At 62.2% G+C, this 54,209-nt stretch carries 60 protein-coding genes and 1 pseudogene (1 of these 61 running past the window's edge); 28 read left to right on the top strand and 33 right to left on the bottom strand.

Features of this window, described 5'->3' with window-relative positions; all coding sequences use genetic code 11:
* Positions 1-403 carry the end of a FliI/YscN family ATPase gene (locus EEB11_RS16395; RefSeq protein WP_135433192.1) on the top strand. 938 nt of this gene lie to the left of the window's left edge, so only the last 403 of its 1,341 coding nucleotides appear in the window; its start codon lies beyond the left edge, outside the window; it ends in the stop codon at positions 401-403.
* A gap of 13 nt (positions 404-416) precedes the next feature.
* Here EEB11_RS16395 and EEB11_RS16390 read toward each other — a convergent pair whose 3' ends face one another.
* From EEB11_RS16390 to EEB11_RS16365, 6 genes are all read right to left on the bottom strand, one after another.
* Positions 417-1,046 carry a DUF1217 domain-containing protein gene (locus EEB11_RS16390; RefSeq protein ID WP_245298957.1) on the bottom strand — a complete coding sequence of 210 codons (630 nt, stop codon included), beginning with the start codon at positions 1,044-1,046 and terminating at the stop codon, positions 417-419.
* A 185-nt stretch (positions 1,047-1,231) separates the two neighbouring features.
* Complete coding sequence (gene flbT, locus EEB11_RS16385) at positions 1,232-1,636, bottom strand: flagellar biosynthesis repressor FlbT (RefSeq protein ID WP_135433188.1); 405 nt, start codon at positions 1,634-1,636, stop codon at positions 1,232-1,234.
* On the bottom strand, positions 1,633-2,010 hold the full coding sequence (gene flaF / locus EEB11_RS16380; protein WP_135433186.1) for a flagellar biosynthesis regulator FlaF: 378 nt from the start codon (positions 2,008-2,010) through the stop codon (positions 1,633-1,635). Before flaF ends, flbT begins: the two co-directional genes overlap by 4 nt.
* Before the next feature lie 68 nt (positions 2,011-2,078).
* Entirely contained in the window at positions 2,079-3,365 is a 1,287-nt protein-coding gene (locus tag EEB11_RS16375) for a flagellin N-terminal helical domain-containing protein (protein WP_135433184.1), read from the bottom strand.
* Positions 3,366-3,562: 197 nt separating this feature from the next.
* A complete protein-coding gene (locus EEB11_RS16370) occupies positions 3,563-3,883 on the bottom strand; it encodes a hypothetical protein (RefSeq protein WP_135433182.1) in 321 nt (106 codons plus the stop codon).
* Positions 3,867-4,160, bottom strand: a complete 294-nt coding sequence (locus EEB11_RS16365) for a rod-binding protein (protein ID WP_135433180.1) — start codon at positions 4,158-4,160, stop codon at positions 3,867-3,869. Before EEB11_RS16365 ends, EEB11_RS16370 begins: the two co-directional genes overlap by 17 nt.
* Positions 4,161-5,431: 1,271 nt before the next feature.
* Here EEB11_RS16365 and fliK point away from each other — a divergent pair.
* On the top strand, positions 5,432-5,752 hold the full coding sequence (fliK, locus tag EEB11_RS19630) for a flagellar hook-length control protein FliK (protein ID WP_167852777.1): 321 nt from the start codon (positions 5,432-5,434) through the stop codon (positions 5,750-5,752).
* Between the two features lie 12 nt (positions 5,753-5,764).
* Complete coding sequence (locus EEB11_RS16355; protein WP_245298952.1) at positions 5,765-6,439, top strand: flagellar hook capping FlgD N-terminal domain-containing protein; 675 nt, start codon at positions 5,765-5,767, stop codon at positions 6,437-6,439.
* Between the two features lie 32 nt (positions 6,440-6,471).
* On the opposite strand, the gene ubiB is transcribed toward EEB11_RS16355, so the two are convergent.
* Positions 6,472-8,001 (bottom strand): 2-polyprenylphenol 6-hydroxylase, encoded by a 1,530-nt coding sequence (ubiB, locus tag EEB11_RS16350; RefSeq protein WP_135433174.1) that lies wholly within the window; start codon positions 7,999-8,001, stop codon positions 6,472-6,474.
* Positions 8,002-8,754, bottom strand: coding sequence for a bifunctional demethylmenaquinone methyltransferase/2-methoxy-6-polyprenyl-1,4-benzoquinol methylase UbiE (ubiE, locus tag EEB11_RS16345; protein ID WP_135433172.1), 753 nt, complete (start codon positions 8,752-8,754; stop codon positions 8,002-8,004). It abuts the gene before it with no gap.
* Between the two features lie 109 nt (positions 8,755-8,863).
* On the opposite strand from ubiE, the gene mutM reads away from it, so the two are divergent.
* From mutM to EEB11_RS19625, 9 genes are all read left to right on the top strand, one after another.
* Complete coding sequence (gene mutM / locus EEB11_RS16340; RefSeq protein ID WP_135433252.1) at positions 8,864-9,715, top strand: bifunctional DNA-formamidopyrimidine glycosylase/DNA-(apurinic or apyrimidinic site) lyase; 852 nt, start codon at positions 8,864-8,866, stop codon at positions 9,713-9,715.
* A 60-nt stretch (positions 9,716-9,775) separates the two neighbouring features.
* Positions 9,776-10,552: an enoyl-CoA hydratase gene (locus EEB11_RS16335; RefSeq protein WP_135433170.1), complete on the top strand. Its 777-nt coding sequence runs from the start codon at positions 9,776-9,778 to the stop codon at positions 10,550-10,552.
* 154 nt (positions 10,553-10,706) lie between these two features.
* A complete protein-coding gene (rpsT, locus tag EEB11_RS16330; protein ID WP_103332077.1) occupies positions 10,707-10,982 on the top strand; it encodes a 30S ribosomal protein S20 in 276 nt (91 codons plus the stop codon).
* A 532-nt stretch (positions 10,983-11,514) separates the two neighbouring features.
* Positions 11,515-12,876 carry a chromosomal replication initiator protein DnaA gene (gene dnaA / locus EEB11_RS16325; protein ID WP_135433168.1) on the top strand — a complete coding sequence of 454 codons (1,362 nt, stop codon included), beginning with the start codon at positions 11,515-11,517 and terminating at the stop codon, positions 12,874-12,876.
* 217 nt (positions 12,877-13,093) lie between these two features.
* Complete coding sequence (gene dnaN / locus EEB11_RS16320; protein WP_135433250.1) at positions 13,094-14,212, top strand: DNA polymerase III subunit beta; 1,119 nt, start codon at positions 13,094-13,096, stop codon at positions 14,210-14,212.
* 108 nt (positions 14,213-14,320) lie between these two features.
* Positions 14,321-15,409, top strand: coding sequence for a DNA replication/repair protein RecF (gene recF, locus EEB11_RS16315; protein ID WP_135433166.1), 1,089 nt, complete (start codon positions 14,321-14,323; stop codon positions 15,407-15,409).
* The gene (locus EEB11_RS16310; RefSeq protein ID WP_245298951.1) at positions 15,406-16,026 is read left to right on the top strand and encodes a LysE family translocator; all 621 of its coding nucleotides are present in this window, start codon (positions 15,406-15,408) and stop codon (positions 16,024-16,026) included. Before recF ends, EEB11_RS16310 begins: the two co-directional genes overlap by 4 nt.
* 81 nt (positions 16,027-16,107) lie before the next feature.
* A complete protein-coding gene (gene gyrB / locus EEB11_RS16305) occupies positions 16,108-18,558 on the top strand; it encodes a DNA topoisomerase (ATP-hydrolyzing) subunit B (protein WP_135433164.1) in 2,451 nt (816 codons plus the stop codon).
* Between the two features lie 203 nt (positions 18,559-18,761).
* Positions 18,762-18,926 carry a hypothetical protein gene (locus tag EEB11_RS19625; RefSeq protein WP_167852775.1) on the top strand — a complete coding sequence of 55 codons (165 nt, stop codon included), beginning with the start codon at positions 18,762-18,764 and terminating at the stop codon, positions 18,924-18,926.
* A gap of 172 nt (positions 18,927-19,098) precedes the next feature.
* Here the strand turns inward: EEB11_RS19625 and scpB are convergent, their stop codons facing one another.
* Together scpB and EEB11_RS16295 are read right to left on the bottom strand one after the other, a co-directional pair.
* Positions 19,099-19,605 carry an SMC-Scp complex subunit ScpB gene (gene scpB / locus EEB11_RS16300; protein ID WP_135433246.1) on the bottom strand — a complete coding sequence of 169 codons (507 nt, stop codon included), beginning with the start codon at positions 19,603-19,605 and terminating at the stop codon, positions 19,099-19,101.
* Positions 19,606-19,682: 77 nt separating this feature from the next.
* Positions 19,683-20,522 (bottom strand): DUF1403 family protein, encoded by an 840-nt coding sequence (locus tag EEB11_RS16295; RefSeq protein WP_135433244.1) that lies wholly within the window; start codon positions 20,520-20,522, stop codon positions 19,683-19,685.
* A 266-nt stretch (positions 20,523-20,788) separates the two neighbouring features.
* Here EEB11_RS16295 and EEB11_RS16290 point away from each other — a divergent pair, with 266 nt between their 5' ends.
* Together EEB11_RS16290 and EEB11_RS16285 are read left to right on the top strand one after the other, a co-directional pair.
* Positions 20,789-21,475 (top strand): histidine kinase dimerization/phospho-acceptor domain-containing protein, encoded by a 687-nt coding sequence (locus tag EEB11_RS16290; protein WP_135433162.1) that lies wholly within the window; start codon positions 20,789-20,791, stop codon positions 21,473-21,475.
* A complete protein-coding gene (locus EEB11_RS16285; protein ID WP_167852774.1) occupies positions 21,457-21,639 on the top strand; it encodes a response regulator in 183 nt (60 codons plus the stop codon). Before EEB11_RS16290 ends, EEB11_RS16285 begins: the two co-directional genes overlap by 19 nt.
* A 26-nt stretch (positions 21,640-21,665) precedes the next feature.
* Here the strand turns inward: EEB11_RS16285 and amaB are convergent, their stop codons facing one another.
* Positions 21,666-23,183, bottom strand: a complete 1,518-nt coding sequence (gene amaB, locus EEB11_RS16280) for an L-piperidine-6-carboxylate dehydrogenase (protein WP_135433158.1) — start codon at positions 23,181-23,183, stop codon at positions 21,666-21,668.
* Positions 23,184-23,283: 100 nt separating this feature from the next.
* Here amaB and EEB11_RS16275 point away from each other — a divergent pair, with 100 nt between their 5' ends.
* From EEB11_RS16275 to EEB11_RS16255, 5 genes are all read left to right on the top strand, one after another.
* The gene (locus EEB11_RS16275) at positions 23,284-24,168 is read left to right on the top strand and encodes a LysR family transcriptional regulator (RefSeq protein WP_135433156.1); all 885 of its coding nucleotides are present in this window, start codon (positions 23,284-23,286) and stop codon (positions 24,166-24,168) included.
* A 201-nt stretch (positions 24,169-24,369) separates the two neighbouring features.
* Positions 24,370-25,383, top strand: a complete 1,014-nt coding sequence (locus EEB11_RS16270; protein WP_245298956.1) for a tyrosine-type recombinase/integrase — start codon at positions 24,370-24,372, stop codon at positions 25,381-25,383.
* A 176-nt stretch (positions 25,384-25,559) separates the two neighbouring features.
* Complete coding sequence (locus tag EEB11_RS16265) at positions 25,560-26,516, top strand: 2-hydroxyacid dehydrogenase (protein ID WP_135433152.1); 957 nt, start codon at positions 25,560-25,562, stop codon at positions 26,514-26,516.
* 223 nt (positions 26,517-26,739) lie between these two features.
* The gene (locus EEB11_RS16260; protein ID WP_103332067.1) at positions 26,740-26,946 is read left to right on the top strand and encodes a cold-shock protein; all 207 of its coding nucleotides are present in this window, start codon (positions 26,740-26,742) and stop codon (positions 26,944-26,946) included.
* Positions 26,947-27,054: 108 nt separating this feature from the next.
* Complete coding sequence (locus EEB11_RS16255) at positions 27,055-27,330, top strand: hypothetical protein (protein WP_135433150.1); 276 nt, start codon at positions 27,055-27,057, stop codon at positions 27,328-27,330.
* A 105-nt stretch (positions 27,331-27,435) separates the two neighbouring features.
* On the opposite strand, the pseudogene EEB11_RS16250 reads toward EEB11_RS16255, so the two are convergent.
* The 8 genes and pseudogenes from EEB11_RS16250 to EEB11_RS16215 form a co-directional block, all read right to left on the bottom strand.
* Positions 27,436-28,442, bottom strand: a pseudogene (locus tag EEB11_RS16250) (protein-glutamate methylesterase/protein-glutamine glutaminase).
* Between the two features lie 79 nt (positions 28,443-28,521).
* Complete coding sequence (locus tag EEB11_RS16245; RefSeq protein ID WP_135433148.1) at positions 28,522-29,358, bottom strand: CheR family methyltransferase; 837 nt, start codon at positions 29,356-29,358, stop codon at positions 28,522-28,524.
* A gap of 12 nt (positions 29,359-29,370) precedes the next feature.
* A complete protein-coding gene (locus tag EEB11_RS16240; protein ID WP_135433146.1) occupies positions 29,371-29,886 on the bottom strand; it encodes a chemotaxis protein CheW in 516 nt (171 codons plus the stop codon).
* A gap of 56 nt (positions 29,887-29,942) precedes the next feature.
* Positions 29,943-32,177, bottom strand: a complete 2,235-nt coding sequence (locus tag EEB11_RS16235; RefSeq protein WP_135433144.1) for a HAMP domain-containing methyl-accepting chemotaxis protein — start codon at positions 32,175-32,177, stop codon at positions 29,943-29,945.
* 13 nt (positions 32,178-32,190) lie between these two features.
* Positions 32,191-32,697, bottom strand: a complete 507-nt coding sequence (locus EEB11_RS16230; protein ID WP_135433142.1) for a chemotaxis protein CheW — start codon at positions 32,695-32,697, stop codon at positions 32,191-32,193.
* A gap of 12 nt (positions 32,698-32,709) precedes the next feature.
* Entirely contained in the window at positions 32,710-34,728 is a 2,019-nt protein-coding gene (locus EEB11_RS16225) for a chemotaxis protein CheA (protein ID WP_135433140.1), read from the bottom strand.
* A gap of 1 nt (position 34,729) precedes the next feature.
* Positions 34,730-35,095 (bottom strand): response regulator, encoded by a 366-nt coding sequence (locus tag EEB11_RS16220; protein ID WP_135433138.1) that lies wholly within the window; start codon positions 35,093-35,095, stop codon positions 34,730-34,732.
* A 10-nt stretch (positions 35,096-35,105) separates the two neighbouring features.
* Positions 35,106-35,396 (bottom strand): hypothetical protein, encoded by a 291-nt coding sequence (locus EEB11_RS16215; RefSeq protein WP_135433136.1) that lies wholly within the window; start codon positions 35,394-35,396, stop codon positions 35,106-35,108.
* 151 nt (positions 35,397-35,547) lie between these two features.
* Here EEB11_RS16215 and EEB11_RS16210 point away from each other — a divergent pair, with 151 nt between their 5' ends.
* Positions 35,548-37,146 carry a coiled-coil domain-containing protein gene (locus tag EEB11_RS16210; RefSeq protein WP_135433134.1) on the top strand — a complete coding sequence of 533 codons (1,599 nt, stop codon included), beginning with the start codon at positions 35,548-35,550 and terminating at the stop codon, positions 37,144-37,146.
* 58 nt (positions 37,147-37,204) lie between these two features.
* Here the strand turns inward: EEB11_RS16210 and EEB11_RS16205 are convergent, their stop codons facing one another.
* The gene (locus EEB11_RS16205; protein WP_435531118.1) at positions 37,205-37,741 is read right to left on the bottom strand and encodes a cyclase family protein; all 537 of its coding nucleotides are present in this window, start codon (positions 37,739-37,741) and stop codon (positions 37,205-37,207) included.
* 24 nt (positions 37,742-37,765) lie between these two features.
* On the opposite strand from EEB11_RS16205, the gene catC reads away from it, so the two are divergent.
* Together catC and EEB11_RS16195 are read left to right on the top strand one after the other, a co-directional pair.
* Positions 37,766-38,176: a muconolactone Delta-isomerase gene (gene catC, locus EEB11_RS16200; protein WP_435531117.1), complete on the top strand. Its 411-nt coding sequence runs from the start codon at positions 37,766-37,768 to the stop codon at positions 38,174-38,176.
* On the top strand, positions 38,067-38,843 hold the full coding sequence (locus tag EEB11_RS16195) for an SDR family NAD(P)-dependent oxidoreductase (protein WP_435531119.1): 777 nt from the start codon (positions 38,067-38,069) through the stop codon (positions 38,841-38,843). Before catC ends, EEB11_RS16195 begins: the two co-directional genes overlap by 110 nt.
* On the opposite strand, the gene EEB11_RS16190 is transcribed toward EEB11_RS16195, so the two are convergent.
* Genes EEB11_RS16190 through EEB11_RS16180 form a run of 3 tightly spaced genes read right to left on the bottom strand, consistent with a single transcriptional unit; the run spans position 38,780 to position 40,477 of the window.
* Positions 38,780-39,220: an alpha/beta fold hydrolase gene (locus EEB11_RS16190; RefSeq protein ID WP_135433128.1), complete on the bottom strand. Its 441-nt coding sequence runs from the start codon at positions 39,218-39,220 to the stop codon at positions 38,780-38,782. The two genes, EEB11_RS16195 and EEB11_RS16190, sit on opposite strands and share 64 nt — an antisense overlap.
* Entirely contained in the window at positions 39,198-39,512 is a 315-nt protein-coding gene (locus tag EEB11_RS16185) for an alpha/beta fold hydrolase (RefSeq protein ID WP_135433126.1), read from the bottom strand. Before EEB11_RS16185 ends, EEB11_RS16190 begins: the two co-directional genes overlap by 23 nt.
* Positions 39,513-39,553: 41 nt before the next feature.
* The gene (locus EEB11_RS16180; protein WP_135433124.1) at positions 39,554-40,477 is read right to left on the bottom strand and encodes a LysR family transcriptional regulator; all 924 of its coding nucleotides are present in this window, start codon (positions 40,475-40,477) and stop codon (positions 39,554-39,556) included.
* A 183-nt stretch (positions 40,478-40,660) separates the two neighbouring features.
* Here EEB11_RS16180 and phnD point away from each other — a divergent pair, with 183 nt between their 5' ends.
* The 4 genes from phnD to phnE (EEB11_RS16160) all read left to right on the top strand — a co-directional run bounded on the left by phnD (position 40,661) and on the right by phnE (EEB11_RS16160) (position 44,101).
* Positions 40,661-41,614: a phosphate/phosphite/phosphonate ABC transporter substrate-binding protein gene (gene phnD / locus EEB11_RS16175; RefSeq protein ID WP_135433122.1), complete on the top strand. Its 954-nt coding sequence runs from the start codon at positions 40,661-40,663 to the stop codon at positions 41,612-41,614.
* A 68-nt stretch (positions 41,615-41,682) separates the two neighbouring features.
* Positions 41,683-42,504, top strand: coding sequence for a phosphonate ABC transporter ATP-binding protein (phnC, locus tag EEB11_RS16170; RefSeq protein ID WP_135433120.1), 822 nt, complete (start codon positions 41,683-41,685; stop codon positions 42,502-42,504).
* A complete protein-coding gene (phnE, locus tag EEB11_RS16165) occupies positions 42,501-43,301 on the top strand; it encodes a phosphonate ABC transporter, permease protein PhnE (protein ID WP_135433118.1) in 801 nt (266 codons plus the stop codon). Before phnC ends, phnE (EEB11_RS16165) begins: the two co-directional genes overlap by 4 nt.
* Entirely contained in the window at positions 43,298-44,101 is an 804-nt protein-coding gene (gene phnE, locus EEB11_RS16160; protein ID WP_135433116.1) for a phosphonate ABC transporter, permease protein PhnE, read from the top strand. Before phnE (EEB11_RS16165) ends, phnE (EEB11_RS16160) begins: the two co-directional genes overlap by 4 nt.
* 2 nt (positions 44,102-44,103) lie before the next feature.
* Here phnE (EEB11_RS16160) and arsH read toward each other — a convergent pair whose 3' ends face one another.
* The 4 genes from arsH to EEB11_RS16140 all read right to left on the bottom strand — a co-directional run bounded on the left by arsH (position 44,104) and on the right by EEB11_RS16140 (position 46,642).
* Complete coding sequence (gene arsH, locus EEB11_RS16155) at positions 44,104-44,820, bottom strand: arsenical resistance protein ArsH (protein ID WP_135433114.1); 717 nt, start codon at positions 44,818-44,820, stop codon at positions 44,104-44,106.
* Positions 44,817-45,869, bottom strand: coding sequence for an ACR3 family arsenite efflux transporter (arsB, locus tag EEB11_RS16150; RefSeq protein WP_135433112.1), 1,053 nt, complete (start codon positions 45,867-45,869; stop codon positions 44,817-44,819). The genes arsH and arsB overlap by 4 nt, the downstream gene beginning before the upstream one ends.
* Complete coding sequence (locus EEB11_RS16145) at positions 45,866-46,201, bottom strand: ArsR/SmtB family transcription factor (RefSeq protein ID WP_135433110.1); 336 nt, start codon at positions 46,199-46,201, stop codon at positions 45,866-45,868. The genes arsB and EEB11_RS16145 overlap by 4 nt, the downstream gene beginning before the upstream one ends.
* Positions 46,202-46,339: 138 nt before the next feature.
* On the bottom strand, positions 46,340-46,642 hold the full coding sequence (locus EEB11_RS16140; protein WP_135433108.1) for an SH3 domain-containing protein: 303 nt from the start codon (positions 46,640-46,642) through the stop codon (positions 46,340-46,342).
* A gap of 166 nt (positions 46,643-46,808) precedes the next feature.
* Here EEB11_RS16140 and EEB11_RS16135 point away from each other — a divergent pair, with 166 nt between their 5' ends.
* A complete protein-coding gene (locus tag EEB11_RS16135) occupies positions 46,809-47,951 on the top strand; it encodes a PHA/PHB synthase family protein (protein WP_135433106.1) in 1,143 nt (380 codons plus the stop codon).
* Positions 47,952-47,993: 42 nt separating this feature from the next.
* Here the strand turns inward: EEB11_RS16135 and EEB11_RS16130 are convergent, their stop codons facing one another.
* On the bottom strand, positions 47,994-49,082 hold the full coding sequence (locus EEB11_RS16130; protein WP_210134443.1) for a polyheme membrane-associated cytochrome C: 1,089 nt from the start codon (positions 49,080-49,082) through the stop codon (positions 47,994-47,996).
* 141 nt (positions 49,083-49,223) lie between these two features.
* On the opposite strand from EEB11_RS16130, the gene EEB11_RS16125 reads away from it, so the two are divergent.
* On the top strand, positions 49,224-50,693 hold the full coding sequence (locus EEB11_RS16125; protein WP_135433104.1) for a ferredoxin reductase family protein: 1,470 nt from the start codon (positions 49,224-49,226) through the stop codon (positions 50,691-50,693).
* 193 nt (positions 50,694-50,886) lie between these two features.
* On the opposite strand, the gene EEB11_RS16120 is transcribed toward EEB11_RS16125, so the two are convergent.
* The 5 genes from EEB11_RS16120 to EEB11_RS16095 form a co-directional block, all read right to left on the bottom strand.
* Positions 50,887-51,549 (bottom strand): NUDIX hydrolase, encoded by a 663-nt coding sequence (locus EEB11_RS16120; protein WP_135433102.1) that lies wholly within the window; start codon positions 51,547-51,549, stop codon positions 50,887-50,889.
* 19 nt (positions 51,550-51,568) lie between these two features.
* The gene (locus EEB11_RS20055; protein WP_245298954.1) at positions 51,569-51,805 is read right to left on the bottom strand and encodes a TOBE domain-containing protein; all 237 of its coding nucleotides are present in this window, start codon (positions 51,803-51,805) and stop codon (positions 51,569-51,571) included.
* Positions 51,806-52,029: 224 nt separating this feature from the next.
* Entirely contained in the window at positions 52,030-52,602 is a 573-nt protein-coding gene (locus tag EEB11_RS20050) for an ABC transporter ATP-binding protein (RefSeq protein ID WP_245298949.1), read from the bottom strand.
* Between the two features lie 31 nt (positions 52,603-52,633).
* Positions 52,634-53,380: an ABC transporter permease family protein gene (locus EEB11_RS19620; RefSeq protein ID WP_167852773.1), complete on the bottom strand. Its 747-nt coding sequence runs from the start codon at positions 53,378-53,380 to the stop codon at positions 52,634-52,636.
* Positions 53,381-53,747: 367 nt separating this feature from the next.
* Positions 53,748-54,209, bottom strand: a 462-nt coding sequence (locus tag EEB11_RS16095) for an IS3 family transposase (protein ID WP_135433094.1), incomplete at its 5' end; no start/stop codon positions are given.

Below are 54,209 nucleotides of genomic sequence, written 5' to 3'. Positions count from 1 at the left end.
TATCACCGCTGTCTTTACCGTGCTGGTCGCGGGATCGGATATGGATGAACCTGTGGCCGATATCCTGCGCGGCGTGCTGGATGGTCATGTGATTCTGGACCGCCGCATCGCCGAGCGCGGGCGCTTTCCGGCGGTTGATCTGCTGCGCTCGGTCTCGCGCAGCCTGCCAGCTGCGGCAAGTGATGCGGAAAACGCGCTGATAGCGCAGGCCAGGTCCGTCATCGCGGCTTGGGAGCGCGCAGAAATGATGGTGCAGGCCGGGCTTTACCAGAAAGGCAGCGATCCGCTGGTTGATCAGGCCATCCGGCTGTGGCCGGCACTGGACCAGTTCATTGCCGAAGATGCGCCAGACGACGGAATCGACGGCAGCTTTGCCCGCCTGACAGATTGCCTTCGTGGGTGATTGGTCGCGCGTGCTAAAGTCGGGCAGGCCGGAAGCGCGCCGCGCTTTGCAGAAGGGTCAAAGCCACTTGACCGGAACCAAGGGACGTTGCGTTGGCCTCAAGCTCTGACCGGACGAGGAACTGTCTGACCAGCTTGTCAAGTTTTTCAGGGTCTTTGAACTGCGCGACACTCCCTTCGCCAAAGGACGACATTGCGCGACGCTGCAAGGTTTCGACCTGCATGTCGAGATCGATCGCCCCGAAAGAGACGGGCAGACCAAAGGCCCGTTCGAACACCGTGCGTAGCGGGGGATTGCCCAGCACCGTATACCATTGGGCCAAAGGCGACGCGCTTGACTTGGCCAGCTCCGGCAGCGCGGTTTCGGCATTCAGCGCAAGACGCATATCGTCGTTCTGCGCCCCCACCGCCACCGCAAACTGCTGAGTTTTGTAGGGGGCCAGAATTTTGTCGGCAAAGTCGGACAGTTTGGTATTTGGGGTAGAAAAATTCCCGAAACCAAAGGCTTCCGCGAATTTCGAGTACTGCTTGTTGGTCAGCTTATTGGCCAATGCATCGGGGCTAAGTGTGCCGCCTTCGAGGATCTTACGGATGAAGAACTTGTTTGCGGCATCCCCCTCCAGCCCGAAGGCGCCCAGCGCCACGCGCAGCAAACGAGGGTCATTCACAAGCTGTTCGGCTGTGGTGACGCCACCAATTTTCTCGCGGAAATAGGCATCGTCGCGTTGGATCGATGGTTGCGCATTGAACGCGGTCGTCTGCCGGTCCATCGTCCGTTTCAGGAAAGACCAACCGGCGTAACCAGAGATGGGGAGCACAGGTGAATAGGTCATTGTGGGCCCAGCGCCATAAGACGCTCTTCCCGCGGAAGCAGGCTGCGCAGATGTTTCAAAGCCTGATAGTGCTGATCTTCCAACACTGACTTGCTGGCCAGCGACAGTTGCAGGCGGCTGTCCGGATCAGTCAGAACCTGGCTGAGTTGTTCGATGCCGCGCAGCAGTTGCCCATGCGCCTCTGCGGGTGCCACATCGCCGGACAAGACCAACTGCGCGATGTAGCACACGCGGCGCACCGGGGTGTTTACCTCCTCCGGGTGGATGGCGTCGCGCAGCCGCAGGATATGGGCGTTCGGGGTCATGATGGCCAGACGCGAGCGCCGGTCGCCATTTTCGATCACAGCGCCGTTGATCAGCACCCGTTCATGCGGGCCGAGTTTGATGACAAGACCGCTCATTCCGTGCTGCCTTGTCCACGCAGACCGCGCATGATGGCCGTGTTTACGTCAATCAACACCTCGACCGAGGCGGGGCCGTTCAGCACGTTTCTGGTGTGAACTTCAGAGAATTCATAAAGATAGAACAACTGTGCCCGCAACGGGGCAGGCAGCGCATTGCCAGGCGATGCGACGTCGGCGGCCAGGGTGGACCAGAGGCCAAGATTGTCTGACAGGGCCTGGACCAGCGCCGGATAATCGGCCTTCCGCTGCAACCATGCGACCGACAGCCTTTGCGTCACGCGCGCCAGAGCCTCGTACTCGATGCTGCGCAGGGTGCGCAGGGTAGCGTCCGGGCGAGAGTAGCCCAGTTTTGCATGAATATGCGCGTTCACGGCGAATCCTTCGCGTTGTGTCTTTGTGCTTCAGGGGAATGGGCCGGGGTTTCCCCCGGCCCGAGCCATCAACGGAACAGCGCCAGGATGTTCTGCGGAGCCTGGTTGGCAATCGACAGCGACTGCGTGGCCAGCTGCTGCTGCACCTGCAGGGCCTGCAGGCGGGCCGATGCCTCTTCCATGTTTGCATCGACCAACGACCCGATACCGGATTTGAGCGAGTCGACCAGATTGCTGACGAAGGACTTCTGAATTTCGATCCGCTTTTGCGCGGTACCAAAGTCAGAGGCTGCCTGAATTGCAGTTTGCGTCAGGCCTTCGATCACCCCCAGTGCCGCCTCGGCACCCGCGCTGGTGGACACATCAACAGTGGCCAGCTTTTCAAGTCCACCACCGATGGTATTGCCAGCGGCCACATGATGAAGCAGTGCCGCCGTGACGTTGTTACCACCGGTCGAGGAGCCAGTGATGGTCAACTGGTTTGCGTTTGCACCGGCACCCACGGCCGCAGACATCTGCGTCTCAAGTCCCTTTGACTTTGCGTAGTCGTTGAACGATTTTGCCAGCCCTGCTGCCACATCCACCGCCGTATCGCCATCACGGGCCACATACCGAATTTCGAAGGCGGCCGTCGTGTTTGCATTCGTCAGTCCGCCAGCGCCGGCAGTGAGCGCTATGCGATAACCATCACCAGCAACAACCGAACCAGTGCCGATTGTCGCCGTGCTGGTTGGCGCGGTTGCGTTGCCAGTCAATATTACAGCTGCAGCGGCAAAACCGACGGATGCCTTGGTCAGCTCGACTGCGCCGGTACCGCCAAGAACAGAGACTGTGGTGCTCAGATCAGACTTGCCGACGTTGATGTTGGAAGCGGTCACGGTCCCATTCGACGCGCGGTCGAGTGACGACAGCACATTAACAGTGCCTGTGCCTGCATCCTTGGATTTGTTCGACAGCATGTTCAGGCCGTTGAACTGGGCCGCCCCGACGATCGAGCTGATCTGATCGCGCAATGCGCCGATGTCAGCCTGAATTTTGCTGCGGTCAACGTTCTCTTCCTGAGAGTTGACGATCTTGCCCTTCACTTCTTCCAGCAGCTTGGTGATCTGTTCCGAAGACGAGCGGGCCAGGGAGATGGTCGAGTTTCCGAGCGAGAGACTGTCAGAAATCGCCTTGAAGCCGGCGACATCCGATTCCATCGTTTTCGCGATGGCCCAGACCGCAGCATTGTCCTTTGCGCTGCCAACTGCCATGCCGGTCGAAATCTCGGCCTGGACCTGACCCATATTCTTGGTGATGGACTTCATGGTTTGCAGGGCAACCATCGCGCCATTGTTCGTCAGAATGGAAGACATGTTCGTTTCCTTCGCAAATGCCGCGCTTTTCGCAGCCTGTGTTACCGTCGACCGACGGCTGGAAGGGCATTCTTGCCGGTACCCCGGGGCACAACCCGCGGCGCCACCCCGACCTCGGGGCGCAAGACCGATACAAACCTCCAACTCCTAATCATTGGTGAATTGCCTCCCACCAATCACCAATGAATTGAAACAATTCAGACTCGTCTTGACGCCGGCAAGACCGCTGGCACCGTCGCCTTGTGACCGCCACGGTCATAGGTGGTCAGACCCTTGGCGGCCTCTGACACCTCGGCCACACGGCGCCGCGCGGCGCGCACGCCGGCAAGTGCAGAGATGAGGCAGGACTCTGTCCGCTCCGCCTCGGCCTGCAGGGTTTGCAGTGTGCGCAGGTCGCCGTTGACCATGGCGGCCTCGGTGTCGCGCAGGGCGGGCAGCAGGATTTCAAGCTGCGCATACTCCCCTTCCATCACTGCGCGGCGGACGTTTTGCAGAATGGCTTCAGGACTTTGCGACATCACGTGACTCCTCTGCCTTGACCAGGGCGGAAAAGATCGTCTGGGCAAGGCCAAGACCGCCCTTTTCAACGATGCTGCGTGCCTGCGCGTTGCGCAGGAAAGAAGCGAACTGCTCTTCGCCCGGCCCGCCGCCGAATTCACCGGATGATTCGCCAAGGCCGGCATGGGACAGCATTTCGGACAGAAACACCGCCTCCATCTCTTTTGCCTTGTGCAACAGATGGTTGCGGTCCGGCGCAAGGCGGGCGGGACCAGTCAGGACAGGGTCAGGATTCATCGCACGTCTCCGTTTTCATTTGAATTGTTTTGAATATCTGCGGCTTAGGTAAACAGTCAGTAAGCAGTTTCGCGCAATTTCAGGGGCAGACCTGTCAGACACCGGATTGCAGAATGCAGATCACCCCGTTCTCCCCGCCCCAGACATCTGTTGCCTTGGCACCCGGCGACGGGCCCGGCGACGGGGCCACGTTTGAAAAACTGATGACGTCGTTTCGTCCGGGGGAGCGGGGGGGCACCGCATCTGATCAGGGCAAAGGCGCGGGGGCAGAAACAGGGACCGAGACGGCTGAGGTTGTCCAGGTTGATCCCGATAGCGTCGTTGCAGAGGGCCTGCTGACAGAACCTGCCCCGGCAGAACCGGCAGGCGCGCCTTTGTGGGGGATGCTGGCCGCATCTGCACAAACCACTCCGGCCCCATGGCAAGATGAAACCTCGGCCCCAGTGCCAACCCCGGTTTCTGGCGCGATGGTTGGGTCATTGACGCATCAGGCAGTGCCTGTGGCAGAAGGGGTGGCAGGGCCGCAGCCCCCGGCAGCTGCAACGGTACTTTCGGGGCAAACATACCTTACGGATCAGGAACCGGCGCGCGCCATGCCCGAGGATAAGCCCGAGACGCGGCTGGCACCGGTGGCAAAGGGACAGGACACGCCGGTTCCGGTGCCACCTGCGCGGGAAGGGGTAATGAGTGCCTCACAGAGCAAAGGGGCTGGCCCGGGGGCGGAAGCGCAGATGGCCGCCAATCTGGCAGGCCAGCCGGGCACGGGTGCGGCAGCAACCGCAGCGGGCAGCCCTGAGGCAGATGATCTGCCGCTGAACGCGCTATCTGCAGCAATGCCTGCAGAACGTGCGCTGCCAGGGACGTTGAGTGCAGGGCGCAGAACAGGATCTTCCACGCCGCCCCCGGCTCAAGGCGCTGATGTTGCGTCCGGCGCGTCAAGTGACCCGACAGAGATGGAGACTGGCCCGCGGTTGGGGCTGGGTACCAGCGCCTCTGAAACAGATCGGACTCCGCAAAACGCAAAACCGATCAAGCCTGCCGAAGCTGTGGCCCCAACGGCGCCCGCGCCGGTAAGCCCTGTGCCGATGGCAGCAGATTTCAGCCCTGACGTTGCCGATCCTTTGGGGCTTGGTCGGGACAGTGTGGCAGCCTCTGGCTCCACTCCCCAGGGCGGCGGCACGACAGGCCCGGCTGTACCCACCCCCGCAAGCCAGATTTCGCAGACTATTTTGCAGATCATTCAAAAGGGTGCAGATAGCCCGGTTGAAGTGATGCTGCGGCCGGAAGAATTGGGCAAAATACGATTTGATCTGACCACAATCGGCGACCGACTGCACATCATGCTGTATGTCGAACGGCCCGACGCCATGGATCTGATCCGCCGCCATGGGGAGCAATTTCTGAACGATCTGCGCCTTTCGGGTTTCGGAAACCCCTCGCTCAGCTTTGGGGACTGGTCTCAGCGCGATGCGCGGCCCGCGAAAGCCCCCGTTCCAGCCAAACCAACCGACGGCAGCCCCGCTGCCTATGACATACCCGCCGGTCAGGCGGCCCGCACGGTTGCAGCCGGGCGGCTCGATCTGCGGCTTTGAAAGGATATGGACATGACCCTTGCCCCCACCCAGACCGGAACGGCGATCGGCACCCGCTATGCCGAACAGCAATCGGGAACGACGGCCAACACCGCATCGGCGAGTTCCGATTATGAAATGTTTTTGCGCATGCTGACGGTGCAGATGCAAAATCAGGATCCGCTGAATCCAATTGATTCGGCGGATTACGCGGTACAGCTTGCAACTTTTTCCGGGGTGGAACAGGCGGTGCGCACCAACCAGCTGCTGGAGAGTTTGCAATCGCAGTTTGGCTTGCTGGGCATGGCGCAGCTTGCGGGCTGGGTCGGGCAAGAGGCGCGCGCAGCGGCACCGGTTTACGTTGACGGAACGCCAGTCACCTTGTCACCAGATCCGGCATCGGCGGCCGACCGGGCAGTTCTTGTCGTACGTGATGCGCAAGACCGGGTCTTGTCGCGCGAAGATCTGCCGGTTTCCACCGCGCCCTATAATTGGGCCGGCACAGATGCAACAGGTGCAGCGCTGCCGCGGGGCAGTTATACGCTGACGCTGGAAAGCTATTTCGCGGACACGCTGCTGGACAGCAGGCCTGTGGAATACTACGCGCAAATCCTTGAAGCGCGAGGCGGCGTTGACGGGACAAGGCTGGTGCTGCGGGGCGGCATCGAAGTTCCGGCCAGCAGTGTCACCGCGTTGCGGATGCACTAGTGCCAGTCGGGCTAAGGGCGCACCGCAACGGGCTACAGCAATGTACCCAACCACAGCCCTGCCGCCAGCATTGCGGCCCCGGTGAGCGCCGTCCAGACCGGCCACAGGTTTCGCTTTGACTGGACCGTCGGATGGCTGTCGGCCTGCGCGATCAGGGCCCGCTCAACCATCTGCGGCAATCTGGGCCCGAAGCGGGCCAGCACCCGCGCCGTTTTGGCCAGATCGCGCAACAGGGCGCGGGGGCCGATGTTTTTGGTGATGTAGCCTTCTACAACTGGCTTTGCGACTTCCCAGATGTTGATGTGGTGGTCCAGGCCCCGCGCCACGCCTTCAACCACAACCATCGTGCGTTGCAGCAAGATCAGTTCGGTCCGGGTTTCCATACCGAAGCGTTCGGTCACCTCGAACAGATAGGCCAAAAGCCGCGCCATCGAGATTCGGCTGGCGTCCATGCCGAAAATCGGCTCGCCTACCGCGCGCAGCGCGCGGGCGAATTCGTCGATGTCGCGGTCGGCGGGCACATATCCGGCCTCAAAATGCACCTCGGCGACGCGGCGGTAGTCCTTGCGGATGAATCCGAACAGGATTTCCGCGTAAACCCGGCGGGTGTATTCATCAATCCGTCCCATGATCCCGAAATCATAGGCGATGATATTGCCGTTGGCCGCCACCTTCAGGTTACCCTGATGCATATCGGCGTGAAAATAGCCGTCACGCAGGGCGTGGTTCAGGAACAGATGCAAAACCCGCGCGCCAAGCACCTTCCGGTCGTGCCCGGCGGCGTCGATCAGGTCATTGTCGTTTAGACCGATGCCTTCGGCCCAGTCCAGCGTCATCACGCTGCGGCCAGACAGGAACCAGATCGGCCTTGGCACCTGAAAGCCCGCGTCGCCTTCGGTATTGGCGGCAAATTCCGCCGCCGCACTGGATTCGAGCCGGAAGTCCAGTTCGCCCATCACCACGCCCTCAAAGTGACGGATCACGTCGAGGGGGCGCAGCCGGCGTGAGGAGGGGGAGATGAATTCGATGGCCTGCGCGGCAAAAAAGAACGCGTCGATGTCCTTGCGAAAGGCCCGCTCGATGCCCGGGCGCAGCACCTTGACCGCAACCTCGCGCCCGTCCTCCACCAGCCAGGCCTTGTGGACCTGCGCGATAGAGGCGGCGGCGACGGGTTCGGAAAAATCGCGGAACATCCGGTCGACCGGCAGGCCCAGCTCTGCCTCGATCATCTTCTTGGCCACGGCAATCGGGAACGGCGGTAGCTTGTCTTGCAGATATTTCAGTTGCAGCGCCAGTTCATCCCCGACCACATCGGGGCGCGTCGACAGGATCTGGCCGAATTTGATATAAGCGGGCCCAAGCGCCTGCAGTGCGCGCGTTACCGGGGGCAGCGCCAGATCACCCCGCAGCCCAAGGGGCTTGAACGGCCAGCCCAGAATCCGCGCCACAAAGCGCAAGCCGGGCGGCGCCTTGAACGCCTCCAGCACCACACCGATGGCCCCTGTCCGCTCCAGCGTGGCAAGGGTGCGGATCAGACGCCAGATGTTGTGGGGGCCACGCACTTACAGCTTCCACCCCGAATGAAGGGCGGCGATGCCCATGGTCTGATTGCGATACTTGACTTGTTCAAAGCCCGCCTGACGGATCATAGTGGCAAACGTTTCCTGATCCGGGAATTTACGGATGCTTTCGACCAGATACTGATAGCTGTCGCGGTCGCCAGCAACGATCTGGCCCATCCGCGGGATGACGTTGAAGGAATACAGATCATAGGCTTTCTGCATCAGATCATTGGGGATCTGGCTGAATTCCAGCACCATAAGCCGCCCGCCGGGCCGCAGGACGCGGTAGGCTTCGGACAGAGCATCACTGATGCGGGTGACGTTCCGGATGCCGAAGCTGATCGTATAAACATCGAAGCTGTTTGACTCGAACGGCAGGGCCATGGCGTCACCAACCACCCAGCCCAGCCGGTCGGCCATGCTGTCAGCCTCGGCCCGCTGCCGCCCGGCCACCAGCATCGATTCGGTCAGGTCGCACACCACGGCATTGGCCCCCGGCGCGCGGGTCAGAAAGCGGAAGGCCACATCGCCAGTGCCGCCCGCCACGTCCAGCAACCGCTGACCGGGCCGGGGGGCCAGCCAATCCATCATGGCGTCTTTCCACAAACGGTGGACGCCACCCGACATCAGGTCGTTCATGATGTCATATTTGCTGGCCACGCGCGTGAACACGCCATGCACCATGCCAGCCTTGTCGCCCTCTGCCACGGTCTGATAGCCGAAATGCGTCGTGCCTTTGTCGTCTTCGGTCATGGGGCCTTGCCCTTTAATGTCTGCCAGTCTTCTTATAGGGCGCATCCGCGCGGCTGCAATGCGCCACCCTGTCCGGGGCGGCATCGCGCCGAAGGATCAGGAGCGTGTCATGCCAGAACTGCCAGAGGTGGAAACCGTGCGTCGCGGGTTGTTGCCCGTGATGGAGGGGCAGGTGATTGCCCAAGCGTCGGTCAATCGGGACGGACTGCGCTGGCCGTTTCCGCGGGACATGGCAGGGCGGCTGACTGGCGCGCGGGTCAACGGTTTGCGGCGGCGGTCGAAGTACATTCTGGCCGATCTCTCTACGGATGAGACCCTGCTGATCCATCTGGGCATGTCGGGGCGCATGCTCGTTTCCGGGCAGATGCTGGGGGAGTTTCACCACGATCACCCGGCACCGCAAAAGCATGACCATGTGGTGCTGGACATGGACGGCGGTGTGCGCGTGACGTTCAACGATGCGCGACGGTTCGGCGCGATGGATCTGATGGCCACCGCAACAACCGACCAGCATCCCCTGCTGGCATCGCTTGGGCCAGAGCCTTTGGGCAACGCGTTTGACGAAAGCTATCTGATCGCCCGGCTGAAAGATCGCAACACGCCGGTCAAGTCTGCGCTGCTGGATCAGCATATCGTGGCCGGTCTGGGCAATATCTATGTCTGCGAAACGCTTTACCGGGCCCGGATTGCACCGCAAACCAAAGCCGGAGATCTGGCCCCCAGACAGGTGGCGCCGCTGGTGCCGATCATCCGCGAGGTTCTGTCCGAGGCCATCGAGGCAGGTGGCAGCAGCTTGCGTGATTTCCGTCAGGCCGACGGTGAACTGGGCTATTTCCAGCACCGATTTCAGGTCTATGACCGTGAAGGACAGCCCTGTGTGACCCCCGGTTGCGGGGCGGTCGTGGAACGGATCGTGCAGTCTGGGCGCTCTTCCTTCTATTGCCCGGCCTGCCAGCGCTGACTTGCCATCGGGCAGGATGGTGCTAGGAGTCACCCCAACGCCCAACCGTGGAGCCCGCGCATGGCCTATGATACGCTGATCGTCGAGGTCGAGGATTATGTTTCCCTGATCCGGCTGAACCGCCCCGATGCGCTGAACGCGCTGAATTCCAAGCTGATGAAGGAACTGGCCAGCGCTGTGCAGGCAGCCGACCGCGATGACAACGTGCGTGTCATCGTGCTGACAGGGTCGGAAAAATCCTTTGCCGCCGGTGCGGATGTCAAGGAAATGGCAGAAAAGTCGTTTACCGAAGTCTATTTCGACAACCTGTTCGGTGTCGAAGCGGCGATCATCGGTCAGGTTCGCAAGCCGATCATCGCGGCGGTTTCAGGTTATTGCCTTGGTGGCGGCTGCGAGCTGGCGATGCTGGCCGATTTCATCATCGCCGCCGATACCGCAAAATTCGGCCAACCCGAGATCAACCTGGGCATAGTCGCCGGCATGGGCGGGACCCAGCGGCTGACGCGCTTTGTCGGCAAGTCGAAATCAATGGACATGCACCTGACCGGCCGGTTCATGGATGCCGCCGAGGCAGAGCGTTGCGGTCTGGTCAGCCGGGTGTTTCCGGCCAAGGATCTGATGACCGAGGTGACCAAGATCGCCCAGAAGATCGTCGAGAAATCACTTCTGTCGTCGATGGCGGTCAAGGAATGCGTGAACCGTGCGCAGGAAACGTCGCTGGCCGAAGGGTTGCTGTTTGAGCGGCGGGTATTCCATGCGATGTTTGCCACCGAAGACCAGAAAGAGGGAATGGCCGCATTTCTGGAGAAGCGTCAGCCGCAGTTCCGCGACAAGTAGCCAGATTTTTCTGTTTCCATCCGGTTCAATCCGTCCTATACGCCGCCCCACATGCGCGTGGGCCCGCTTAGGCAAGAATCATCCCCTCCTATAAGGTGGGGTCTTGGGGCTTTCGTGCGATTGCATTGAATCAGACCCAGGAAAGGCCACCACAATGGCAAACAGTGAACAGTCCAAGAAACGCGCCCGCCAGTCCGAGGCGCGTTATGCCGTGAACAAGGCCCGTCGTTCGCGCATCCGTACCTTCGTGCGCAAAGTGGAAGAAGCCATCGCTTCGGGGAATTCCGAAGCCGCGGTGGAAGCCCTGAAAAATGCCCAGCCAGAACTGGCACGTGGCGTAACCAAGGGCGTGCTGCACAAGAACACCGTGTCGCGCAAAATCTCGCGCCTGTCGTCGCGGGTCAAGGCATTGTCGACCCCGGCGGCCTGAGTCGATTCTACGCGTTTTGTGTCAAGGGCGTCCTCTTACGGGGGCGCCTTTTTTCTACGGTCTTCGCAGCTTTTCAGGCGCTTTCCCCGCCGCACGTTGCCGAATTGCCAAAGCCTTCGGATTCGCTCTGACCAAAGCTGTGTCAACTTAATAGTTCGGTTGCGAAGGCCTGCGCGGCCTTGCTACCTTCATCAGGCGATTCACTTCGTCTTGGGGGACATGACACCACCTTGCGCAGCGTTCTGACCGGCCTTGCTGCCAGCTTGCCATCAGAATTTTGCCACGGACCACGGTGTTATGCTGTCTGCGGTCTATTCCGCACTCAGGTGGTTCAATGGAGTCGGCCTCTCGGGGCCGGTTTTGTTGTGCTGTGAGGTGCCCATATCTGGCCCGTTCGCGGATCAGATCCTTTTTGCGTGTGCTGCGAAAGGGGCAAGGTCCGGTTTTTCCAGGCCTGCATGAGCGGTGTGTGGGAAACAAGCCCGACCGGGGGACCGGAGGTGGCGGGCATAATAAAAACAGGTCAAAACGAATGACGAACGACACGTGGGGACAGGTTCGGGAAGAACTGATCAAGAGGGTTGGCAAGAACAACTACACGACGTGGATCGAGCCGCTTCGCCTTTCGCAGCTGAAAAACGGCGTTGCCAGCTTTGAAGTGCCGACCACATTCTTCGGCGACTGGGTATCGCGCAATTTCGCTGATCACATCCGGGGTCAGCTTGCGGTTGCGGGCACGCCTGTGGACCGCGTCGAATTCACCGTCGGCACCATGGCAGAGCAGCCCGCCGTGCGCCCTTCTACAAAGCCTGCGGCAAAACCGGCACGGGCTCGCACGACCGGCACCGATGAAGTGACCGGCGCGCAGCTGGAGCAGCGCTTTACCTTTGATAATTTTGTGGTCGGCAAGCCGAACGAGCTGGCCCATGCCGCCGCCCGCCGGGTGGCCGAGGGCGGGCCTGTTACGTTCAACCCGCTGTTTCTGTATGGCGGCGTCGGCCTTGGTAAAACCCACCTGATGCATGCCATCGCGCATGAGCTGAAGTTCAGCCGCCCCGATCTGCATGTGCTTTACCTGTCGGCGGAACAGTTCATGTACCGCTTCGTGCAGGCGCTGCGCGACCGTCAGATCATGGACTTCAAAGAGCTGTTCCGGTCAGTTGATGTGCTGATGGTCGATGACGTTCAGTTCATCGCCGGCAAGGATAGCACGCAGGAAGAGTTCTTCCACACCTTCAACGCGCTGGTCGACCAGAACAAGCAGATCGTGATTTCCGCCGACCGTGCGCCCGGAGAGATCAAGGATCTGGAGGAGCGCATTCGGTCGCGTCTGCAGTGCGGGCTGGTGGTGGACCTGCATCCGACCGATTACGAGCTGCGGCTGGGCATCCTGCAATCCAAGCTGGAGCATTACTCCAACCAGTATCGCGGCCTGACGATGGCACCCGGCGTGCTGGAATTTCTGGCGCACCGGATCACCACCAATGTACGGGTGCTGGAAGGCGCGCTGATGCGGCTGTTCGCCTTTGCCAGCCTTGTCGGGCGCGAGATCAATCTGGATCTGGTGCAGGAATGTCTGTCGGATATCCTGCGCAGCTCGGAAAAGCGGCTGACGATCGAAGAGATCCAGCGCAAGGTGGCCGAGCATTACAATGTCCGGCTGTCGGATATGATCGGGCCCAAACGGTTGCGGACGATTGCGCGGCCGCGTCAGGTGGCAATGTACCTGTCCAAACAGATGACCAGCCGCAGCCTGCCGGAGATTGGCCGTCGGTTTGGCGGGCGGGACCATACCACGATCATGCACGGCGTTCGCAAGATCGAAGAGCTGATGGCAGCGGACGGACAGTTGGCCGATGATGTGCAGCTTTTGAAACGGCTGTTGCAAAGCTGACTTTTAGACTTTGCCCTCTGTGTTACAGCTGGGCTGGTCATTTGTTTTCAACGGTTTGCCGTTTCGGATTCACGGAAAATTAAGGGTTGGGCCGTGATGCTCGCTCTTGGCCTTGACCTTGGCGGCAAAGCCCAACAAAGTCGGGTCAAGCACTTGTGAACCCGCAAAAAACGGGTAATGTCGGCGTCCCTTAACCGGCCCGACAGGGGGATGGATGATGAAGATTTCGATTGAACGCGGCACGCTGCTCAAGGCCCTTGCGCAGGCACAGTCTGTGGTGGAGCGTCGCAACACTATTCCGATCCTTGCCAATGTGCTGATAGAGGCCGATGGAGCGCAGATTTCATTCCGCGCCACCGATCTGGACATCGAGGTGGTGGACCGGGCCCCGGCCATGGTGGAGCGTCTCGGTGCAACAACGGTGTCCGCCGTGATGCTGCACGAGATCGTGCGCAAGCTGCCCGATGGTGCGCTGGTGAACCTTACCGAAGACCCGGCCTCGGGGCGGTTGTCGATCATGGCGGGGCGGTCGTCGTTCAGCCTGGCCACGCTGCCGAAGGAAGATTTTCCGGTGATGGCGACATCCGAATATTCGTCGAACTTCTCGGCCCCTGCCCCGGCCCTGCGCCGGTTGTTCGACAAGGCGAAATTCGCAATCTCGACCGAGGAGACCCGGTATTACTTGAACGGCGTTTACCTGCATGTCTCGACCGGCGAGGATGGTCCCGTGCTGCGCGCGGTGGCAACCGACGGGCACCGTCTGGCGCGGATCGATGCTGCGCTGCCCGAAGGGGCCACCGGCATGCCCGGCGTGATCGTGCCGCGCAAGACCGTGAACGAGTTGCGCAAGCTGCTGGATGATGATGCGGCGACGATTGCCGTTTCGGTATCGGAAACCAAGATCCGCTTTGCCACGCCGGCCATCACCCTGACCTCGAAGGTCATCGACGGCACCTTCCCCGATTACACCCGCGTGATCCCGACCGGGAACACACGGCGGCTGGAAGTGGATGCGTCGGAATTTGCCAAAGCCGTTGACCGCGTGGCCACGGTGTCGAGCGAGCGAAGCCGCGCGGTGAAGCTGTCTTTGGACGAGGACCGGCTAATCCTGTCGGTCAATGCACCCGATTCGGGGGCCGCCGAGGAAGAGCTTGCCGTGGCCTATAGTGACGAGCGGCTGGAGATTGGCTTCAATGCTAAATATCTGCTGGAAATCGCCTCTCAGGTAGACCGGGAGAATGCGGTGTTCCTGTTCAACTCCTCGGGGGATCCGACTCTGATGCGCGAGGGAAATGATACCAGCGCGATCTATGTCGTGATGCCGATGCGCGTTTGACATCGGTTGGACCGGGGGCCAGCCCCCCGCGTCCAAGGGTGCTTGAACCGGTGGCGCAACATTGGACGCACCCCCGGGATATCTTCAGCCTGAAAATGAGGGCGACGGTTGGGCGGCTTGGCCATCACATCGCTGGTGCTGTCGCAGTTTCGCAGCCACGGCCTAACGCGGCTGGCCTTTGACGGGCGGCCTGTGGCTGTGCATGGGCCGAACGGGGCCGGCAAGACCAACATCCTTGAGGCGGTATCACTGTTGTCGCCGGGGCGGGGGCTGCGGCGGGCGGGGGCGGAAGAGCTGGCGCGACGGCCTGATGCGATAGGCTGGAAGATCTCGGCAGAGGTGGACGGACTGGATGCGCCACATGAAGTGGTGAGTTTCGCCGAAGGCACTGACGCGCGGGTGGTGCGAATTGACGGTAAGGCGGCGACGCAGGCCATGTTGGGCCGAGTGCTGCGCATCCTGTGGCTGGTGCCCGCCATGGACAGGTTATGGATTGAGGCGGCGGAAGGGCGGCGGCGGTTTCTGGACCGGATGACGCTGAGTTTTACGCCCGAGCATGGCGAGGCGGTGCTGGCCTATGACAAAGCGATGCGCGAGCGCAACCGGTTGTTGAAGGATCAGGTGCGCGACCCGCATTGGTACGGCGTGATAGAGGCGCGGATGGCCGAGGCGGCGGCACTGATCGGCGCGGGCCGCGCGGCGGCGCTGGCGCGGCTGGCGCGCGCGCAGGACGGGGCGGAGACGGCGTTTCCGCGCGCGGATCTGAAGCTGCTGCACCCGGATGGGGATTATGGCGATCTGGCGCTGGCGCTCGCCGAGGGGCGGGCACGCGACATGGCGGCGGGGCGGACCTTGCAGGGGCCACATCGGGTGGATCTGGCGGCAGTTTACGCGGCCAAGGGTGTACAGGCCGCGCAATGTTCGACCGGCGAGCAAAAGGCTTTGCTGATTTCGCTTATTCTGGCCAATGCGCGGGCGCTGGCCGCCGATCTGGGCCGCGCGCCGGTGGTGCTGCTGGATGAGGTAGCGGCGCATCTGGACGCGGCGCGGCGGGCGGCTTTGTATGACGAGATCTGTGCGCTAGGGGCGCAGGCGATCATGACCGGGACAGAGCCCGAGTTGTTTGACAGTCTGGGCACGCGGGCACAGAGCCTCGCGGTATCGGAAGCAGGCGGCGTGTCGGAGTTAATGGCGTGACAGTGACGGTGCATCAGCTGGCGCTGTATGCGCTGGCCATGGTCGGGCTGTGGGTGATCCCCGGCCCGGTCTGGGTGGCGCTGACGGCGCGGGCGCTGTCGGGCGGCATGGCGGGGGCGTGGCCGCTGGCGGTGGGGGTGGCGCTGGGGGACCTGATCTGGCCGTTGTGCGCCATTCTGGGGCTAGCCTGGGTGCTGTCGCTGTATGGCGATCTGCTGGAGGTGCTGCGCTGGCTGGCGGCGGGGGTGTTTCTGGTGATGGGGGTACTGTTGTTGCGCAAACCGGCCTCAGTACCCGGGACGGACAGCCGGATGACGCGGCCCGGGGTCTGGGCCGGGCTGTCGGTGGGGCTGGCGGCGGTGATCGGCAATCCCAAGGCCATTTTATTCTACATGGGATTTCTGCCGGGGTTCTTTGACCTGAGCCGGGTGACGGGATGGGATATTGCAGCGATTCTACTGGTGTCGGCGGTGGTGCCGATGCTGGGCAACCTGGGGCTGGCGCTGTTTCTGGACCGGGCGCGGCGGCTGTTGCAAAGCCCTGCTGCGCTGCGGCGGCTGAACGTGGTGTCGGGGGGGCTGCTGATTGCGGTGGGTTGCGTGATTCCCTTTACTTGACCGCTAAATATTGGGGGTTAGGGGTGACATTCCCGGCCCCGGCGCGTATAAATCGCTCACATTATTTGGGGTTCATGACGCATGGCCGAAGCTGCCCGCAAACCCGCCGAATACGGCGCCGATTCCATCAAGGTACTCAAGGGGTTAGAGGCGGTTCGCAAACGCCCTGGCATGTATATTGGTGACACCGATGACGGGTCGGGCCTGCACCACATGGTTTACGAGGTGGTGGACAACGGGATCGACGAGGCGCTGGCGGGGCATGCCACGGCGGTGACGGTCAAGATCCACGCGGATTCCAGCGTATCGGTGCGCGACAACGGGCGCGGAATTCCGGTGGACATCCATCAGGAAGAGGGTGTGTCGGCGGCAGAGGTCATCATGACCCAGCTGCACGCGGGCGGTAAATTCAACAACACGGACGATTCCGGCAATGCCTACAAGGTGTCGGGGGGCTTGCACGGCGTGGGCGTGTCGGTTGTCAATGCGCTGTCGGAATGGTTGGAGCTGACCGTCTGGCGCGATGAGACCGAATATCGGGCGCGTTTCGAGCATGGCGAATGTGTGGAACATGTGCGCGAGATTGGGCCTGCGCCGGGGATGCGGGGGACCGAGGTACGGTTTCTGGCCAGCGCCAAGATCAATATCCCGGAGGGGACGTTTTCCAACCTCGACTACAGCTTCAAGACGCTGGAGAACCGGCTGCGCGAGCTGGCGTTTCTGAATTCCGGCGTGCGGATCATTGTGGAAGACGCCCGGCCCGCCGAGCCGCTGCACACCGAGCTGTTCTATGAAGGCGGGGTGCGGGAGTACGTGAAATACCTCGACCGGTCGAAATCCAGCATCATGGCCGAGCCGATCTATATGATTGGGGAACGCAATGGCATGACCGTTGAGGTCGCGATGTGGTGGAATGACAGCTACAACGAGATGGTGCTGCCGTTTACCAACAATATCCCGCAGCGCGATGGGGGCACGCATTTGGCGGGGTTCCGGGGGGCGTTGACGCGGACGATCAACGGCTATGCGCAGGCCAAGGGGATCGCCAAGAAGGAAAAGGTGGATTTCACCGGGGATGACGCCCGGGAGGGGCTGACCTGTGTGCTGTCGGTCAAGGTGCCCGATCCGAAGTTTTCGAGCCAGACCAAGGACAAGCTGGTGTCTTCCGAGGTACGGCCTGCGGTTGAGAATCTGGTAAACGAAAAGCTGTCGGAATGGTTCGAAGAGAACCCAAGCCAGGCCAAGGTGATCGTCGGCAAGATAATCGAAGCCGCCATGGCGCGCGAGGCGGCACGCAAGGCGCGCGAGCTGACACGGCGCAAGACGGCGCTGGATGTGGCGTCCCTGCCCGGCAAGCTGGCCGATTGTCAGGAACGTGATCCGGCGAAGTCTGAAATCTTCCTCGTAGAGGGGGATTCGGCAGGCGGCTCGGCCAAGCAAGGTCGGTCACGCGCCAATCAGGCGGTGCTGCCGCTCAAGGGCAAGATCCTGAACGTGGAACGCGCCCGGTTCGACCGGATGCTGGCCAGCCAGGAAATCGGCACGCTGATCACAGCACTTGGCACCGGCATTGGCCGCGACGAGTTTGACATCAAGAAACTGCGCTACCACAAGGTCGTCATCATGACCGACGCCGATGTGGATGGTGCGCATATCCGCACGCTGATCCTGACCTTCTTCTTCCGACAGATGCCGGAACTGATCGAGGGCGGGTACCTCTATATCGCCCAGCCGCCGCTGTACAAAGTGGCGCGCGGTAAGTCCGAAGTCTACATCAAGGATCAGGCGGGCCTTGAGGATTACCTGATCGACATGGGGCTGGAAGGCGCAGTACTGCGTCTGGGCAATGGCGAGGAGCTGGCGGGCGAAGACCTGCGCCGCGTGATCAACGGCGCGCGGCAGTTCCGCCGGGTGCTGGAGTCTTTCCCGACCAATTACCCGCGCAATCTGCTTGAACAGGCGGCGCTGTCGGGTGCCTTTGATCCGGGACAGGCCGATGCCGATCTGCAGGCGGTGGCGGATACCGTGGCGCACCGCCTCAACCTGATTGCGGCGGAATATGAAAAGGGCTGGGCCGGGCGGATCACGCAGGACCACGGCATCCGCCTGTCGCGCATCCTGCGCGGGGTTGAGGAGTTGCGCACGCTGGACGGCGCGGTTTTGCGCTCGGGTGAAGCGCGGCGACTGGCGTCGATCTCACGCGAAACGCGGGATTCGTTCCGCGATCCGGCAAAGCTGGTGCGCAAGGACCGCGAGCAGCTGGTTTACGGCCCCACCGACCTGCTGAAGTCGATACTGGCCGAGGGCGAAAAGGGTCTGACGCTGCAACGCTACAAGGGTCTGGGCGAAATGAACCCGGAACAGCTGTGGGAGACCACGCTGGACCCAGAGGCGCGCACCCTGTTGCAGGTGAAGGTGGATGACCTGGCCGAGGCGGATGACATCTTCACCAAGCTGATGGGTGATGTGGTCGAACCGCGCCGCGAGTTCATTCAGCAAAACGCGCTGAATGTGGAAAATCTGGACTTCTGATCTGGTTTGCCCCGCCATTGTGCGGGGTGGACCGGAAAGTTTCCGGCAATCCCCTTGGCTTGGGCGATTGTTTGTGTCCGGCACTGGTTTACCACGTGCCGGACCCCCATCTTGAAATAAGCTGCGCAAAGTCTTTGTGCCGTTTCATGGCAGGCTCTGTCCCGGCCGGTTTCCAACCGAATCCAGCCTGACAGGAGCCTATCATGGGATATTCCCCGCAAAAAACCCCGTTCGACCTGACCGAATTTCTGAGCAAGCCTGCAAATCCGAACATCCGCAAGTGGAAGCGTTTTTCCATGGGCGCGCGCCCTGCCGCCGCGGTGAAAGACGCTGCTGCCGATGAAACGGATGTGCCTGCGAAAGTCTGATACGACCTTCAGAGCCCCGATCGGGCCGGATGATATGCCGGGTGCTGTGTTGATAAACACCGCCCGGCACGTTCATGTCTGGCGCGGATGATGTGACGGCGCGCCGCACGGAGCATTCAACGCGTCCGCAACCGCTATTCTGCAGCATATGCGTACATGTGCAACGCGCTGCCTAACCTGCCGCGTCCCGCAATTGCTCGGCATCAGGCAGGTCGGCGAGCGTTTCCAGCCCGAAGGCGGCAAGGAAAGCATCTGTGGTGACAAAAGTATAGGGCGCGCCCCGGCGCGGCGCGCGGGGCCCGGTGGCGATCAGAGCGCGGTCGAACAGGCGGCCAATCAGGTCGCGGCTGATGTCCTTGCCGAAAATCTCGTGCAACCCGTCGCGGGTGATGGGCTGGTGATAGGCGATGGCCGCCAGAACTGCGGTGTCGAACGCGCTCAGGTTCAGCGCCTGAGTGGTCACATCGGCGGCCATGCGGATCGCTTGTGCAAAGGCCGGTCGGGTGCGCAGGGCCCAACCCGCGCCCACCCGCGCCACGGTATAGGGTCGGTCTTCCAGATCGGCAGCCAGATCTTCGATCAGCAGATCCACGCTTGCCCCCTGCCCCACCACCCGCGCCAGATCTTTGCGCGGCACCGGGGATGCACTGGCAAACAGCACAGCCTCAATCCGCCGCATCCATTGGCGCCAACGCAGGTCAGGCGGCAGATCGGCCAGTTCAGGGTCGAAATCCGACGTGTCGCGCCCCGCCACGGCTATAGCCCGTACAGGCGGAACGTGTCGCGTCCGGTCAGTTCGCGCACGGCCCCAAGCAAGACCAGACGGTCACACAACCGCCGCGCCGCGCGGTCCGACAGGATGGGCACCAACGCGGGGGCAGTCAGGGCATCGCGGGTCAGGAACATGTCTACCGCCTGCGCGGCACCCCTGGCCCGCAGCTTTGGCGCAACCGCCCGCAACCGGTCGGCCCGGCGCATCAGATCCGCCGCCATCTGCAGGGCGGGTCGCGCCGCCATGATAACGGCCCGGTGGCAGGCCAGCCTCAGCGCCGCATCGGTCTGGCGCAGATCGCGCGATGTCAGTCCCGCCGCCAACACTGGCAGCAGATGCGGCCAACCCAGTGCCTGCGCCAGCACCGCATCGCCGAGGATGAGCGCGGGTATTTCCGAACGCGGGCTGTCGGCCAGTACCGCCTGAATCACCGCGGCGGCGCGGGGGACCGGAGCACCCTGATGTGACTCCAGCAGCAGCGCGATCCGGTCGGCCGGAAACTTTGGCAGCGCGCGCGACAGCGCGGCCACAGTGACCGGTCGCTCTGCAGCGCGCAGCCACTGTCCAAGCACGTCTCCCGCCGGGCCGGGATGATCGCCGGGTCGGGTCAGATGCAGCGAATCGCGCAGTGCCGCCGCCCGCTCTGACCGCCCGGCCATGCGCACGCAGACCTCTGCCGCCGTCAACGCCAGCCGGGCGCGCCACAGGGCATGGGGGATATCGGGGCGGAGGGTTGCACCATGAAGCTGCGCCAGTGCCGCGCCGGACAGAAATGCCATATCTTCATCCGTGTGCGCCCGCCCGACCGCGATCCACCCCGGCATCGCAGGGAAAGGCGAAAGGCCTTGTTGCGGTTGAGGGGGGACGCGCTTCATGCTTGGACGCTAGATCAACCCGGCGCTTTGGGCAAGCACGTAGCGCAATTAGCGCCGCCTGAAGCGAGACCCTAGCAGTGATTGCGGACTGCCAAAATGCTAGCTTTATTGTTTTCAAGCGAAGGCAGATTTTAGGTATTGATCGGCGCAGGGGCAAGAAAGCACGGCAGCCAAAATGACCAAGCCTCAGTCGCTGCAATCCTTGCAAACCAACGGTGTTTTACGCCGTTGCCACCATGCTGCGGTTGAACGGCATGCAGCGCGAGCTTCATGATGCCTTGGCGCAGGCCACAATGGCGAGCCGTGCAAAGTCAGAGTTTCTGGAGAATACCAGTCACGAAATCCGCACACCGATGAACGGCGTTCTGGGGATGGTACAGGTGCTGGATGCGACCGCGCTGACAGAAGGCCAGCGCGAAAACCTGCGCCTGACCCGGGATTCCGGCGACATGCTGATGTCGCGGATCGAGGCTGGGCGGATCGACCTTCAGCCGGCACCCCACCCGTTGATCCGGTCGCTTGAAGACACGGTTGCCCTGTTTCAGGCGAGGGCTGCTGAGAAGGGTATCACGCTGACCTTTGGGGCGGTCCCCGGCACGCCCGAGCGCATGATGTACGATACCGTGCGGGCGCGGCAATGTCTGGGCAATCTGGTGTCCAATGCCGCAAAGATCACCACACGCGGTACAATAGCGGTGACCTTGTCCACCCGACCGTTGTGCGCCGGGCAGTCAGAGGTCGTGCTGACCGTGAAAGATACCGGGATCGGCATTGACCCGGTGGTGCAGAGCCGGCGTTTTGAACGACTTTGCCCAGGCGGAAGCCACCACGGTCAAGGAGTATGGCGGCACCGGGCTGGGGCTCGGGGGAACCTTGGGCACAGGTGCCGGTCGTTGCCCTGACCGCAAACGCGATGGGGGGCGAGCGCGAGCGCTGTCTGCAGATGGGCATGCAAGGCTATGCCAGCAAGCCGATCCGCCTGCCGGTGTTGCTGGAAGAAATCACACGCGTCCTGTCTGAAACCAGCCCTGATGGGGATAATCTGGCATCAGCACAGGAGCGGTGACCACCCCGTTTGATCACTCCGCGCGCTCAGATGTCAAAGACCACACCTTGCGCCAGAGGCAGCGCACGGGAATAGTTGATGGTGTTGGTGGCGCGGCGCATGTAGCCTTTCCAAGCATCCGATCCGCTTTCCCGTCCGCCGCCGGTTTCCTTTTCGCCGCCAAAGGCACCGCCGATTTCTGCGCCCGAGGTGCCGATGTTCACATTGGCAATGCCGCAGTCAGAGCCGGAGGCCGACAGGAACAGCTCGCTCTCGCGCAGGTCGGTGGTGAAGATCGAAGAGGACAGGCCCGCGCCGACAGCGTTGTGATCCTCAATCACGGCGGGCAGGTCGGTGTAGCGCATCACGTAAAGGATCGGCGCAAAGGTTTCCTCGAACACCGGACCGGTTTGCGAGGGCATCTCGACCAGCGCAGGCCTGACGTAATAGGCCGTCTCAGGCCCGGCGTCGGTCACACGGGCACCGCCATGGACCGTGCCACCGGCGGCATGCGCCGCGACCAACGCGGCCTGCATGGTATCATAGGCAGACTTGTCAACCAGCGGCCCCACGAGTGATGGCGTGGTCAGCGGGTTGCCGACGGAAACCGAGCCGTAGGCCTTGATCAGGCGCGGCACCAGGGCGTCATAGACCGCATCATGCACAAACAGCCGCCGCATCGTGGTACACCGCTGGCCAGCGGTGCCCATCGCGCCAAAGGCAATCGCCCGCAACGCCATGTCCAGATCAGCTGACGGGCAGACGATACCGGCATTGTTGCCGCCCAGTTCTAGGATCGACCGGCCAAAGCGCGCGGCGACCTTCGGGCCGACCTGCCGCCCCATGCGGGTGGAGCCGGTGGCCGAGACCAGCGCCACGCGCGGATCATCCACCAGTGCCTCGCCTGTCTCACGCCCGCCGATGATCACCTGCGACAGATGCGCGGGCGCGTCGCCGAACCGGGCCAGCGCGCGGTCCAGAATGGCCTGCGATGCCAGCGCTGTCAGCGGCGTCTTTTCCGAAGGCTTCCAGACCACAGGATTGCCGCAGACCAGCGCCAGCGCCGAATTCCAGGACCAGACCGCCACCGGGAAGTTAAAGGCCGAAATCACGCCGACCACCCCCAGCGGATGCCAGGTTTCCATCATGCGATGGCCCGGGCGTTCGGTTGCAATCGTCAGACCATACAGCTGGCGCGAAAGGCCGACGGCAAAATCGCAGATGTCGATCATCTCCTGCACCTCGCCTGCGCCTTCGGACGGGCTTTTGCCAGCCTCGATCGACACCAGACGGCCCAGATCGGCCTTGGACGCGCGCAGCTCTTCGCCCAAGAGCCGTACCAGCTCACCCCGGCGCGGGGCCGGCACTTCACGCCAGGCCCGGAAGGCGACAGCGGCCCGGCCAATGGTCTCCGCGACGGCGGTCGCATCCTGTTCGGGCAGCTGGGCCGTTTTTTCGCCGGAGATGGGCGAAAAGCTGTGCAGCGTGCCGCCGGTGTAACGTGCTGCGTCAACGCCCAGGCGGGTCAGAATCTCGGTGCAGTCGGTGGCGATGGTACTGGTCATGGCATATCCTCGGGCGAAGCAGATTGCTGTGATCATTCAGGTATCGTATCAGATAAGCGATGAAACGTGCTGATTTGAACTGACTTGATGCGAGTTTGGAATGAAGTTAAGCCGTAGCCGTGTTCCCGACATCCTGGCGCTGCAGTCTTTCGAGGCGGCGGCGCGGCATGGCAGCTTTACCCGCGCCGCCGAAGAGTTGAGCCTGACACAGAGTGCCGTCAGCCGCCAGATCAAGGATCTGGAAGCACAGCTTGGCGTCGCGCTGTTTGAACGGGTGCGCCAACGGGTGGTGCTGTCCGTCGCCGGTATGCGCCTGTTGCCCGATGCCACGCGGGTGCTGTCGCAGGTTGAGATGCTTACCCTGCGCGCGGCAGGAACCCGCGATGTGACCGGACATATCTCTATCGCCACCCTGCCGACCTTCGGCAGCCGCTGGCTGGTCCCACGGCTGACCGATTTTCTCGCCCAGCATCCCGGTCTGCAGGTCACCGTGACCTGCCGCGCCGAACCGTTCGATCTGAGCGAGACGGGCGTGAATGTGGCGATCCATTACGGGCAACCGGTCTGGCCCCGCGCAAGCTGCACCTATCTGTGCGCAGAGACGGTGGTGCCAGTGGCCTCGCCGATGCTGGCGCGGCAACTTGACGGTTCGCTGTTGACGGCACCCCTTTTGCATATGGAGTCGCGGCCGTTGCTTTGGGTCGATTGGCTTGCCGCAACCGGGGACACCCGGACCGACGGGATGCGCGGGCACAGGTTTGACCAGTTCACCTTGCTGATCGAGGCGGCAATGGCCGGGCTGGGGGTGGCTTTGGTGCCGACCTATCTGGTAGAGCGTGAATTGCGCGAAGTTTCGTTGCAGATCGTGCGCAATGCCCCACTCCGGACTGACGCGGCCTACTATGTCGTCTTGCCGAACGACCAAGCGTCCGACCCGGTGTGCAGCGCTTTCCTGAGCTGGATCAGATCCTGTGTTTCGGCGTGAATTGCGCTGCTTCCTTGGGCACAGCCGAGATGCAAAGAAACCACTCCAAAAATCATGCACCCCAGGGTCGCCGCTGCCACCACTGATTGCAATATCGAACCTCAACCGACTATGCTTTGCGGTATGACCAAAACACCTGTGACACCGCAGCCAGACTTGCCTGATGGGCGCAACTTAGACCCAAAGAACGACGCCTATGAAATGCGCGCTCTTGCCATGCCCGCCCCACTGCCGGGCTCTGGTGCCATGGACCGGTTGGTGGAAACGGCGCGGGACTATGCGCGGGCGGCCGCTTCTGACAACACGCTCAGGGCCTATGCGCAGGACTGGACGCATTTCGCCCGCTGGGGCCGGATGCGCGGCGCAGACCTGTTGCCCCCGTCGCCCGAGGTGATTGGCCTTTACATCGCCGATCTGGCGGCCCCTGCGGGCAACACTGCTGCCCTGTCGGTCACCTCGATCGAGCGGCGGCTCTCGGGGCTGTGCTGGGGCTATGCGCAGCGCGGGTTCAACCTTGACCGCAAGGATCGCCACATCGCCTCTGTACTGGCGGGCATCCGGCGCAAACATGCGCGGCCGCCGATGCAGAAAGAGGCGATCCTGCCGCAAGATCTGCGCGACATGCTGGCCACACTGCCGCTTGATCTGCGCGGTTTGCGCGACAGGGCGCTGCTGCTGATCGGCTTTGCCGGGGGGCTGCGGCGGTCCGAGATTGTGGGTCTGGACCATGGCAAGGATGACACGCCAGACTCGGGTGGCTGGGTGCAGGTTCTGGAGGCTGGCGCACTCATCACCCTGCGCGGCAAGACCGGCTGGCGCGAGGTGGAAATCGGGCGCGGCAGCAGTGATCAGACCTGCCCAGTGCATGCGCTGACGCAATGGCTGCACTTTGCCCGCATCGACTTTGGACCGGTCTTTGTGGCCGTGTCCCGCGATGGCCGCCGCGCCACGCCCGACCGGCTGAGCGACCGGCATGTCGCGCGGGTGATCAAGCAATGCGTTGAGGATGCCGGCCTGCGGCCAGACCTGTCGACAGCCGACCGTTCGAGGCTCTATTCCGGCCATTCCCTGCGCGCGGGCCTCGCCAGCAGCGCCGAAGTCGATGAGCGCTATGTGCAAAAGCACCTCGGCCACGCCAGCGCCGAGATGACCCGACGTTATCAGCGCCGGCGTGACAGGTTCCGCGTCAACCTGACCAAAGCTGCAGGGTTGTAGCCACCACGCGTCGCCACATCCGTTCTCCGCGCTACGGGTTGCGCTGACGTCTGGCTGCCGTATATCGTCCGGGTCGATGACTTGCTGGCCTTCCCTCTGCGTGCTGATCCGGCTGCGTCGACCCCGCGCTGGAAAGTGCGCCTGAATGCCCGCGTAAACAAAGAAGGTATGCCCGCTTGAAACCCGATCTTCTGGTGCTTCGCCCCACACTTGCCCCACAGATGCAGGTTCTGGCGCAATGCTATACGCTTCACCGCTATGATCTGTCCGACGCGGAAGGAAGGGCCGTGATGCTGGCTGGCCCGGGCCAGTGCTGCGAAGCTATTGTGACCGACGGTCACACCCCCCTGACGCGTGACATGATTGCGCAACTGCCGGCGCTTAAGGTGGTGGCCTGCGCATCGGCCGGATATGAAATGATCGACGTGGATGCGCTGGCCGAGCATGGCGTCGTGCTGACCAATACCTCGGATGCGCTGTTTGACGATGTGGCGGATACGGCCCTGCTGCTGACCATGGCGGCCAGACGGGCGCTGGTGGCGGCCCATGCCCATGTGGCCTCGGGCAACTGGGGGACGATGGGCGCGTTTCCGCTGCAATCGTCATTGCGCGGCAAGAAACTGGGCATTGTGGGCATGGGGCGGATCGGGCGGGCGATCAGTGGGCGGGCGCAGGCGGTGGGGCTGGAGACCGCCTATTTCAGCCGCACCGCCAAGCCGGATGTCGACTTGCCGTTCCAGCCCGATCTGCTGGCACTGGCCCATTGGGCCGATATCCTGGTGGTGATCGTTGCGGGCGGAGCGGGCACGCGCAACCTGATCGACGATCCGGTACTGCGCGCGCTGGGGCCGCAGGGCACGCTGATCAATGTCAGCCGCGGGTCGGTGGTGGACGAAACCGCGCTGATTGCGGCCTTGCGCGATGGCGGGCTGGGCTCTGCCGGGCTCGATGTGTTCTGGAACGAGCCGAACCCCGATCCGGCGCTGACGGCGCTGCCTAATGTGACGCTTTATCCGCACCACGCCAGCGGCACAGTGGAAACCCGCGTGGCGATGGCGCAGCTGGTGGTGGACAATCTGGCCGCGCATTTCGCAGGCCAGCCGCTGCTGACACCGGTCAATCTGCCCGTCTGAAAAGACGTGCCCCGCCGCCGGCGGCAAAACTGGCCACATGTTGCCGGGCGGTAGGCAGGCACTTCCCAAGCAGTGCTTGCATCTGCGGGCACAGCCTGATAGGAAGACTGGGCAAAGCTTCTTCTTTCGACCTCCTGTTTCCTTACGGCTTCAGTTGCGACTCTGACGACACTGAGCCGGACCATCGCAATTCTGTGGGTGGTAATAAACTAGGAGACACACGATGGCCAATGGCACCGTGAAATGGTTCAACGCAACAAAAGGCTTCGGCTTTATCGCTCCGGCACAAGGCTCCAAGGACGTGTTCGTCCATGTGAGCGCGCTGGAACGCGCTGGCATCCGCCAGCTGGATGACGGTCAGGCCGTGACCTTCGATCTGGAAAGCGACCGCAATGGCCGCGAATCCGCGACGAACCTCGCGCTGGCCTGAACCTCGGTTCGGTTGACACGATCTGAAACGGGGGTGGCGCAAGCCGCCCCCGTTTTCGCATTGCGTTCGTCGTGTCGGCTGCCCCCAGAAGACAGGGACCGTGCCTCAATGCCGCCAAGGCCTTTCACACTCAACCTTGGCCTGAGCGTCCAGCCGCACCTCTACTTCGTCGCCATAGCTGTTCGCAGCCAGTGCCGCCACACGACGCCCGCCGCGCACGATATATCCGATCCCGGCATAGCCAAGCGGGGCAAGGCAGGCGCGCGCGACATCTTAGCGCAGCGACCGGCGGTCATCGCGTTCAAGTTTTCAATCGTTCAGCGCGCCGCTGCGCCGGAATTCCATCTCGGCCCGAATACCATCCGCCGCATCACCGTCGACTAAGATTTGGCCGTCATCGTCACGGCCGATTGCGACCATTCGGCCACCGCTGACCCGCCCGGCGATCTGCGGTTGGACGCTACCGATACTGCTCGATGATAAGCACACTCAACTCCGCCCAAGGCGCAGCGCGGCCATCGCCAGCCGCCCCAGCGGCATCTCCTCTTCGACCCCGCCATGGCGCATCGCTTCCTTGGGCATGCCGTAGACCACCGAGCTGGCCTCATCCTGCCCGATGGTCCGCGCCCCAGCATCGCGCATTTCTTTCATCCCGCGCGCACCATCATCGCCCATGCCGGTCATGATAACGCCAATCGCATTCTGCCCGGCATAGCGCGCCACCGACCGGAACAATACATCAACCGACGGGCGATGGCGCAGTACCAGCGGCCCCTCGCGAACATCAACCGTATAAGTCGCACCGCTGCGGTTCAACAGGGTGTGGCGGTTGCCCGGCGCGATCAACACGTGCCCGCGCAACAGACGGTCCCCCTGTGCCGCCTCTTTGACCGACACCCCGCAGATCGCATCAAGCCTCCGGGCAAAGGCGGCGGTGAACCCTTCGGGCATGTGCTGCACGATGATGATCGGCGGGCAGTCCACCGGCATCGCCTCCAGAAATACCCGTACCGCTTCGGTGCCACCGGTCGACGCACCCACGGCAAGATCTTTTCGGTTGTTTTCGCCATAGCCCGGTTCGACGGCGCAGGCAGCATCGCATCAGCTGTCAACTTGGCCGCGGGGGCGTTTTCGCGCAGACGACCAAGACGAGCCTGCGCCGCTCCCTTGATAGCGTCACAGATCCGGATCCGGCTGTCCTCAAGAAAGTCGCGGATGCCGACCTGCGGCTTGCAGATGATATCCACCGCACCGGCATCCAGCGCACGCGCCAGGGTTTCGGTATTGGCGCCGACCAAAGACGAACACATCACCACCGGAATCGGATGCTGCGACATGATCTTACGCAGGAAAGTGATACCGTCCATGCGCGGCATCTCAACATCCAGTGTGATGACATCGGGCCGCTGCTGCCGGATCTGCGCGGCCGCCGCAAAGGGATCCCCCGCCGTGCCCATGACCTCCAGATCGGGGTCGGATGAGATAAGATCGGCCATGACCTGGCGAACAACGGCACTGTCGTCGACCACAAGGACCCGGTACTTCGGGCCGTTGGACAAAAGGGACACCTGAGGCTTACTCCTTTCGGTAGATGGATGGGGAAACGGGCGTCATGCCGGGCGGAGGGCTGGCAAGGCTTTCAGAATGCCCGGTCAGCAGGTAACCGCCAGGCCGGATCCGGCGGGCCACGTTGGCGGCGGCACGAAGCTGATCATCGGGCTCGAAGTAGATGAGGACGTTGCGCAGAAAGGCGATGTCGGCGGTAAGCGCCATGCCTGTGGGCAGATCCAGCAGGTTGGCCCAAGCCAGGCGGGCATGACTGCGTAACTCCGGCGCAATCCGATAGCGCTGCTTGCCAACCGCCAGCGTGCGTGACCGGAGCAGATAGCGGCGACGCATCTCATCCGGGATCGGCAGGATGTCATCTTCGTCAAAGGTTGCCACTGCGGCCTTGCGCAAGATTTTCTGTGACACATCTGTGCCGACAAGATCCCAGCGCAAATTGCGGGTGCGGGCAAAGGTGTCAACCACCATACCCGCCGTCCACAGCTCGGCACCCGTCGAACAGGCCGCACTCCAGATGGTCAGCGGCTGGTGCCGCCCGGCCCCCTCGGCAACCACGGATGGAAGGCCGGTGGTGGTCATCCAGTCGAAATGGGCCCTTTCGCGAAAGAATGACGTGGTGTGCGTTGTCAGCGCCTCCACCAGTCTTAGGGCGGCCGGGCCTGCGGGTGCAGTGCGCAGCTGTTCGACAAAATCTGTCACCGATTCAACGCCGGACTCCCGCAAAAGACGATTGATCCGATGCTCCAGAAAATCGGTTTTTGTGGCGGCGATCGAAATGCCGCTTAGCCGAAAGACCGCCTCGACAAGAACCTGGGCCTGGTCCGGCGCGATCCGCTCATTCTGCATTGCCCCCTCCCTTCATTCGAAATCAAACGCGCCGGGAAGGTTGGTCTGAAACACGGTTTCAAGCGCAAGAATCTGGATCAGCTGCCCGTTGACGCGCGCAACCCCGCGCAGCACCGAAGCATCCCAGCTTGTCATCGCGCTGGGAGCCGCCCCGATCTCATCATCGGGAATCTCGGCCACCCCAAGCACACGATCGGCAATGACACCGATCGGGGTTGCCGGATTGGTCCCGAATTCAAGAACAATGATCCGCCCGGCTCCTTCGGACTTGCCGCCATGCAGGCCAAGCCGCCCCGGCAGATCAACCAGCGCCACGTTCTCACCGCGGATATCTATCATCCCCAACAGATCACCCGGCGCATTTGGCAATCGGGTAATAGTCTGCATATCAAGGATTTCGCGGACCATGGCAACATCAACGGCCAGCAGCTGTTCTGCCAGAACAAAGGTCACATAGGTGCGGGGATCGTCTTTGACCCCGCTGTCTTCCTGGGTCCAGGCCTCTTCGGCCAGAGTGGCTGCCGTCATATGAAATCACCTGCAAAGCGGGGCGGGGCAAGGCATGTTGCGGACACGAACGTCGCTCAATACCGCTGGAAATCATCTTCGCGTCCGGCACCGGTATCGCCTGCGAGATCAATCATGACCCCATTCTGAAACGCATGCGCCGCGCCGTTGCTTTTGGCCTTCGCCGCCAGCTGAGGTGTGCTGATGTTGCGCGGGCGCTGGGTCGTAAAGGTGGGACGGGCGCCGGAAGCCTCGCGTGCTGGTTCGGCAGTCGGAGCCTTTACAGGCTGCCGCTCGTCCCCCAGACGGAAGAAGCCGATCACCCCGCGCAGTTGTTCCGACTGGGTTGCAAGCTGTTCGGACACGCTGGCCGCTTCGGTCGAAGACGAGGCGTTTTGCTGGATCACAGAGTCAAGCTGCCGGATTGCTTCGTTGATCTGCTCCGCCCCGACGTTCTGTTCCCGCGTTGCGGCGCTGATCTCTTGCACAAGGTCGGCGGTCCGTTTGATCGACGGCACCAGTGACTGCAGCATTTCACCGGCACGCTGACTGACCTCGACTGTTTTGCCGGAAAGCTGGCTGATCTCGCCCGCGGCTTGCTGGCTGCGTTCAGCCAGTTTGCGGACCTCCGAGGCGACCACGGCAAAGCCCTTGCCATGCTGTCCGGCACGCGCCGCCTCGACCGCCGCATTCAGCGCCAGAAGATCGGTCTGCCGGGCGATTTCCTGGATGATGTTGATCTTTTCGGCGATCGTCTTCATGGCGCGGACCGCCTCATCCACCGCCTTGCCACTTTCTTCCGCCTCTTGCGCCGATTTGGTGGCGATCTTTTCGGTCTGGGCTGCATTGTCCGCCGACTGCCGGATATTGGCCGACATTTCTTCCATCGAGGACGAGGCCTGTTCCGCCGCGGCCGCCTGTTCTGTGGCACCCTGGCTGAGTTGTTCTGCCGTTGCCGACATCGCCTGTGCGCCTTCGGCCACGCCTGCGGCGCTGTGGTTGGCGTTAGAGATCACCTCGCGCAGCTTTTCAAGCATCGTTTCCAGCGCAATGCCAAGGCCGTCGACGTCAGAGCGGCGTCTGGTCACCACACCCAGATCACCTTGGCTGATCTTTTCGGCGACATTTGTTATCTCGCGGAGCGAACCCGACATGCGGCTCATCGCAGACAGAAGGTCGCCGATTTCGTCGCGGCTTGATGGCGTTGCGTCCACAGTCAGGTCGCCCATTTCAACAGCGCGGGCGACTGTGACAGCACGGTTCAGACCACGCGAGATCGAAATCGAAAGCCAGAACGCTGCAGCGATACCGATACCAGCGGCCACTAGTCCCAGAGTGATGAGCAGGGTGCGCGACGTCTCATAAACCCCCAGTGCAATTTCTTTGCCATGCTGAACGCGCTGCTGGCTAAAATTCGACATCGCAAATGCGGCCTCGACCACTTTTTCGAAGGCGGGGGAAAGGCGCTCGTCCAGAAACTGAGTGGCGTGGAGATTGCTATTTTCCAGCGACAAGGCAGTACCGCGCATAAGCGCTTCGCGCCAGGTCTCCCAGCCCACGATGATCGCTTCGACAGCACGGGCGTCGGTGGAGCTGGCAAATCCCCGGGCCTGAAGCAGGTCCTGGGTGAGCGAGTTCTGCATGGGTTCAAGACGTGCCGCCAGATCTGCAAGTTCTGAATCGTCCCTGGCCATCAGCATGTCGCGCTCGATTTCCCTTAAGGCACGCATCGTATCGATCCCGCCATCAATCGAGGCCTCGAGCGAGACCAATCGCGGATCGCGCACTTCTGAATTGGCAATTCGCTCCCGGACGCTGGCGATCAATACCTCCGAGGCATCATAAAGGGTGCCATACGAAGGGGTGCTTTCTTCGGCGTAGATCAACATTGCCCTCTCGCCGCTTTTGACAATGCCCAGCGTCCGCAACTCGCCTTCCAGTCTGCGGAACGCGGTCCAGTTGGCGCTGAAGGTAGCATGCAGGGCCTTGGCTTCCTCTGCAACGACAAGGTCGCCCAATGTGACGAGCACCTCATCTGTTCTGTCCAAATACTCGTCGGCTCGGCGTATGATTTGGGTTGCTTCTGCGACCGTTTCCGCCACCAGATAATCCTGAACCTGGTTCATAGATTGTGTGGCCGTGACCTGCATGGTCAGCGCCACTTCTAGCTGACGTGCGAAGCGATCAACGATCATGTTAATCTCTTCGTTCATATCGGACGTTTTCTTCAACGCCATGAAGCTGGAAACGCCGAGGAGGATGATCAGGACCGCAAATACCGCGATCAGTTTTGCTTTGATGGTGACTCGCATATCTGGTCCTTGCTCATACTTGAAAGGTTGGCCCGGCGTCGGGGCGGAAAAGGGTGTCTGTGTTCAGAAGGATGACAAGCGAATCGCCATAACGGGCCACCCCGGTCACATATTGCTCGGGCCAGCGTGCCCCGAGTTCGGGAACGGGTTTGAGTGCGGCGCGGTCGGTTTCGATGACCTCTTCCACCGCGTCGGCGATGATTGCGAGCCGCGTTGCCGCGCCATTTACGGACAGTTCCAGCACAATAATCCGGGCTTGCTCACTCGCCGGCATCGCCTGCATGCGCAGACGCTGGCGGATGTCGATCAGCGGGGCGATCGCGCCGCGGACGTTGATCAGCGCCGGCGCAAAGGCGGGTGCGCCTGGGACCGGCGTTGTCGGCATCGGGTCAAGGATTTCATGAACTTCACTGACGGGAAGGGCAAAAATCTCACCCGACAAGCGGAAGATGAGCATCATCTCGGGTTCAGGGCCGCCGGCCGGAGCGGGCTTGTCGCGGGCCTGGAGGGTGTTTTGCATGGCCAGCTGTCCTCAGGCGATCTGCCGCTGCGCAACACGGGCGCGGCGGGCGAGGGTTGCGACATCGATGATCAGGGCAACCGCGCCATCGCCAAGGATGGTGGCACCGGCGAGCCCTGCGATATGGCGGTGATAGATGCTGAGCGTCTTGATCACGGTCTGGTTCTGGCCAAGGATGTCATCCACCACCAGGCCCAGACGTTGGCCATCGGCCTTTACAATCACCACCCGACGGCGGGCCTCGGTGCTGCGAGGGCGGGAGAAGACTTCGTCAAGATCAAGAAACGGCACAAGGTGTTCGCGCAGCTGCAGCATCGTCCGGCCACTTTCGCGCCCGCGTTCGGCCTCTTCAAACTCCACGCATTCTTCGACGGCGGCCAGCGGGATGACGAACACCGACTGACCGAGCCGAACCAGAAATCCGTCAATGATGGCAAGTGTCACCGGCAGGCGCAGAGTGACCCGCGTACCACGTCCGGGCACTGTGACGATTTCTGTCTGACCGCGCAACGCCTCGACCGCGCTGCGCACCGCATCCATGCCCACCCCGCGCCCAGAGACACTGGACAGCGTTGAGGCGGTCGAAAAGCCCGGTGCAAAGATCATCTGGTGAATTTCTGCCGGGTTCGGCTGGGCATCAGCAGCCAGCAGGCCGCGTTCTATCGCGCGTTTGCAGATGGCATCGGTGTCCAGCCCGGCCCCGTCGTCCTCAATCGAGATCAGCACTTCCCCCCCCTCCTGCCGGGCGGAGAGGGTGACTTTGCCACGCGCCGGTTTGCCGGAGGCCTGACGCCGGGCCGCATCCTCCAGCCCGTGGTCCATGCTGTTGCGGATCATGTGGACAAGCGGTTCGGACAAGCGATCAATCACGGTCTTGTCGAGTTCGGTTTCACCGCCTTCAACCGCGAGCGCGACATCCTTGCCAAGCTCCACCGACAGATCCCGCACCACCCGACGAAACTTGCCGAACACCGATTCAATCGGCAGCATCCGCACCGAAAGTGTCGCATCGCGCAAACCGGTGACCAGACGTTCCACTTCTTCGACAATCGATTCCAGATCGGCGTTCTTGGTTGCCGCTGCAATCTGATGCAGCCGCGCCTGTGCGATCACCAGCTCGCCCAGTTGATCCATGATATCGTCAAGCTTGCCTGCCGGAACGCGGACATTTTCGCTGGACCCCGCATTCGCCTGAGGCACGCGCGCGGCCGGGGGTTCTTGTGGCACCACGGCGGTTTTCTGTGCCTTGGGCTGCTGCGTGGGAACGGTGGGGACAGTATCAGCGGTTTCTTGGGTTTCCTGGAAAATCTCAGTAATCTCCAGTGCGGCATCATCCGCAAACAGAAAGATCGCTTCTATTGCATCCCGGGGTTGTGCGGTTGCCAGAATGATATCCCAAGCAAGATAGGACCGCTCCGGATCAAGTTCGGCCAGCACGGGCAGTTCCGAGGCATCAAGCCTGATCTCAGCTTCGCCAAGGGCGGCAAGTTCGGCCATCAGAAGATCGGGACGCATCCCGTTGCGCAGCGCCGCGGCATCCGGGTGGAACCGGATCGACCAGCGCCGAAAAACCACCTCGCGCTGGGGCAAGGCGGCGCGTGCGGGGGAAGACTTGGACTCCGCGCTGGCCGGACCTTTGCCCATGATGGCGGCCAAAGTTGCCAAAAGGCTGGCAGCTTCGTCTGACGCCTCCAATCTTGCGGCTTCGGGATTGTCGCCGCCACAGTCAAGCAGCGCGGTCATATGGTCGCGCGCCCGCAGGGATACGTCGATCAAACGGTTGTCAATCTGCATCCGGCCTTCGCGGACGCCATCAAAGGCGTCCTCGAAATGGTGGGTAAAACGCGCAAGCGCCCCGAACCCGAACATTGACCCCGAACCCTTGACCGTGTGCAGCACCCGGAAAATGGCATCGACACGATCACGATCCGTACCGGTCTCAAGGTCCAGAAGCATCGCTTCCAGCCCTTCAAGCTGCTCGCGGGCTTCCTGAACAAATGTCTCTACGGCAGCGCTCAGATCGGTTGTCATCTTAGCCCGCCAGTCTTTTTGCAACGCTGATAAGGTTTTCAGGCGTAAATGGCTTGGTGATCCAGCCGGTGGCCCCAGCGGCCTTGCCCTCGGCCTTGGCCTCGGGCTTGGATTCGGTGGTCAGCATGATGATCGGCACGCCCGCGCCCTTTGGCATGCCGCGCAAGGCGCGAATGAACTCAAATCCGTTCATCACCGGCATGTTCAGATCGGTGATCACCAGCGACACCGGTTCCCTTTTGAACACCTCGATCCCGCTTTGACCGTTATCTCCTTCGACCACCCGGTACCCGAGCGGGGCCAGTGTCAGCTTGATCATGTCGCGGATCGACTTGCTATCATCGACGGCTAAAATTGTACGGGCCATGCTGGCGATCCTAGCTCCGCTCGGGACTGTGAATGGAAAGCGCGGCCATAGCCCCGGAGGCCTGTGGGCCAAAGCCGGAAAACGCACCCTTCCCCGCCAGCATCCGCGCTGCGGCCAGAAGAAGCTGCATGGCCGGCACCGTCGCCTTGTCGCCCGTCAGTTCGAGGCCGAGGGGTGCAGCGGGCGATGCGGCGCTGACAGCAGCGTTCAGTTCGGTCAGGGCAGCCCGGCTGTCTGCCACCGCGAGCGCGCGTTCAATAAGATGCACCGTGCCGGTGCCGGACCCGATGTTGTTGACCATGCTGCGACTCGCCCTTTATATTGCGTCCAGCGGAACATGGGCCGCAAAACTTAAGAAAAACCTTCGCTCTCAGCGATGTTCCGTTCACTCCCCCGTAAGGACCGGCTGGTATTCACGGCACTGACGAAGCTGAGGAGCACGAAGAAACCGTATGGGTTCACTTGCCGCCATAGTATCCGACGTGCCCTGTTCTGCCCTGTCGCGGGCGGGAACTGCCAGCCGCGAGTCTTTTGCCGAACTCGCCGTGCATCTTGTCGATCTTCAAGCGGCTGTTCTGGCGTTGCTGGATCTTTTTGCCGCTCTTGCAGACCATCTGGTGGCCGAAGGTGCAGGCCCCGATCCGGTGGCCGAGGCTGATTTTGCCGCCCGCACATTGGTGGATGTGCTGCCGGTCATCTCTGGCAACACTTACATCCGGGCGCTTGGCGAAACCCGCGCCGCCCTGCATGAAATCGCGCAAGAGGCGCGGTCGCTCAAGGCCTATGCCGCGCTGACCCGGCTTACCGCCGCCTCGTTGCAGGTGGATGTGTTGCAGGCCTATGTGGTTGAGGTACAGCAGATTGCCGAGACCGTGCAGGAAAACGCACAATCGCTGACCGAATGTGTGGAAGTGATTGACCATGAACGCGGACCTGCGGTCGCGGCCCAGCGCATGGCGACTGCCGGTCTGCAACGGATGCTGGATGACCTGGCTCAGGCCCACGCCGCCAGTGCTGGCCTTGCAAGCGAAGAACGGGCGTTCCGTTCCGATCTGACGCGGCGGATCGACCGGCTGTCACAGGGGGGGCGGACCGAAATTTCGGCACTGATCTCGATGGTCCAGTTTGCCGATCAGTTTGCCCAAAGGCTGGAACATATCGAAACGATCCTCTCATCTGATGTCGACGCTGGCGACACTGCCCCGCTGGCCGCCGCGCTGGAGGTGGCGCTGGTTACCGATGCGGGTTCGGTCTGTTCTGCCGCCGTAAGCAGCCTTGACCGGCTTGGAAAACTGGCTCGGCGCTCTGCATTGGTGGACGGGGCAGCGCTTGCGGCCAGCCCGCTGGGCCGGCTACTTCAGACCCGACGGGCGGCCCTGGACTGTGTGCAGCGCTGCAATCGGGAAACAGCGGCCTCGCTGACCTTGGCGGCAGAGGCCGCACGGCAGATCTCCGCCGCGCTTGTCGGAGCGCAGCGCGGGTTTGATGCCTTGCGCGCCAGCGCGGCAAGCGTCAGCATCGCAGCGACCAACGCCCTGCTGCTGCCCGGTCGCACGGGCGAGGCGCGGCTGCCACTTGGCGTTCTGGCCAAGGCGGTGCAAGAAAGCTCCGCCGCCTTCCGCGATAAGACCGCCGCCGCCAGCCTGTCGATCAAAGGCCTGTCAGACGGGTTTGATGCCAGTGCAGTTACCGCGCTTGAACAGGGTCTGGCCGGATTTGATGCCTCAGTACAGACCTCTTCGGCCCGGATCGACGCCGCCGATGACAGCCAGCGCAGGATTGCCACGCTGCTGTCAGATATCGACGTCGCCGTTGCCGCACTGGAGCATGCCGCCAAAGACAGCCAAGCCGCGATGGCCAGTGTTCTGGCCTCGCTCCGGGTCCTGCGCGAGTCGGCTGCACCCGTCAGCCATGTACGGCCAAACCCCGGAAACCTTGAAAGGTTCATCGTGATTTACACAATGGCAAGCGAGCGTGAGGTTCATGGTGCCGTCACTGGTATCGCCTTGCCGGAACCCGAGCCCACGGCATCAGAGATCGAGTTTTTCTGAGCTGGCAGTCATCACACCCTGCAATGGCGCGACCCTGTCGACGCAACCCCCGGACCTGTCAGATTGTGGCAACCGGGGTGACCGGCGATCCGACAGCGCCCGGCAGCCGCAAAGGTGGCGCGGTCAAGAAAACAGCCGTGCGCCCGCGCTGCGCCAAGGCACTCGCCAGATCACGCAGATACCACAGCTCGGCCTTTGGCATTCCCAGCTTGAACAGGCAATAGTGGTGCAGTGGCAGCTTGAAACAGCACTCATCCGGGGTCAGATGCGGATTTTCCACCGCATAGATATCTGCCGCAATTGCAGCAATCCGGCTATCGCTGATCCAGCGTTTCAGCGCGTCGTCCGTCCCGTCAAGCACCGCGCCAAACCAGTCCAGCGCCGCGGGGTCGGGTGCGCTTTGCATGTTCAGCAGCGCTTCGGCATAGCCGGTGCGCAGTATCACGATATCGCCTTGCCGCACCTCGACCTGCTGCGCCGCTATCACTGACTGCAGATCGGCAAGCCCGACAATCCGCCGCTCTGGCCCGAAGGCGCGCAGCAGATCAATCAGCACCCCGCGCTCCTGCACACCGCTTTGCGGCATCCCTGCCACCGAAAGGCACCGCGCGAACGACCCGTGAATGCGCTGTATCAGGTAGAGATGACCGTCCTGCTGCCCGCCGACATGCCCGAGGACAGGGCAGCAGAGATCGAGGCGCTGGAAAAGACCTATGCGCAGGATCTTCAGCGGCAGAGGATCTGGCGCCACCTGTGGCGTGTTGCCGGCAGCTACAGCAACCTGTCGATCTTCGATTGCCGCGATAACGCCCATCTGCATGAGGTGCTGACCGGTCTGCCGCTGTATCCGTGGATGAAGATCACAGTGTCACCGCTGTGCCGTCATCCATCAACATGGATGACCAATGACGCAGACCGCCGTGATCACCTGCGGCGCGGGTGGGATCCGGGCTGCCATCACCGCACGACTGGCCGCGGACGGGTTCCGCACCGTGGTGCTGGATACCGCCGAACCCGAAGTCCGCCCTGACCGTTTCATTCAGGTCGACCTGTCCGATGCCGACGCCACGCGCGCCGTCACGGCAGAGCTGGTCACCACTGAAACTGTGAACTGTCTGGTCAATAGCATGGGCATCGTCGCCCCCGGCCCGCTGGAAAGCGTGGATCTGGACGATTTTGACCAATTGTTCAATGTGAACCTGCGCGCCTCGCTGATCTGCGCGCAGGCCTTTGTGCCGGGGATGAAGGCGGCAAGTGGCGGGCGCATCGTGATGAATACCAGCCGCGTGACGCTCGGCAAAGAACATCGCACACTTTACAGCGCCACCAAAGGCGCCGCGCAGTCCATGGCCCGGACCTGGGCGCTGGAACTGGCCCTAAGCGGCATCACAGTGAACTGCGTAGCCCCCGGACCAATTGGCACGTCGGCGTTCTGGGCCAACAACCCACCGGATGCCCCGCTGACCCGCCAGATCATCGACAAAGTACCGCTGCGCCGGATGGCCGGCCCGAAGATGTCGCCAACGCGGTGGCCTTCTTCTGCGCCCCCGCATCAGGTTTCGTCACTGGACAGACCTTGTTTGTCTGTGGCGGGGTCACGGTGGGCCTGGGCGGGGCCTGACGGCCCCACCCTTCAGGCCAGATGCTGCTTCAGCAGCGCCACAAAGCGGTCGGGTTGCTCAACGCAGGGCAGATGACCCGCATCGGCAATCTCGACAAACGCCGCCCCGACAATTTGCTCTGCCATCGCGCGCACCAGCGCAGGCGGGGTCGATGCGTCGTCGTTTCCCACCACCACCAGCGTTTTCGCCCGGATGCGCGCCAGATCTGCAGTGTAATCTGCGTCACGGATCGCGGCACAAACATCGGCATAGCCCTGCGCCGAGGTCCGCTCCAGCATCATGCGCCACATCTGAAAATCCGGCGTGGCGGCATAACCCGGGGCGACCCAGCGCGACAGGATGGCATCGGAAATCGTTGCGATGCCATTGTTCAGCACAACCGCGATGCGTGGGTTCCAGATCTCGGGCGAGCCAATCTTGGCCGCCGTATCAGCCAGCACGAGGTGCGGCATAGCCCCAGCGCGGCGCCAGCCGTTGCATGATCAGCCCGCCAACCGACAGGCCCACGCCTGCAAACCGGGTGATGCCAAGGTGATCCAACAGCATCTCGACATCATCGGCCATGCTCTCGATGCTCAGCCCAGCCCGTGCAACGCTCAACCCATGGCCGCGCTTGTCATGGCGAAGGATGCCCCAAGCAGCAGGCAGCCGGGTGCAGACCCTGTCCCAGACCCGCAGATCGGTGCCCCGCGAATTGCCGAACACCAGCATAGGGGGCAGAGCCCTGCGCCGGGCGATAACCATAATGAACGCCCTCGAAGGCGCTGAACTCCTCGGTTGTCATGTCACGGTCCTTCCGTCGCAAACGTCTCTATGCTGGCCAGAAACAGGTTCAGCGGCGGGCTTTCTCTGTCGGCCCGGTAGATCAGGGCGATCGGTGCTGTCTTGGTCGTGCCGCGCAGCGGGCGGTAAACCACGCCCGGCAACACCGCGCGCCGCATCGCCTCTGGCACGATCGCGACACCAAGCCCCGCCCCGACCAGCGAGACGATGGCCGCAAACTGCGGCGCACGGTGGACGATGTTCGGCGTCACCCCCGCTTCGGCCCAGGCCGCGTGTGCTGCCGCTGAAAATCCGGTGTTCGGTGGCAGATGGGTGGCAATGAAATCGGCCCCGTTCAGATCGGCAAGCAATACCTGATCCGCGCCAGCAAGTGGATGATTTTCGGGCAGCGCGATCCACAGGGCCTCGTGGTGCAAGGTGCGTGCCACGACATCGGGTGGAATATCCGGATAGGGCAGCCGCACCAGACCGACATCCAGATTCCCGGCGGCCACTTCGGGAAACTGGCGGTTCAGATCCATCATCTCGAGCCGCAGGTCGATCTGCGTAGCACGGTTGCGGAATTCGGCCAGAATACGGGTCAGAACGCCATTGAAGGCGACTGCGCCCACATAGCCCAGCGACAGCTCTCCCAAAATCCCGCGCCCGGCCCGCAGCGCCACATCCTCGGCCCGCCGGGCATGGCGCACGAAGGCGCGGGCATCGGGCAGGATCAGCGCCCCTGCAGGCGAAAGCGACACCCGGCGCCGGGTGCGATCAAAGAGCAGCGCCCCGACAATTTCTTCCATTTGCTTCAGATGCTGGGTAAGCTGCGACTGTGACACGCCAAGCCGAGCCGCCGCCCGTCCGAAATGCAGTTCTTCGGCCAGAACGCACAGCAATTCGTAGTGCTTCAGCGTCAGCAGCACATTTCCTTTTCTAATCATTGCGCAAGTTAAATCACTGAAATTAACAAGCGTCGCAGCGGTAAGATGCAGCAGATTCGGGGGTTCTTTGCTTCTCACCCGTGGGGCGGGAAAGATCGGACCCGTCACGGAACCGTCACACAAGCGATATCCGGCTGTGACATGAGGCTGCTAATCGGCCTCCCAGATGAAAAGGAGATCGCCATGACCATCCGCACATTCCTGAGCGCCACCGCGCTGACCTGCATTGTCGCCCTTCCCGCCGCCGCCGAATTCGCGCTGGACCAGCGTTACACGGACGCTGATGGCGACATGATCGCCGATATCCCGACCGATCCGGCACAGCTGGTAGACCCTGACACGCTGATCTTTGCCTATACCCCGGTAGAAGATCCGGCTGTTTACGCCGAGGCTTGGGCTGACTTCATCGCCCATATGGAATCTGTCACCGGCAAGACCGTGCAGTTCTTTCCGATCAACAGCAATGCCGCCCAGATCGAGGCGATGCGCGCGGGTCGTCTGCACATTTCGGGCTTCAACACCGGATCGAACCCGCTGGCCGTGGCCTGCGCCGGGTTCCGCCCGTTTGCGATGATGGCTGCCGCCGATGGCAGCTTTGGCTATGAGATGGAATTCATTACCTACCCGGACTCAGGCATCACGTCAGTCGAAGACATCAAGGGCCGCACCATGGCCTTTACGGCCGAAACCTCGAACTCGGGGTTCAAGGCACCGTCAGCCTTGCTGGCGTCTACCTACAACATGGTTGCCGGCACCGATTTCACCCCGGCGTTTTCGGGCGCGCATGACAACTCCATCCTCGGGGTTGCCAACAAGGATTATGACGCGGCAGCCATCGCCAATTCGGTGATGACCCGGATGATCGAGCGCGATGTGATCAAGGCCGACCAACTGGTCAGCATCTACAAATCCGATACCTTCCCGACCACCGGCTATGGCGTTGCCCATAACCTGACGCCAGAACTGCAGGAAAAAATCCGCGACGGGTTCTTCAGCTTTGACTGGGCCGGGTCGAGCCTTGAGGCCGAGTTTGGCAAGTCAGGGGAATCGCAGTTCATCCCGATCACCTTCAAGGACAACTGGACTGTTGTGCGCGAAATCGACGCGGCAATGGGCGTGGAATACACCTGCCAGTGACCGTCTGACAGACCCGGATGCGGGCAGAGACTTCTGCCCGCATCCTGCTTTTCTGGCGAGGAAATCTAATGCTGACCCTGACCGATCTGACCAAGACCTACCGGAGTGGCGACAAGGCGCTGGCCGAGGTCAGCCTGACCGTGCCGAAGGGGCAGGTTGTGGGCCTGATAGGGCCATCGGGGGCGGGCAAGTCAACGCTGATCCGCTGCATCAATCGGCTGGTGGAACCCACAAGCGGCAAGATCATCTTGTCGGGAACCGAGCTTTCCGGTCTGGGCACGCGCGCCCTGCGGCGTGAACGACGGAGGATCGGCATGATCTTTCAGGAATACGCGCTGGTCGAGCGGCTGACCGTGATGGAGAACGTACTGTCGGGACGACTGGGCTATGTGTCGTTCTGGCAAAGCTTCACCCGCCGGTTTCCGCCAGCGGACATTGAACGCGCATACCGTCTGCTGGACCGGGTGGGCCTGATGGAACATGCCGACAAGCGCGCCGATGCGCTGTCGGGTGGGCAACGGCAGCGCGTGGGCATCGCGCGGGCCCTGTCACAGGAACCCGAACTCTTGCTGGTGGACGAACCGACCGCCAGTCTTGACCCCAAGACCAGCCGCCAGATCATGCGGTTGCTGATCGAGATCTGCGACGAACGCGGCTTGCCTGCGATTGTGAACATCCATGATGTGCCCTTGGCGCAGCAATTCATGCAGCGCATCATCGGGCTGCGGGCCGGGCGCGTGGTGTTTGACGGCACGCCCGAACAGCTGACCGAAAGCGTGTTAACCACGATCTACGGGGCCGAAGACTGGACCGCGATGCGCAAGGATGGCGAGGCAGACCGCGTGGCCGAGGCCGAAGCGGTGGCGCGTCTGGCGATGATCAGCGCATGAACAGCTATCCCACCACATGGCGACGCCCGCCGCAGATCGTGACCGACCGGCGCTGGCGCATCGCGCTGAGCGTGGCGGTAATCGCTTATCTTGTGATCGGGCTGGGCAGTGTCGAGCTCAACTGGCAGCGCATCGTGCAAGGCGGCGAACGCGGTTTGCGCTTTATCAACGGGTTTTTGCAGCCAGATTTCACCTCACGCTGGAAAGACATCTCGAACGGGCTGATTGAAAGCCTGACGATGACGCTGACCTCTACCGTGGTGGGCGTGGCGATTTCGGTGCCCATCGGGATCGGAGCGGCGCGCAACATTGCCCCGGCATGGGTTTACTACATCTGCCGCAGCATCATCGCGGTCAGCCGTGCACTGCAAGAGGTGATCGTCGCGATCTTTCTGGTGGCGATGTTCGGCTTTGGCCCCTTTGCAGGGTTCCTGACGCTGAGCTTTGCAACCATAGGCTTTATCGCCAAGCTGCTGGCCGAAGACATCGAGGATATCGACGAAGCGCAGGCAGAGGCGATCCGCGCCACCGGAGCAAGCTGGCTGCAACTGGTGCATTATGGCGTGCAGCCGCAGGTGATGCCACGGCTGATCGGCCTGTCGCTGTACCGGCTGGACATCAACTTTCGCGAAAGCGCGGTGATCGGCATTGTCGGCGCAGGCGGCATTGGTGCCACTCTGAACACCGCGATTGACCGCTATGAATATGACAGTGCGGGGGCGATCCTGCTGGTCATTATCGCCATCGTGATGGTGGCGGAATACTCTTCGTCTTACCTGCGGAAGTTCCTGCAATGACCGATTTTCCGCAAACATGGGCGTTTCGTAGCCCGCGTGCCCGGCTGGCACTGTGGTTTGGCTGGCTGTGTCTGGTGGCGCTGTTCGTGTACTGCTGGCAGGTGATGACGGCAAATACGATCTGGGCTTTCATTTGGGATGCCCCGCGTCAGGCGGCAGATATTGGCGGGCGGATGATGCCGCCACGCCTTTCCTATCTGCCGGAACTTCTGGTGCCGTTGTGGGATACGCTGAACATGGCCACTCTGGGCACGCTGCTGGGGGTGATCCTTGCCGTGCCGGTTGCGTTTCTGGCGGCGCGCAACACTTCGCCTTCGCTGCTGATCCTGCGACCCATCGCGTTGTTCATCATCGTGGCATCGCGGTCGATCAACTCGCTGATCTGGGCGTTGCTTTTGGTCGCGATCCTTGGGCCGGGGCTGCTGGCCGGGATCATTGCCATCGGGCTGCGGTCGATCGGGTTCATCGGCAAACTGCTGTATGAGGCGATCGAGGAAACCGATATCCGCCAGATCGAGGCGGTCACAGCGACAGGGGCAAGTCCGGCGCAGGTGCTGAATTACGGAATCGTGCCGCAGATCATGCCCGCCTTCTGGGGCATCACGGTGTTTCGCTGGGATATCAATATCCGCGAAAGCGCCATCCTCGGGCTGGTCGGCGCGGGCGGGCTGGGGCTGAAGCTGCAAGCCTCGCTCAATACGCTGGCCTGGCCACAGGTGACGCTGATCCTTCTATTGATCCTCTTGACCGTGGTGGTGTCGGAATGGGTGTCGGCCCGCGTGCGCGGCGCGATCATCTGACGTCAGGTGGCGGCGGACAGGTTGACCCGGGCCATCAGTGCTTCGGCGCTTTCCTTGCGTTCGGAATAGCGGTCTACCAGATAATCGGCGCGGTCGCGGGTGAGGAGGGTGAATTTCATCAACTCTTCCATCACATCGACAATCCGGTCGTACAGTGGCGACGGACGCATGCGACCCGCCTCATCGAATTCCTGAAATGCCTTGGGGATCGAGGACTGGTTGGGGATGGTGATCAGCCGCATCCAGCGACCCAGGATGCGCATCTGGTTGACGGCGTTGAAACTTTGCGACCCGCCTGACACCTGCATCACCGCAAGGGTCTTGCCCTGGGTTGGTCGCACAGCGCCTGTGGACAGCGGAATCCAGTCTACCTGCGTTTTCATCAGTCCGGTCATCGCGCCATGGCGTTCGGGCGAAGACCAGACCATGCCTTCGCACCAGACAACCAAATCGCGCAATTCGCGCACCTTGGGATGGGTTTCGTCAACCCCGTCATCCACCAGCGGCAGGCCGGAGGGGCTGAAGATGCGCACTTCGGCCCCCAAACGGGTCAGGATGCGGCCCGCCTCTTCTGCCGACAGACGGCTGAAGCTGCGGGGGCGGAGCGAGCCATACAGGATCAAGATACGCGGGGCGTGGGTCTTGTGTGGCGGGGTAAGCAGGGCCCCATCGTCGATTCCGGGGAACAGCGCGTCGTCGATATTGGGCGTGTCGTTCATCCGGGAAAGCTCCTCCTTGTGCGGTTAGCAAAGGCAACGAGGNTCCTCCTTGTGCGGTTAGCAAAGGCAACGAGGGACAGCATCACCGGCACCTCGACCAGCACGCCGACCACGGTGGCAAGCGCCGCGCCGGAGTTGAGGCCGAACAGACCGATGGCCACCGCGACGGCCAGCTCGAAGAAGTTCGAAGTGCCGATCAGGGCGCAGGGCGCGGCGATTTTATGCGGTAACTGCCAGGCCCAGGCCCAGGCGTAGCCAAGCGCAAAGATGCCGTAAGATTGCAGGATGATCGGTACCGACAGCAGCACAATCAGCAAGGGTTGGGCAAGGATGACCGGCCCCTGAAAGCCGAACAGCAGAACGACGGTCAACAAAAGCCCAAGGATCGACGCCGGTTTGATCTGTGCGGTAAAGGCGGCGACGGCCGCTTCGCCCCCGCGTTTCAGCAGGGCCTGTCGCGTCAGCGCCCCCGCGATCAGCGGGATGACAATATACAGGACCACCGACAGGATCAGCGTTTCCCACGGCACCGAAATATCGGTCACGCCCAGCAGGAAGGCCACGATGGGGGCAAAGGCGACCACCATGATCAGATCGTTTACCGAGACCTGCACAAGCGTGTAATTAGGATCGCCCTTGGTCAGCTGGGACCAGACAAACACCATCGCCGTGCAGGGCGCGGCCCCCAGCAGGATCAGTCCCGCGATGTATTCCGGGGCCTTGGCCGGGTCGATCCAGCCAGCGAAGATGTGGTTAAAGAACAGAACCGCCAGTGCGGCCATGGTGAAGGGTTTGATAAGCCAGTTGATCACCAGCGTGATCACCAGCCCCTTTGGCCGCTGGCCCACAGCCTTGAGCGATCCGAAATCGATGGCGATCATCATCGGATAGACCATCGCCCAGATCAGCACTGCGACGACCAGATTGACCGAGGCATATTCCCACCCCGCCAGCAGACCGAACAGGCCGGGCACGAGAGTGCCCAGCGCCAGACCGGCAATAATGCACAGCGCAACCCAGAGCGTCAGGTAGCGTTCGAACAGGGTCATGATGGGGCCTTTGGCTGCGGGATGCAGCAGGTGGTGTTTGCCGGGGCAGTCAGGGTGGCCAGAAAGCCGGACAGGGCAATCATGGCGTCCGGGTTCAGGCCATAGCAGATGCGGGGGCCATCGATCTGACCGCGGATGACACCTGCGGCCTTGAGGATGCGAAGGTGTTCTGACACGGTGGATTGGGCAAGGCCTACCGCATCAACAATATCGCCGCCGATACACCCCGGTGTGGCGCGCAGAAGGCGCAGGATCTGCAACCGCGCCGGATGCGCCAGCGCCTTGGCCAGCCCGGCGATCAGGGTGTCTTCGTCCGTCTCGGCGGAAGTCATGTGCGCGACTCCAAGGAGGTCATTTGACATTTGATCATCGTCTATCGTCGTTTAACGATAAGCCTGACCCCACTCCGCTGTCAAGCGCAACCTGCCCCGGATTCCCGAAGCGCCTGCAGCCGGGGTGTGGATTGTCGGTCAGAGTTTGCGCAGATAGGACGCAGAGACATAGCCCTTGAGCCCACGCGCCCGGTCCAGTGTGACGCTGCACCAACGGGTGCTGCCAGATTGTTCACATCTGTGGACCCGCACCACGGCACCGTTCGGAAGGCCGACAATCACCACATACCCCACCCCTGGCCCCGCGCGCATTTTGAGCATGTCGTCGCCTTGAACGCCATAAACCTCGTGCCGGCCAAGCGGATCGGCTTCCGCTGGAGTGGTCGCGGAAACGGTCGCCAACATGGCTGCCGCGATGGTGCCAAAGAGTGCTTTTCGCATTGCTTTACCTGTTTGTTGCTCGATCCCTGCTTTAGGCGGTCTGAACCCCAAACGGAATAGCCACGTGCTGCGATGGTCTGCACGCGGGCCACGGGGGCACACTTGCGCATCAGTCATCACACGTCATGTTGAAACTTGCCCGAGTTCCCCCAAGACCCAACTGTAGTTGTCTGAAATTGTTCGCTCCCAGAGTCTCATTGTTGATCGAGATCATGGGGCAAGGGCCGGGCGTCCGCAAACGCCACAGGTGCACGCCCGACCGATCCTGATCGTGCCGGCATGGATCATGAAATACTACATTCTTGATCTGTCGCCTGAAAACTCGATGGTGCGTTATCTGGTCGGACAGGGATTCACAGTGTTCATGATCTCGTGGTGCAACCCGACCGCAGATCAGCGCGCCCTGTCGCTTGAAGATTACCACAAGCGCGGCGTAATGGCAGCACTTGATGCGGTGACGGCCATCGTACTGGCAACGCAACTTCAGGCGGTGGGCTATTGCCTTGGCGGCACGATCCTTGCGATTGCGGCCGCAACGATGGCGCGGGACGGCGATGACCGGCTGGCCTCGGTTACGCTGATGGCGGCGCAGGTGGATTTCTCCGAAGCCGGAGCGCTTCTGCTGTTTCTGGATGAAAGCCAGATCGCCTTTCTGGAGGATCTGATGTGGGAACAGGGTTATCTGGACCGCCCGCAAATGGCGCGGGCCTTTGCCACAATCCGAGCCGAAGATCTGATCTGGACCCGTGCGTCGCAGCGTTATTGTCTCGGGCGCGAGGATGTGGCGACCGATATCGCGGTCTGGCTGTCTGACACCACCCGGATTCCCGCCACCATGCATTCGCAATACCTGCGCGGGCTGTTTTTGGAAAACCGGCTGACAGCGGGGCGGTTTGCAGTGGAAGGCCGGGCAATCGCACTGAAGGATCTGTCAGTGCCGCTGTTCGTGGTTCGCACCGAAAGCGACCACTTTGCGCCGTGGCGGCCGGTCTACAAGACCAAGCTATTCACCGATTGCGACCTGACCTTCGTGCTGACCAAAGGTGGCCACAACAGTGGTATCCTCAGCGAGCCGGGGCATAAGGGGCGGCATTACCGCATCTCTCACCGGCCCGGAGGCGCGCTTTATGTGGGGGCTGACGCCTGGCTGGCACAAGCCGAAACGACGCCGGGATCGTGGTGGCCGGGCTGGGTGGAATGGCTGAGATCTTTGGGCGGTGATCTGGTGGAGCCGCCCCGCACGGGTACCACGGATAAGGGGCAGACCGCGCTGGGCACAGCTCCGGGTTCTTATGTGCTGCAGATGTAGGGGCGACGCTTTCCGGTCATTGCCTGACCCGTCCTGCGCCGGTCATGGCCGGCGCAGTGTCGACATGCCCACGTCCACCTGTAGGGACAGGCTTTCCAGACTGTCGTGGAGCAGTTGCAGCATGTAAGTCGGATTGTGCACGTAGCCGCCGGGGTCTTTCTGAACGACCTGATAATTATAGGCGGCCTTCAGCAATCTGGGCGTCCAGCTTTGATAGCGGTTGGGAAAGACCGCCTCATCCGGGCTGATCTGACCGTCACCATCGGTGTCATTGAAGAAATACGGAAAGGTTCCATAGGCATATCCGATGGGGGCCTTGCCGACGGTTGCACCATAGGCCTGAATGGCGGCGTAGAGCTGGCGGTGCAGGCCGGTGATCTCGGTATGGATACCGCCGGCATTATTTCCGTCGCCGTCAAAATCCTGATGCCGGGTGCGGATGTCGCGGATCGACTCGACGCCGCGATGGCAGCTCATGCAGCCATCGGTGGCAACTTCGGTTGTGTGGGGCTGATGGCAGGCGACACAGGTGTTTGCGCTTGGCACATGGTTGAACCGGCCCGCATAGGTCTTGCCGGGATAGTGAAATCCGCCCTCAACCTCGGCCCCGTGCATCACCGCTGCCGCGACACCGTAATGTACGTTGAGAAAGGCCAGATCGGCGGAAACCGTGTCTTCTTCGATGCCACCGATCGCGGCGGCTACCGAAATGCCCGACTGGCGGCCCTGATGGCAGACGGTACAGACCGCCGACGTCCCCAGCCCGCCGACCACGACACCCGATGGAAATGACACAGAGTCCAGCGCGTGGGCGGCAGAGGTGTGACAAGAGGCACAACCGATCGGCGCGTTGATGGCTGCGGCGTGGTCCACAACGCCTGCCGTGCTGCCGTCAGCCCCGATGAAATCAATGAACCCCGGCTGCGAGTGGCAGGCCGCACAGGCGACCGGCACTTCGCCATCCTTGTTCCAATAGGTAAAGGACAGCGAGGTGTAATCGCCATGCGGTGAGCTGAGCCATTCTTCGGTCAGCCGACCGAGTTCGGACATATCCTGCGCTGCCACGGGAAGCGACAATGCAACAAGGGTGGCAACCGTACCAAGCGTGCGCGATAGTGCGGAAAGGGGCATGGGGTCTCCTCCGTGGGGTCTGCGACAGGCTATCACACTCTGCCTATGCACGAGTCGCGAAAGACCAGCCTTGATCCGTGTCAAGGCACCGGCTTTGATTGCGGGGCATGGTCCTGCACGATCGACACAGGGGAATAGCCGATGCCAGATTCCGCCTCGCCGGACCAGATCCCGCAAATTGGCCACCCAGTGCATCCGTCTGGGCCGGTATTGGCAGGTTTTTATCTGGCGCTGTGCTCCGTGCCGCTCTTGCTGGCCTTGAACCAGACCGCATCGCCGGCCGATCCATGGGAAAGGGCTGGTGCTGCGTTGGGAATGGTTGCTTTGGTGGCGATGGCCATCCAGTTCGTAACCTCTGGTCGGTTTGAAGCGGTGTCCGGCCAGCTTGGCATCGACAAGATCATGGCGTTTCACAAGATTGCGGCCTTTTGGGTGCTGATCGCCCTGATCCTGCATCCGCTGGCCTATGTGCTTCCGACCTGGGTCGATGACCCCGCGCTGGGGATAGAACGGCTGACGGCCTATCTTGGCTTGCCACAGTATCGGTCCGGCGTTGTGGCACTGGCAGCGTTGATGGTGCTGGTTGGCAGTTCCATCCTCAGGGACCGTCTGCCCTGGCGGTATGAGTTCTGGCGTGCCTTGCATGTTGTGCTGGGCCTTTTGGCCGTTAGCGGCGGGCTGCACCATGCCGTCACAACGGGCCGTTTCGGTACAATGGAGCCAAACCACTGGTTCTGGTGGGCTGTCGGGCTTGGGGTCATCGCCGTCATGGCGGTGCTTTATGGCCTGCGTTGGGTTGCTTTGCACCAGCATCCTTGGCAGCTGGCGTCCATCACCAAACTGGCCGACCGGCTGTGGGAGCTTGACATCCAGCCAGCCAAGGGCAGCAGGGCATTTCGCTACAGTGCTGGGCAGTTTGTCTGGATGACCGAAGGCAAGCGCCGGTTTCCCCTTTATGATCACCCGTTCTCTATCGCCGACAGTCCAGCGCGGCCAGGGCTGAGCCTGATAGTCAAAGAGGTCGGGGATTTCACGCGCGGGGTTGGCAGTCTTGCGCCGGGTACGCCAATCGGCATCGATGGCCCCTATGGTGAATTTACGCTGGATCACGCCCCCGGGTGCGCGGTCGTGCTTGTGGCGGGTGGGGTTGGAATCGCCCCGATCATGGGGCTGTTGCGCGATCTGGTGGCACAGCATGACCCCCGCCCCGTGCGGCTGGCCTATGCGGCGGGCAACCCACAGAACTTTGCCTGCCTGCCCGAGATCGAAGCGGCAGGTAAGGTACTTGACCTGCAGACCATGCTTATCAGTGAAGATCACGCCGATGGCTGGGTCGGGCAGGTCGGGCGGCTGACGCAGGACAGATTGTGCGACCTGATGCAGGGGCTGGATGCACAGCGCACTGTGGCCCTGATCTGCGGCCCCGGCCCGATGGTCACCGCTGTCTCCGACGCGCTGTTGGATCTTGGGCTGCCGATGGACAGGGTCGTCTACGAGCGTTTCGACTATGCGGGCGGGGCGGGGCGTCAGGACCGCAAACGGGCGTTGAACTTTCTGGCCGTCGGTGCCGGACTGGTTGCCGTAATCGGCGGCTTTGCCGTGCTGTCATGAATTGCTATGCCTGTTTACGGCGGCAGCGCGCGCCGCTTGTAACCTTGATCTGCGCAATCATTGCGGCTTTCGAACCACGGGAAAGACCGTCGCGCTGCGGCATGGCACCGCGTGACCAGATCGATGAGGACAAGGTAAGAGCTGAACTTGAACTGCCGCGGGTCCGTGAGCCGGAACTCAAGCTCTGCAAGGGTTAGCCGGGCGCTTTCCTCGATTTCGCCGTCATGGCAGGTGGCGTGGAAATCAGCAGGCAGGACCAGATCGTGCATGGCAAGCAGTTCCTGATGAAACCCCGGTCCGAGACGTAGCGCACCTCTAACTCGCGGACCCGGTGCAGGCGGACCATCGCATCCGTACCAATCCCCGCCTCCTCCCAGGCCTCAAGCTGCGCCGTCTGCGCAATGCTGTGCGCAGCGCCGCGTCCGCCCGCAACCAGTGTATCCCAGCGGCCCGGATTTGACGGGGCTTGCCCGGAACTCCGGGAAATCCAAACGAGCGGCCCGTCAGGGCTGTCAGGTGCCACAAGCCCGTTGATGTGCACCTTTTGCGCCCAGAACCCCTGGATGCGCAGGCCGGACCGATCGATCTGCGCCACCTCGGCACCGCGCGGCCCGGTGGTGACCGGCATCTGTTCCTCAGGCGGCGATTCGATCCAGCCGTGGCCGAACAGGTTGGCACGAATGTCCTCCAGACGGTTGGTCGGATCGCCGGGCAGCAGGCTCAGGCCGGCGACATCGGTCAGAAGCCCGCGCCACAGCAGATGGTTGGTCACCGGCAGACTGACAGCGCCCAGCGGCTCGGGGAAATCCGGCAGATGCAAGGGCCGGAAGGCACGGGAAGCGGGGTCCGTGGTCATGAAACGGTGGTCTCCGGGGTCAGGTGCGGGAAAAGACGACGGCGGCGTCGCGGAGGAAGTGGATATCTACCTGCGCGCCCTCGGCCAGCCGTTGCGGCGACATCAGCGCAAGTGTGGCCCCGGCACCCGCCCCAAGATCAAGCATAACCCGCCAGTCGCGCCCTTCAAACAGGCTTCGCCGCACATGACCGGTCAGGCGGTTTGCGGCCTGAGTCGGGGCCACGTTGCCCAGTGTGATGCTGCCCGAATGCAGCATGACAGTGACATCGCTCTCTGGCCGCACCTCGCCCGACAGCGCGCTGCGCGGCAGGGTCACCGGCTGACCGGCGACGGCCACCACAAGCTGGTCTGGATCGGGCGACGGCAACAGCCGCCCATGCATCCGAGTGTCATAGCCCGCCAGAGTGGCAATCCAGGCCGAGCGCGGGCGCGCGAACAGGTCTTGCGGCGGGCCGGATTGCTTGATCTCACCGGCGCGCATCACCACCAGAAGGTCGGCAAAGGAACAAGCCTCCAGCGGGTCATGGGTGACATAAAGCACGGTCTTGCCAACGCGGGCAAACAGATCGGCGAATTCCATCCGCATGTCGAGCCGCAGTTGCACGTCAAGATTGGACAAGGGCTCGTCCAGCAACAACACGTCGGGGTCGGTGGCCAGCGCCCGGCAATCGCCACACGCTGCTGCTGGCCACCCGAAACCTGCGACGGCAGCCGGTCGGCCAATGCCGCGATCTGCATCTGGTCGAGCAGCGCCGCCACCCGCGCATCACGCTCGACCCGGGTCAGATGGGCCAGCCCGTAGCCAACGATCTGCGTCACCCGCATGTGGGGCCAGAGCGCATAGTCCTGAAACACCATGTTCAGCCGCCGTTTGCGCGCCTCCAGCGCCCAGCCGGGTCCGGAAAGCTCGGTGCCCGCCAGCATGATCCGCCCGGCATCGGGCACATCCAGCCCCGCCACCAGACGCAGAATGGTGGATTTGCCGCAGCCCGACGGCCCGACGATGCAGGCGACCTGGCCTTCGGGCACCTGAAGCGACACGGCGTTGAGCACGGTCTGGCCGTTGAAACTGCGGGTCAGCTCGTCAAGCGTCGGAATGGGAGTGTCCTTTCGGGTCAGATCTGGTCGGGTCCGAGGTTCGGATCAGGCGCGACAGCACCAGTCTGGCGGCGGTGCTGATGCCCGCGATGATGGCCACCGTCAGTCCTCCAGCCAACAGGGTGGCGGCGGTGGCGGCGCCGAACTCGCCCTGTTCGAAGGCGCGGATGACATAGACCGGCAGCACATCCAGCCGGGGCGGGCGCAGGATCAAGGTGATGGCAAGGTCGAACATTGCCGCGCCAAAGGCGGTCAGCGTGGCCGAAACCAGTGCCGCCGCGATCAGCGGCACGATAATTGTGGCGATGCGCCGCGCCAGCCCCGCGCCTTGCAGCGCCGCCGCCTGCAACATGGTGGCGGGCACCTGCGCCATCGCCCCCAGCAGAACCCGCACCGCAATCGGCACCGCAAGGTTGAGCGTGCAGGTCATGTCGATCAGCCGGTTCAGCCGGAAACCGGAAAAGGTCAGCACATAGGCCGCCGACGCAGCGATCAAGCCAGAGCCTGTGGCGGCGGCGGCGGCAATTTCCATCGAGTTGCGCAGGGCGCTGAGAAAGGCACCACCGGTTTCCAGCACATAGCCGCAGTGGCGCTGGGTCAGGTTTCCCCAGCCGATGCCTTGCGAAATCCGGTCGCTGAATGACACGATCACACTGGCCCCGATCGGGATCAGCAGCGCAAGCGCAAGCGCGACGAAGGCAATGGCGTTGGGCAGCAGTGAGACGTTGCGCACCCCAAACGGGGCAAGTTTTTGCCTTGGCTTCAAGGAAATCGTAGCGGCGGCTGCGCAGCAAGCGGAAATAGACGACCACCGCCAGCAACATGATCACGGTGACATAGAACGCCATCACCCCGGCCAGATCAAAGCGGACCGGCGACTGGTTGATCGCGACATAGATCGCATAGGTCAGCGTCGGAAATCGGTAGGTGGTGGCCAGTGCGGCAGGCAGACCAAAATCACCTAGCACGTCGATGAAGATCAGCAAAGCTCCCGACAGAACGGCAGGCAAGAGCATTAGCAGACGGACGGTCAACAGCACCCGCAGCGGCCCCGCGCCGCTTTGGACCTGTCGCGGATCCGTTCCGGTCAGGTGCTCATGTTAAGCGGCCTTTCGTTCGAAGGCCACGGGGCTTTTCCAGCCCAATGCGGAATGCCGACGACGCGGGTTGTAGAAGCCGTTGATGTATTCGAATAGGGCCACTTCGACCTCTCTGCGGGTCTGCCAGTTTCTGCGCCAGATCATTTCTGCCTTGAGGGATTTGAAAAAACTCTCGACAGCTGCGTTGTCATAGCAGTTGCCTTTCCCGCTCATGGATGGCGTCAGGCCGTGTTTTCGCAGGACTTTCTGGTAATCGTGTGAGCAGTATTGGCTACCGCGATCCGTATGGTGAATGCAGTCCCTGGGTGGGCGTCTCAGGGCGATGGCCATGTTGAGGGCGCGGATCGCCAGGTCTTTCTTCATCCGGTTGCTGATGGCCCAGCCGATCACCCAACGGGAATGCAGGTCCAGGATGACGGCCAGATAAATCCAGCCCTCGCGGGTCCAGATACAGCTGATATC

Origin of the sequence: Pseudotabrizicola sediminis, assembly GCF_004745575.1 — a bacterium.
In the GTDB taxonomy this organism is placed as follows: Bacteria; Pseudomonadota; Alphaproteobacteria; order Rhodobacterales; family Rhodobacteraceae; genus Pseudotabrizicola; species Pseudotabrizicola sediminis.
This window is presented reverse-complemented; position numbering and strand designations above follow the sequence as displayed.

What these genes read in the sequence shown, in the direction of transcription:
- EEB11_RS16145 (WP_135433110.1), bottom strand. Translation starts at nt 46,201, where the DNA reads ATGACTTCCGCCGAGACGGACGAAGACACCCTGATCGCCGGGCTGGCC.
- EEB11_RS16370 (WP_135433182.1), bottom strand. Translation starts at nt 3,883, where the DNA reads ATGTCGCAAAGTCCTGAAGCCATTCTGCAAAACGTCCGCCGCGCAGTG.
- EEB11_RS16375 (WP_135433184.1), bottom strand. Translation starts at nt 3,365, where the DNA reads ATGTCTTCCATTCTGACGAACAATGGCGCGATGGTTGCCCTGCAAACC.
- gyrB (WP_135433164.1), top strand. Translation starts at nt 16,108, where the DNA reads ATGGCCGAAGCTGCCCGCAAACCCGCCGAATACGGCGCCGATTCCATC.
- EEB11_RS16295 (WP_135433244.1), bottom strand. Translation starts at nt 20,522, where the DNA reads ATGCCGGGGTGGATCGCGGTCGGGCGGGCGCACACGGATGAAGATATG.
- EEB11_RS16185 (WP_135433126.1), bottom strand. Translation starts at nt 39,512, where the DNA reads ATGGTTATCGCCCGGCGCAGGGCTCTGCCCCCTATGCTGGTGTTCGGC.
- EEB11_RS19625 (WP_167852775.1), top strand. Translation starts at nt 18,762, where the DNA reads ATGGGATATTCCCCGCAAAAAACCCCGTTCGACCTGACCGAATTTCTG.
- phnD (WP_135433122.1), top strand. Translation starts at nt 40,661, where the DNA reads ATGACCATCCGCACATTCCTGAGCGCCACCGCGCTGACCTGCATTGTC.
- EEB11_RS16220 (WP_135433138.1), bottom strand. Translation starts at nt 35,095, where the DNA reads ATGGCCCGTACAATTTTAGCCGTCGATGATAGCAAGTCGATCCGCGAC.
- phnC (WP_135433120.1), top strand. Translation starts at nt 41,683, where the DNA reads ATGCTGACCCTGACCGATCTGACCAAGACCTACCGGAGTGGCGACAAG.
- EEB11_RS16130 (WP_210134443.1), bottom strand. Translation starts at nt 49,082, where the DNA reads ATGCCCCTTTCCGCACTATCGCGCACGCTTGGTACGGTTGCCACCCTT.
- flbT (WP_135433188.1), bottom strand. Translation starts at nt 1,636, where the DNA reads ATGAGCGGTCTTGTCATCAAACTCGGCCCGCATGAACGGGTGCTGATC.
- EEB11_RS16245 (WP_135433148.1), bottom strand. Translation starts at nt 29,358, where the DNA reads ATGCAGAATGAGCGGATCGCGCCGGACCAGGCCCAGGTTCTTGTCGAG.
- EEB11_RS16255 (WP_135433150.1), top strand. Translation starts at nt 27,055, where the DNA reads ATGCCGCCAAGGCCTTTCACACTCAACCTTGGCCTGAGCGTCCAGCCG.
- ubiE (WP_135433172.1), bottom strand. Translation starts at nt 8,754, where the DNA reads ATGACCGAAGACGACAAAGGCACGACGCATTTCGGCTATCAGACCGTG.
- EEB11_RS16125 (WP_135433104.1), top strand. Translation starts at nt 49,224, where the DNA reads ATGCCAGATTCCGCCTCGCCGGACCAGATCCCGCAAATTGGCCACCCA.
- EEB11_RS16275 (WP_135433156.1), top strand. Translation starts at nt 23,284, where the DNA reads ATGAAGTTAAGCCGTAGCCGTGTTCCCGACATCCTGGCGCTGCAGTCT.
- EEB11_RS16190 (WP_135433128.1), bottom strand. Translation starts at nt 39,220, where the DNA reads ATGCCGCACCTCGTGCTGGCTGATACGGCGGCCAAGATTGGCTCGCCC.
- EEB11_RS20055 (WP_245298954.1), bottom strand. Translation starts at nt 51,805, where the DNA reads ATGCTGCATTCGGGCAGCATCACACTGGGCAACGTGGCCCCGACTCAG.
- EEB11_RS16230 (WP_135433142.1), bottom strand. Translation starts at nt 32,697, where the DNA reads ATGCAAAACACCCTCCAGGCCCGCGACAAGCCCGCTCCGGCCGGCGGC.
- phnE (WP_135433118.1), top strand. Translation starts at nt 42,501, where the DNA reads ATGAACAGCTATCCCACCACATGGCGACGCCCGCCGCAGATCGTGACC.
- phnE (WP_135433116.1), top strand. Translation starts at nt 43,298, where the DNA reads ATGACCGATTTTCCGCAAACATGGGCGTTTCGTAGCCCGCGTGCCCGG.
- EEB11_RS16225 (WP_135433140.1), bottom strand. Translation starts at nt 34,728, where the DNA reads ATGACAACCGATCTGAGCGCTGCCGTAGAGACATTTGTTCAGGAAGCC.
- dnaA (WP_135433168.1), top strand. Translation starts at nt 11,515, where the DNA reads ATGACGAACGACACGTGGGGACAGGTTCGGGAAGAACTGATCAAGAGG.
- EEB11_RS16355 (WP_245298952.1), top strand. Translation starts at nt 5,765, where the DNA reads ATGACCCTTGCCCCCACCCAGACCGGAACGGCGATCGGCACCCGCTAT.
- arsH (WP_135433114.1), bottom strand. Translation starts at nt 44,820, where the DNA reads ATGAACGACACGCCCAATATCGACGACGCGCTGTTCCCCGGAATCGAC.
- rpsT (WP_103332077.1), top strand. Translation starts at nt 10,707, where the DNA reads ATGGCAAACAGTGAACAGTCCAAGAAACGCGCCCGCCAGTCCGAGGCG.
- EEB11_RS16260 (WP_103332067.1), top strand. Translation starts at nt 26,740, where the DNA reads ATGGCCAATGGCACCGTGAAATGGTTCAACGCAACAAAAGGCTTCGGC.
- EEB11_RS16240 (WP_135433146.1), bottom strand. Translation starts at nt 29,886, where the DNA reads ATGACGGCAGCCACTCTGGCCGAAGAGGCCTGGACCCAGGAAGACAGC.
- EEB11_RS16210 (WP_135433134.1), top strand. Translation starts at nt 35,548, where the DNA reads ATGGGTTCACTTGCCGCCATAGTATCCGACGTGCCCTGTTCTGCCCTG.
- fliK (WP_167852777.1), top strand. Translation starts at nt 5,432, where the DNA reads ATGCTGCGGCCGGAAGAATTGGGCAAAATACGATTTGATCTGACCACA.
- EEB11_RS16335 (WP_135433170.1), top strand. Translation starts at nt 9,776, where the DNA reads ATGGCCTATGATACGCTGATCGTCGAGGTCGAGGATTATGTTTCCCTG.
- EEB11_RS16140 (WP_135433108.1), bottom strand. Translation starts at nt 46,642, where the DNA reads ATGCGAAAAGCACTCTTTGGCACCATCGCGGCAGCCATGTTGGCGACC.
- amaB (WP_135433158.1), bottom strand. Translation starts at nt 23,183, where the DNA reads ATGACCAGTACCATCGCCACCGACTGCACCGAGATTCTGACCCGCCTG.
- EEB11_RS16235 (WP_135433144.1), bottom strand. Translation starts at nt 32,177, where the DNA reads ATGCGAGTCACCATCAAAGCAAAACTGATCGCGGTATTTGCGGTCCTG.
- EEB11_RS16180 (WP_135433124.1), bottom strand. Translation starts at nt 40,477, where the DNA reads ATGATTAGAAAAGGAAATGTGCTGCTGACGCTGAAGCACTACGAATTG.
- EEB11_RS16270 (WP_245298956.1), top strand. Translation starts at nt 24,370, where the DNA reads ATGCGCGCTCTTGCCATGCCCGCCCCACTGCCGGGCTCTGGTGCCATG.
- dnaN (WP_135433250.1), top strand. Translation starts at nt 13,094, where the DNA reads ATGAAGATTTCGATTGAACGCGGCACGCTGCTCAAGGCCCTTGCGCAG.
- scpB (WP_135433246.1), bottom strand. Translation starts at nt 19,605, where the DNA reads ATGCGGCGGATTGAGGCTGTGCTGTTTGCCAGTGCATCCCCGGTGCCG.
- mutM (WP_135433252.1), top strand. Translation starts at nt 8,864, where the DNA reads ATGCCAGAACTGCCAGAGGTGGAAACCGTGCGTCGCGGGTTGTTGCCC.
- EEB11_RS16120 (WP_135433102.1), bottom strand. Translation starts at nt 51,549, where the DNA reads ATGACCACGGACCCCGCTTCCCGTGCCTTCCGGCCCTTGCATCTGCCG.
- EEB11_RS16365 (WP_135433180.1), bottom strand. Translation starts at nt 4,160, where the DNA reads ATGAATCCTGACCCTGTCCTGACTGGTCCCGCCCGCCTTGCGCCGGAC.
- EEB11_RS16215 (WP_135433136.1), bottom strand. Translation starts at nt 35,396, where the DNA reads ATGGTCAACAACATCGGGTCCGGCACCGGCACGGTGCATCTTATTGAA.